Consider the following 55283-nt stretch of genomic DNA (forward strand, 5'->3'; position numbering starts at 1 on the left):
TGGTTGCCGACCGCGGGCTGGGTGTTCCAGTCCTGCAACCCGAGCGTGAGCGGGAACAGCTCGCGCGAGTTCAGCATCACCAGGGGCAGGAAGAAGTTGTTCCAGATCGCCACGAACTGGAACAGGAACACCGTCACCAGGATCGGCGACATGATCCGCAGGACCACCGTGCGGAAGACCCGCCACTCCGAAGCTCCGTCCATCCGCGCGGCCTCCAGCACCTCGTCGGGCACCGAGGAGATCGCGTACAACCGGCAGAGATAGACCCCCATCGGCGACACCAGGCTCGGCAGCAACACCGCCCAGGGCGTGTTCTGCAGGCCCACCGCCGACATGAGGAAGTACAACGGCAACGCCAGCGCCGTCACGGGCACCAGCACCGCGCCGACGATCACCCACGACACGGTTCCGTTGCCGCGGAAGGAGAACTTGCCGAGCGCGTACCCGGCCATCGCGGCCAGCGCCGTCGCCCCCAGCGCCCCGCCGCCCGCGTAGAGCAGCGTGTTGGCCGTCCAGCGCAGATAGATGCCGTTCTCGTAGGACAGCGTCTGGCTGATGTTGTCGAACAGCGCGAACCGCTCCGGCAACGCGAACCCGAACGTGCTGAACAGCTCGTCACGGCCCTTGGTCGCGGAGATCACCAGCCACAGCAGCGGCAACACGAAGTACGCCGATGCCAGCACCAGCACCACGTGCGCGGGCAGGAGTCGCAGTCTCATCAGATCACCCCGTGCCGGCGGCCGAGCCGCAGGAAGTACAGGCTGCACAGGAACGTCACCACGGCGAGCGCCACCGCGATCGCGCCCGCGTAGCCGGACTGCCCCTCCGCGAACGCCTTCTGGTACGCGTACACGTTGGGCGTGTAGTAGCTGGTGATCGTCGCCGACAACGGCTTGAGCACCGCGGGTTCGTTGAAGAACTGGAACGCGCCGATCAACGAGAACAGCAGGCTCAACCCGATGGCGGGCAGCACCATCGGCAGCTTCACCCGCACCGCGAGCCTGAGTTCCCCGCAGCCGTCGAGCTTCGCGGCCTCGTGCACGCTCACCGGGATCGCCTGCAACGCGGCCAGCACGATGATCATGTTGTAGCCGATCCACTCCCACGCGGCGATGTTCGTCATCGACAGCAGCACCGCCGTGCCGTTGAGGAAGTCGGGGCTGTCCCAGTCGAACGCGGAGAACGTGCGCACGATCGGGCTGAACTGCGGCTGGTAGAAGAAGCCCCACAGCAGGGTCGCGATCACCGCGGGCACCGCGTACGGCAGGAACACCAGCAGCCGGAACACCTTCCGCGCCCGCACCAGCGCCGAGTCCAGCAGCAGCGCCAGCACGGTCGCGGCGACCATGATCAGCGGGATGGTCAGCAGCGCGTACGCCAGCACCCGCAGCAGTCCCTCGTGGAACTTCGGGTCCGCGAGCACGTCGAGGTAGTTCGCGAGGCCCGCGAACGCCTCGGTCGTCGTGCCGAGCAGGCCGTCGCGGCGGGGCTGGAAGAGGCTCTGCCACACCGCGACCCCGATGGGGACGAGGAAGAACGCCGCGAACGCGAGCGCGAACGGGGCGAGGAACAGCAGCGGGGCCGTGTTTCGGCGAGGGCGACGGCGGGCGGTGGGTGGCCTGGTCCGGCGGTCTGGTCTCGGCGGGGCGAGGGTGGCGGTCACGGATGCCCCTTTCCGGGGAGCGAGTGGGAAGCGGGCCGTTGCGGTGTGGGGAGAGGGGTGATCCAGCGTCGAGCCCCCGGCGCGCTCCCCAGTGGGGCCCACCCGATGCCGCGCCCAGGACGCAGCGGCACCGGGTGGGGGTCTGGAGCGGCCTCAGCCGGCGACGGCGAAGCCCTGCTTGCCCATGTCCTCGACGGTGCGTTTCTGCAACGCGTCCAGCGCCTGCGACACGGTCTGCCCGCCGGTCGCGACCTTGCCGAACTCGTCGGTGAACGCCGGGAACGCGCTCGTCATCGTCGGTCCCCAGGTGAAGTTCGGGTTGACCTGCTTCGAGGCCGCGCTGAAGACCTCGTAGATCCGCTGGCCGCCGTAGAACTCCTGCGGCTTCGCGAACGACGGGTCGAGCAGCCCCGAGCGGTCGGCCGGGAAGATCGACGACTTCGTGATCAGCGAGTTCAGCGACTGCTGGTCGGTGTTGAGCCACTCGATGAACTTCGCGGCCCGGTCGGCGTGCTTGCTGCTGCTCGTCACCGAGATCGAGGAGCCGCCCCAGTTGCCGACCTGCGGGTTGGCGGTGTCCCACTGCGGCAGCGGCGCGACGGCCCACTTGCCCGCGCTCGCGGCCATGGCGCCCTTGAGGTACGAGCCCGCCCACACCGGCGCCGCCCACGAGGCGACCGTGCCGGTGGTCAGGTCCGACACCCAGCCGGTGCTGAAGTCGGGCTCCGCCTTCACGAGCTTGCGGCTGATCAGGTCCTGCCAGAGGTCCGCGACGGGCTTCGACTCCGGCGGGTTCATGGACACCGTCCACTTGTCGCCCTCGGTGCCGAACCAGCGCGCGCCCGCCTGCCAGTTGAGGCCCGCCCACTGCCCGGCCTCGTTGGTGGCGAAGGTCGCCAGGTACTTCGTCGGGTCGGCGGCGTGCAGCTTCTCGGCCTGCGCCCGGTACTCGTCCCAGGTCTTCGGCACGGTCAGGCCGTACTGCGAGAAGACGTCGGTGCGGTAGAACAACCCCATCGGCGCGATGTCCTGCGGGACGCCGTAGAGCTTGCCCTGCTGGAAGACCTGGTTCCACACCCACTCGGGGAACCGGTCGCGCAGCCCTTCGCCGACCTTGCCGGTGAGGTCCGCGAGGCATCCGCAGGCGATCATCGACGGCACGAACTGGTACTCGACCAGGGCGATGTCCGGGGCGTTGCCGGCCTTCACCGCGGCCTGGAGCTTCGCGTAGTAGTCCTGGGCGGGGACCTTCTCCGCCTTGATCGTCGTGTCCGGGTTGCGCTCGTTCCAGATCGCGACCTCGGCACTGTTGTCGAGGAACGTCCAGAACGTGAGCTCCACCGGACCCGTGGTCCCGGTGGAGCCGGTACCGCAGGCGGTGACGGCGAGCAGGGCCGCGACGACGACGGCGGCGAGGCGGCGTCCGCGTTGACTCATGGCAGGTTCCTCCGGCGAAGGCGGGGTGTGTGCCGCGAGACGCTAGGAACCGCCGTTCGCAACCGACAAGGTTTCGGCTCCGAAAAGCGCCCGAGTTTCGGAGGATCACCGAAAACCCGCAGTTCAACGTTGCGAAACTAGCCCGAAAGCCGTGTCTGGCCTTATCGTCGCGGCGTGACTGGGAAGCCGACGCTGGCGCACATCGCGGGCCTGGCCGGGGTGTCCGTCCCGACCGTGTCGAAGGTCCTCAACGGACACCGGGACGTCGCCGCGAGCACCCGCGAACAGGTGGAGCGGATCGTCGCCGAGGAGGGCTACGAACGTCCACAGAGGACCGCGCCCAGACCTCGCCGCAGCCGGGCCGCTCTGCTGGACCTGGTGATCAACGAGCTGGACAGCTCGTGGGCCACCGAGATCCTCGCGGGCACCGAGGAGGTCGCCCGCGAGCACGGCATGCACCTCGTGCTGACGGCCGTGCACAAGTCGCCGACGCCGGACAAGGGCTGGCTGGAGTCGCTGACCGCGCGCGGCACCCGCGGCGTGCTGCTCGTGCTGGCGGACCTCAGCGCCCGGCAGCGCACCGAGCTGCAGCGGCTGTCCATCCCGTTCGTCGTGGTCGACGCGCTGGGCAGGCAGGACCCGGCGTCGCCGTCGGTCGGCGCGACCAACTGGCACGGCGGCTACTCCGCGGTGCAGCACCTGGTCGCGTTGGGACACCGGCGGATCGCGGTGATCGGCGGCCCCGAGCAGATGATGTGCACGAAGGCGCGGCTCGCCGGGTACCACGCGGCGCTGGAGGTCGCGGGCATCGCGCCCGACCCGCGGCTGGTCCGCTACGGCGACTTCCGCCACGAGCAGGGTTACCTGCACACCAAGGCGTTGCTGGCGCTGCCGTCGCCCCCGACCGGCATCTTCGCGGGCAGCGACCTGCAGGCCCTCGGCGCGTACCAGGCGTTGCACGAACACCACCTGCGCGTGCCCGACGACGTGAGCGTGGTGGGGTTCGACGACCTGCCGTTCGCGCCGTGGACCGCGCCCCCGCTGACCACGGTCCGGCAGCCGCTGCGCGAGATGGGCGCGCTCGCGACCCGCATGCTGATCTCGCTGATCCGGGGCGAGCAGCTCACCGCGCCGAGGGCCGAGCTCGCGACCAACCTCGTCGTGCGCGGCAGCACGGCCACAGTGAAACGCGGCCAGTAGTTACAGAGCGCTTCCAAGCAGTACGTTCGGTGACATCATGGACGCACCCTCACCGAAACGTCCGGTCATCAACGACCCGATGCTCACCACGCCGGCCGCACGCCTGATGGCGCTGGCGATGGGCACCAACATCCGCGTGTTCGACCTGCCGGCCAGGCACAGCATCGGGCTCGCCGGCCTCGTCGGCGTCGACCTGGACGCGCCGGGCGGGCCGGTCTGCAAGATCGGCCTCACCGACGACCTCGACGACGACCTGCGCGCCGACGTGCTGGCGTTCGGCATCGCGGTGCTCGTCGGCACGCCGGACCTGCTCAACGAGAGCGAGGACGGCGTGCTGGGCATCAGCCGCGAACGCCTGCCGCAGGCGCGCAACGGCCCCGGCAACCTCGCGTGGCACATGCTGGAGACGTGCGGGCGCACGGCGCCGTCGGCGACGTTCCGGCTGATGGTCATCCAGTCCGACGAGTGACGGGGTGCGGGACCGGCCCGCACCCCCGGTGCTCAGTCCACGACCGCCTTCAGCCGCGCGATGGCGTCGGTCTCGGCCTCGTGCAGCTCGGACAGCTGCTTGCCCATGTCGGCGAACTCGGTCATCCCGCCCAGCGCGTGCCACATCTCGGCGATCTCCCGCCACCGCGGCGCCAGCCCGGAATGCCCTGCCTCGTCGAGGAAGTCGGCGAACAACGGCCGCAGGTTGCCGCCGGTGACGCCGTACCGGCCGTCCACGCCCTCCCGCACCCCGCGCAACGCCCCGTCGAGCCCCTGCCCGTCGGCGAAGACCTTCGGCCACGCCTTGGCGGCCTTGGTGTCGGTCATCATCTTCGCCCACTTGCGCCACGCGGGCAGCGAGAACGAGTCGGACTTCTGCGACAGGTGCTCGACGACGTCCCGCAGGCCCTCGCGCACGGCGGCCTCGACGTCGATCGCGCGGTCGGAGTCAGTGATCACGAGCGCCTGGTTCTTCCAGGTGCCGACACGGGCGTTGGCGCGGTCGAGGTCCTCGCGCGCCACCGTGAACGGCACCAGGTTCCGGTCGTCGAGGTACACCTGGTCCCCGGCCGCGGCGTAGGCGACGACGGGGTGACCGCCGTGGCCGTCGAACTCCTCGGGCAGGTCCCAGTAGCCGATCTGGTAGCGGTCCGGCCACACCATGACGGCGTTGCCGGCGTCGAGGTGCCCGGTCAGCCACGTCTGCGCGGCCTTGTTCCCCGACCGGTGCCACTCGTGCTCGACGCCCAGCCGGTCCAGTGCCTTCTCGGTGCGGCGGGTGACGTACTGCCAGGAGTTGCAGAAGCCGAGCGTGACGTGCCGGCTGTTGTGCTGCTTGAACTCCCACAGGATGTAGCCCGCGCCGATGCCGCCGCCGATGCCGAACACCAGCGCCTCGGTCAGGCCGGTGATCCCCCGCGCGGCCAGCATGGTGGTGACCCCGGCCGCGTCCGGGTCGGTGCCCCCGCGCAACGTCCAGCCGCCGACGGGCGTCGCGCCCGTCAAGTGGGCCAGTGCGGTGGTGTAGCGCTCGCCGGTCTTCGCCATCCTGGCGCGGACCTGGGCCTTGAGCTGCTTGCGTGACGTCATCGCCGAACTCCCCGGCCGTCGCGGCGGACACCCGAACCCCACGCGCCCCGATGTCCCGACAGCCTTGGTGAGGAAGGCATGACGAGGTGGGCGTCCCGAGGCACCCAGGTCCCCTTTGCCCCCGCGTGAGCCGGGAGGCGTGGGCACCCGGTCAGGAGGTTCGGCGTGGAACTCGCCGGGACGCATCCTAACCGGAAACCCCGGCCCCGGTCAGTCCGCCGCGCCGGTCAGGCGGTCGACGCACCGGTCGACCTCGCCCCTGCCGAAGGAGTGCACGAGCGACAGGTAGAACAACGGCGGCGCGGCCGGGGCCCACAGGTCGCGCCGGTCGTCGCGCAGCAGGTAGGTCACGACGGACTCGGGCGTGAACGGCACGAAGTCGAACCCGCGGTTCTCCCACGCGTCCTGCGCGCCGCGGCCGAGGTTCGCCTGGAACCGGTCGAGGGTCATGCCGGTCAGCTCGGCCTTGAAGAAGCAGCACCAGTGCGAGTTCGACGTGACGGCGGCGAACGCGAGCAGGCTCAGCCGGTAGTCGGCGGGGTCGAGCCGCAGCTCCTCGGCGAGTCCGCGCTGCGCCGCCGCGTGCAGGTCCGGCGGCGCCCCTGCCCGGCCGTCCAGTTCCCGTTGCAGGCCTTCGTTCGCCGAGGAGTTCCACACGTTCTTGCCGACGCCGACCCTGCTGCTGCGCCGGGACACGACCAGGTGGCCGTCGGCGGTCACGACCGCGATGTTGACCCCGAAGCTGGAGCGCAGGAAGTCCGGGGTGTCCCAGACGTCGCGGCCGTCGAGGTAGCGGGTGCGCAGCGTGCCACCGGGTTCCAGCGGCCGGTCGAGCTGTTGTGCGGCGATGAAGTTGAAGTAGTCGGAGTTCTTGAGGTGCAGCGTCACGTCCGGCGCCTCGTCGGCACCCCGGCGGCTGACCACCAGGTCGGCGACGGCGTACCTCGGCGCGTTCCAGAAGTGCTCCTCGCCCGCGCGCCGCCGTTCCTCCTGCTCGCGGGCCACCTCGTCGCGGAACGCCGCCAGGTACGGCGGCAGCACGACGTCCTCCTGCGCCACCACCACCCGGACCGAGCCCCGGTCGATCGCGCGTTCGCCGTTGCCCTCCAGGATCTGGCAGCTCGTGGTGAGCGGGCCGAGCCGGAACCTCGGGTAGTCGTCGGTGCGCGGTTTCCGCTGCCGCGCGGCGTGATAGGCCTCGCGCCAGGTCCTGGTCAGCTCCTCCAGCCTGGCCTGGCTGAGGTTCCCCGCGCGGAGCAGGGCGCGGACCGTGTCGAACAGCAGGTCCTCGTCGTAGCGCTTCCGGTTCTCCCGGAACAGGTCGAACATCGTCGTGTAGGACCGGACGGCCTCGCGGGTGAGGCCGCGTCGGCGCCGTTCCTCCCCCACCACCGCGGGCATCTCGCGCGACCCGATCTGCGACCAGTCGCGCAACGCCCGCAGCCTGGCGCCGAACTCGGCGAGCGTGGCGGGCCGCCCAGGATCGGGAGGGTCTCCCAGCACGGCCGCTCGTCCGGGTACCCAGGGCTGGTCCACGTGGTTTCCCCTCCGCTGATCGGACTTGATCGGATACTTTGCCGCGCCCGTCCGCGCATCCCTAATCTCGTTTTATCAGGGAATGACGAGAACACGAAAGGGCACGACAATGGAAACCCACGGCAGCGCTTTCCACGTTTTTCACATCTGCCAGCGCGCCCCGTACCCCAGGTAGAACGCGGGCCGTTCGAAGCGGACCTCCAGCTCTCCCGCTTCGTCCAGTTCGATCGGCGTGCCAACGGGTTCGTCGCTGTCGAACCTCCGCACCGGCTCCCCGTCGATGCGCCGGATGCGACGTGGTGCGCGGGCCGGATCGAACCGCACGCGCAGGACGAACCTGTTGCAATGACACTCCGGCGTCATCACGTAATGCGGCCGCATCGGCTGGTCCTCCGGAATTCTCAGCAGCAATCCGTACTCGTGGCTCTGGCCCGCGCGCAGCGGTTCCGGAAAGCGGATCGCGAACTGGAACTGGCTGTGCGTCGGCTGCTCCCGGCGCACGATGCGGCCGCCGTAGAGCACCTCGCCGGACAGGGCGGGGCGGCGGCCGTCATCGGGCGGCACGTCCATCCACGCCCTCACCTCCTGCAGGCCGTCGCGGGTGGCCACGATCCGGCGGTGCTCGTGCACCTCCGGGCTCGCGACGTCCATGCGCAGCAACGTCCTCAGCTCGTCGAGGTGCCATCCGATCGACCCGGCCTGGTCCATGCCGTCGCGGCGGTCCAGCTCCAGCGCGACCTCCCGGGCGAGCACCCGTTCGGCGTCGTCGATGCGCCGCAGGGCGGTGCGCTCGTCGCGTTGCAGCCGGGCCGCGAGCCACGACACCCGGTCCTTGAAGTGCGGCATGTCCTTCGTCTCGCCGGCCAGCCCGAGGCTCGCGCGCACGGCCGTGCGCAGGTCCTCCGGCAGTTCGGCGGCGCGCGCGTCGAGCTCCGTGATCAGCGCGGGCACCACCGCGCCCGCCTGCGCGACCAGCGCCCGCAACGAGTCCCCCAGCAGCTCCTCCGCGTTGCCCGCGCGGACACCGCGTCCCTTGCGCAGCGCGCGGATCTCCACCCTGATCAGCTCGGCTGACCCCGCCATCGTGCTCTCCCCCGCGGCTGTCACCTATCTGGCAGTCGTGCCCCTCGATGTCATCTTCGGGGAGAGCTGTCGCCTTTTACGACTCCCCTTCACCCGGTTGGCCCCAGAGGATTGCACCAGCACAACCGAAGGGGGAGTTTCATGAAACGCGTTTTCTCAGGGGTTCTCGCCATGGCGTTCGCCGCGGTGGGGCTGGTCGCGGGCTCGGGGGTCGCGTCCGCGGACGTCGTCGTCGGGCCGGGCAAGAGCGGCTCGATCTGCACCGGCTACAACTACGTGACCGGGAACCCGAAGCTGTACTGGCAGACCTGTGCCTGGGCGGACAACAACGAGGTGTACTTCACGGTCAACTTCGGCAACGCCACCGGCAGCAACTGGGTGGTGGACTTCGTCGCGAACGACTACTGGAAGAGCGGGCGGCTGTACGAGTGCCCCACGCACTTCGACAACTTCGTGGTGCCCGCTCATTCCGTGAAGGGCACTCCGACGGCCGCGTGCGCGATTCCTCGCACCCGCGCGGCCTACCAGGCCGTCGGGTACGTCGTTGACGGTTCGTACGCGTGGTCGGACACGACGGACTCGCTCCAGGTCCAGTAACGAACGGGGGCTCGGGGGTGGCGCGTACGCCCACAGCGCCACCCCCGAGTGGTCACTTCTTGAGCCGGCGGCTGCCCGCGTGCCAGTCCTCGACCTGGCCCGTCTCCTGGGTGGTCACGCCGAACGACGGCAGCTGCGGCCGTTCCCGCAGACTCCGCTTCAGCTCGGCGAAGCCGGGGAACCTCGCCAGCCCGACGACGTGGTCCCAGAGTTCGGCGGCCTGGTCCTCGTCCGGCAGGCGGCTGATCACCGGCCCGAAGAACGCGACGCCGTGCGGCGGCTCGAAGTGGATGATCGGCGTGCCGACGTCCTTGCCCGTCAACGACAACGCCTCGTCCGACTCGGCCTGGATCTCGGCGTCGCGGTGCTCCTCGTCGAGGGCGCCCGCGAACAGGACCGGCAGCCCCGCCTCGGCGAGGGCGGCGCTGACGAGGTCGCGGTCGGCCTGCCAGCCCGGTGCCTTGCTCTCGTCGGGCAGGACCTCGAGGATGCGCCGCCCGAACGCCTCGTAGAGCGGGCCGACCGCCTCGCGGCCGTGCTGCTCCCGCACCGCCGACGCCACCCGCAGCAGCCGCAGCCCGGCCGTGTGCTGGGCCTCGTACTCGGGCGGGAAGTGCGTGGCGTAGTCGAGGTGGGCGTTGATCTGGCGCAGCGAGATGAACCGCCAGTCGACGGTGTAGCCGCGCTGCGCCTGGACGAGCCTGATCCACTTGCTGGTCATCCAGGCGAACGGGCAGATGGGGTCGAAGTAGAAGTTGATGTCCGCGTTGGTCATCGCGATTGTCCTCTCTGGACTCAACGGGTCGGGAAGGCGTGCTTGCGGGCGAGAACGACGACGGCGACGGCGGGCACCAGCAGGACCACGGCGGCGACCATCAGCGAGCCGGGACCGAAGCCCGCGAGCAGCACGCCGCCGACGAGCCCACCGAGCCCGATGCCGAGGTTCCAGGTCGTCACCATCGACGACTGGGCCACGTCGGCGTACTCGCCCGCCGTGCGCATCAGCGCCGACTGCAGCAGGGTCGCCGCGCCACCGAACGCCAGGCCCCACGCCGCCACCGCGAGGTAGTCGGCCAGCGGGCTGGCGGCGGCCACGGACAGCACCGCCGCCGAGACCGCGAAGAGCCCGGTGCTCAGCACGACGAGCCTGCGGTGGTGGCGGTCGATCAGCACGCCGGTCAGCCAGATGCTGATGATCGAGGCGATGCCGAAGTCGAGCAGCACCCACTGCAGGTGGTCCTGCAGGCCTGCCTCGGCGAGGATCGGCGCGATGTAGGTGTAGAGGATGGTGTGCGCGAGCACGAACGCGCCGGTTACCGCCAGCACGGTGCGCAGGCCGTCGAGCTTCAGGATGCGGCGCAACGGGATCCGGTCGCCGACGGCGCGGCCGGCGAAGTTCGGCAGGCTCCACGCGGTCCAGGCGATCAGCAGCCCGGTCAGCGCCGAGACGAGTCCGAACGTGAGCTGCCACCCCACCACCTTGCCGAGATAGGCGCCCACGGGCACGCCGAGCGACAACGCGACGGGCGTGCCGGCCATCGCGAACGCCATCGCCCTGCCCTGCAGGCCGGGAGCGACGAGCCGGGACGCGTACCCGCCGAGCAGGCTCCAGACGACGCCGGAAGACGCGCCCGCGAGGAACCGGGCGACCATCGTGACGGTGAAGTCGAGCGAGACGGCGGTGACGAGGTTGGCGACCACGAAGCCCACGAGTGCGGTCAGCAGCAGGTGGCGGCGCGGCCAGGAGGCGGTGGCGAGCGAGACGGGGATCGCGGTCAGCAGGGTGCCGATCGCGTAGATCGTGACGGTCTGGCCCGCCACGGACTCCGGCACGCCCAGCGCGGTGCTCATCTGCGGCAGCACGCCGGCGGGGAGCGCCTCGGTCAGCGTGGTGATGAGCCCGGCGGTGAAGAGCGCGATCAGGGGCAGGAGCGGCAACCGTTCCGAGTGGACGGCCCGCGAGACGTCGATCTGGGTGGTGGACACGATTTTCCTTCTGGGTCGAGGTCGCCGCGAACGCGGTGACTCGACTAGGCTCCAACGTTGACACCGATGTGAAGGCAAGCGACGGGAGCTGTGATGCGCATCAAGGAGCTGTCCGAGCGGACCGGCGTGTCCCCGCGACTGCTGCGCTACTACGAAGAACAGGGGCTCGTCACACCGCAGCGCCTGGAGAACGGCTACCGCGACTACGACGAGCCCCTGGTCGTTCGGGTGGAACAGATCCGCAGCCTGCTGGACGCCGGCCTGACGACCGAGATCATCAGGGCCGTGCTGCCGTGCATCGCGGAGGCGGCCGACTCCCGTTACCCCGCACCGGACTTCGTGAGCAGGGTGTGCGAGGAACGGGAGCGCATGGCCGAGCGGCTCGCCCACCTCTCCCGCAACCTCCAGGCCATCGACGACTACCTGGCGGCGGTCAAACGGCGCTAGTGGTGCGGCTCGAAGCCGCACCACCGCTAGTTGAACCGCGAGTACGCCGGATCGGTCCACGAGGAGGGGAACGCGTTCTCCGTCCAGACCGCCTCGTGGACGCGGAAGACGGTCTCGTGCCCGTTGCCGGGACCGCTCTGCGCGCGGGCGGCCCAGCGGACCTCCGCCGTCCCGGTCAGCTGGAGGGTCGCGCCGGACTCCCAGTCGGGGAACAGCAAGCCCGCCAACGGGTTTACGCCGATGTTGCCCGCCGTCATCATCATCGCGTTGCCCACGTAGTCCGGCCACACCAGCTCGGTGGGCGAGACGACCTGGACAAAGCCGGGGTTGCCGCCGCGGTGCGAAACGTCCACACCGGACTCGACTCCGGTCGCGATGAAGAAGGTGTCAGCGTTCGACACCACGAGCGACTGCCGCGTGTCCAGCGCGTCACCTCGGTGCACGACGGGGTGGAACTCCGGCGGCTCCTCGGTCATGACGCGGGCCTGGATGTACTTGGGGCAGTTGCCGAACGCCTGGTGCACGTCCACTTCCCCACCGCCTTCGACGGGTCGCCACCGGCCGTTGATCCGCAACCTCTTGCGCATCACCAGGTCGATGGCGAGCGTGCCCACGTCGGTCTCGTGCCGCAGGACGTCCGCCAGCGGGTCTGTCGGCACCACGGTCGCGTCGGCGCGCAAGGTGTGCGCGTCGAGTGCCGTCAGGAATCCCTCCGGCCCGACCAGGCTGGTCGCCCACGGGCGGTCCTGCTCGTCCCTGGCCCCCAGCACCAGCATCTGCTGGCGCGTCAGGAAGTCGAACGCCCCGCGCGGGATGGCGTCCGCGATGATCGGGTGGACCCTCGCCGCCAGCTCGGCGGTTCCGGCCACCCGTTGCGCTGCGAGCTCGCCCGAATGGAAGGCGAGCCGGTCGACGAGGTCCGTCACGGCGGCTAGAAGGTCAGGACCTGGTAGCCGGACGCCACCAGCTCGCGGATGCTCGCGCCGGCCGGGATGCCGGGCGCCTGGTTCTGGCTGAGCTGCTTGACGTCCTCCCCCTCGACGCTCTCGGTGGCGCCGAAGACGGTCGCGCAGCCGGCCGACGCGACCGTGGCGACCTGCTTGCGCACCGCGGTGTACAGCTCGTGGGCGGGGTGCTCGGTGTCGGCGAGCACGGCGGGCCAGCGGGTGCCGGTGCCCTGGAACACCACGAGCGCCTCGCCGCCCTGCCCGAACTCCCACGCGGTGGCGAGGGCGTTGACGACGCGGCCGAGCGCCTCCTCCGTGCCGGTCGACGGGTCGGACAGCACCACGACGGCGGTCTTGCTGGTCATGATCGTTCTCCTTGCGGGTCGGAAGCTGACGCCACCCAGCATTACCGAACGATCGGTAAAGTTCAAGGTGACCAAACCCACCTCGCTCACCAGCGGGTATTTCTTTACCGTTCGTTCGGTAATTATCGACCCACCTGTGCAGAGGACCGAGCATGAACGTCACGATCACCGCCAGGACCACCGTCGCGACGGGTGTCGTCGCCCTGACGCTCAAGTCCGGCGACGAGCTGCCGCCGTGGCGTCCGGGCGCGCATGTCGACGTGACGCTGCCCAACGGCCTGACCCGCCAGTACTCGCTGTGCGGCGACCCGGACGACCAGGAGTGGCGCATCGCGGTGCTGCTCGGGGAGCCGTCCCGGGGCGGTTCGTCCTGGCTCCACTCGCAGGCGTTCGAGGGCGTTTCGCTGACCGTCAGCGCACCCAGGAACCTCTTCGAGCTGGAGCCCGCCGAGCGGTACGTGTTCATCGCGGGCGGTGTGGGCATCACGCCGATCGCCTCGATGATCACCGCGGCCGAACGCGCCGGCATCCCGTGGACCCTCTGGTACGGCGGCAGGAGCCGTTCCTCGATGGCGTTCGCCGACGAGCTCGCAGCGCTGGGCGACCGCGTCCACGTCTTCGCGCGCGACGCGGACGGCCGCGTCCCGATCGCCGAGGTCCTCGCCACGCCGGAGGCCGGCACCGCCGTCTACTGCTGCGGCCCCGACGCGATGGTCGAGGCCGTCGAGAACGCCTGCCGCGCCTGGGAACCCGGCACGCTGCACGTCGAGCGGTTCACCGCGGGCACGCCCCAGGACGGGGGCGCGTTCGACGTCCACTGCGCGCGGTCCGGAGTGGACGTCCGGGTCGAGGAGGGCGTCTCCGTGCTGGACGCGGTGCTGGACGCCGGGGTCGAGGCGGACTACTCGTGCACCCAGGGGTTCTGCGGGACGTGCGAGACGCGGGTGGTCGAGGGCGTGCCGGAGCACCGCGACGACTACCTCGACCACTCCGCGCCGGTGGACACGATGATGATCTGCGTGTCTCGCTCCCGGTGCGCGCGGCTGGTGCTGGACCTCTGATCAGGGCATCAGCAGCTTCGGCAGCTGCTCGATGCTCTCGGCGAACGCCGTGTGGTCCCCCATCACGCGGCCCAGCACGAGCGCGCCCTCGATCCGCAGGAAGACCTCCCTGGCCGCCCGCTGCGCGTCCACCGGCTGCCGTCCCGCCCGCTGCGCGGCCTCGGTCATCGCGTCGATCCACGCCTGCGCGAGCGCGCGGGCCTGGTCGCGGATCTTCTGCGGGGTCCCGCCGAGCGTCATCGTGTCGAGCACGCACGACAGCGCCCCGGCGCCGTAGAAGTCCCCGATCCGGCGGGCGGTCTCGGCCATGCCCCGCGCGACGTCCTCGTCCTCCTTCATCGGCGCGAGGATCCAGCCGAACGTCTCGCCGATCTTGGCCAGGACGGTCTCCGCCATCTCCTCCTTGCCGCCGGGATACCGGTGGTAGAGGCTCGCCCGCTGCAGCCCGGACGCGGTCGAGAGGTCACCGATCGCGGTGCCGTCGAAGCCCTTCTCGCGGAACACCGCGGTCAGCGCGATGAGCAGGTCGGCTTCGTCGATGGAGGGAGGTCGTGCCATCCCTCCATGTTACCGAACAATCAGTCAAATAGGCCGGGGCGGGCGCACTCACGGTGTCCTTTCGCGACGGCCGCTGACCGCAACAGGTGGTTTACCGATTCACCGGCACTGGCGTGTTCTGGAACGGGGTAGTCCAGCAGCACCTCTCCAGAGCCAGGAGGAACGATGCTTGAACACACAGGCAAGATTCTCTCGGTGGCCATGCTGTTCGCCGGTCTCGTGGCCGGGCCGGTCGAGGCCACCACCCCCAGAACCACCGCACCGGCCGCCCGCACGCAGTCGTTCTGGCTGCACCTCAACAGCACGCCGGTGTCCGACGCCACGATCGCCACCGAGGCCAAGCGACGCGCCCACGTCGTGCTGAACGCGTGGGAGGGCGACATCCTGAAGAAGCTCAAGGCCGCCAACCCTTCCGTGAAGGTGTACGTCTACAAAGACCTGTCGTCGACCCGGTCGTACGCGTGCAAGAACGGCAAGGACGACGCGCACCTGCCGACCGGGCTGGGGTACTGCGCGGCGGACCCCGCCTGGTTCCTCAAAGGACCGGACGGCAAGAAGCTCGAGTACGCGGGCTACCGGGACCACTGGCAGATGGACGTCGGCGACCCCGCCTACCGCAAGGCGTGGACGGCGGCCGTCGTGAGCTCGTCGAAGGCCACCGGGTTCGACGGCGTGTTCCTCGACAACGCGCTGTACACGTGCGACACCTACCACCCCGGCGTGTGCCCGCCGAAGTACCCGGACAACGCGAAGTTCCAGGACGCCTACAAGGGCATGCTCGCCGAGGTGAAGGCCGGCTTCACCGCCGCGGGCCTGCTGTCGGTCGGCAACCTCACCAACGCCCGCCTGCACGACGGCGGCTGGGACGCGTACGGCGCCTACCTCGACGGCGGGTTCGACGAGTGGTGGCTGACGTTCTCCAGCGACCGCCTGCTGGAGGACTACCCGCAGGGCTGGCGCAGGCAGGTCGCGGAGATCGCCGTGAACGAGTCCAGCGGCAAGATGACCTGGGTGCAGCCCCACTTCGACGCGGGCGACACCAGGGCGTTCCGCTACGCGCTGGCCAGTCTGTACATGACCACCAGCGGCAACGCGGCGATGGCCGAGATCGCCAAGACCGACGGCTACGCCGACCCCACGGCGTGGCACCCGGAGTACGACTGGAACCTCGGCCACCCGGCGGGCGCCTACCGGGCCGTCGGCGACCGCCTGTTCCGCCGCGACTTCACCTGCGGCATCGCGCTGGTCAACGCGAAGCCGACCGACACGCCACCCACGACCGTCGAACTCCAGCGCACCTACCAGAACCACGACGGCAAGCCCGTCACGTCCGTCAGCATGCCCGGTACCACCGGCGTCGTGCTGCGCGCGAACTGCTGACCCGCGACGCCGGGTGACTCAGGTCCCGAGCGCGGCCCTCGCCAGCGCGGTGCCCTCCACGCGGGCGGCGATCTTCGCGAACGCCGTGTCACGCGAGGTCGACACGTCGTCGGCGAACGGCGAGAAGCCGCAGTCGTCACACGTGCCCAGCCGCTCGACCGGGATGTACTCGGCCGCCTCCAGCACGCGGTCGCGCACCTCTTCCGCGGTCTCGACGCGCGGGTCGATCGGGTCGATCACGCCCACGAACACCTGGGCGTCGTCCGGGGCGTGGTCGCGGACGATCTGCAGGACGCGGCGACGGTCCGGCTCGCTCGCGAGCTGGAGGTAGAAGCGGCCCGCGTGCAGGGCGAAGAGGTCCGGCAGGAGCTCGGCGTAGTCGACGTCCGCGCTGTGGGTCGAGTCCTGGTCGCCGCCGGGGCAGGTGTGGATGCCGATGCGGGCGCGTTCCTCGGCGGTGAAGCGGTCGAGGACCTGGTTGTTGAGGTCCACGAAGCTGCCCAGCAGACCGCGGCTCGGGTCGAGCTTCAGCGACAGCCTGCCCTCGGTGAAGTCGAGCTGCACCGAGTCGGCGCCCGCGTCGAGGCAGCGGCGGATGTCGGCCTCGCTCTGGTCGACGAGGTCGGCGATGAACTGCTCGCGCGGATATCCGGCGATGCCGTCGGCCGGGTACAGCAGGCTCAACGCAGAGGGTGCGATCACCGCTTGTTTGACCGGGCGACTCGCGTGTTTCCTGGCCGCGTGGAAATACGTCTCGGCGAACGAGGCGTAGCGGAACGGGCCTTCGGTCAGCAACGGCAGCTGACGGGAATGACCGTCGGCGAACGGGATCACCGCGCCGCCGGAACCGAGTGCCGTGGCACCGTCGAGCGGATAGGTGGCGAAACTCGACTTGGTCTGCTCACCGTCGGTGACGATCGGCGAACCGGTGGCCTCGAATCGGTTGACGGTGTCCGCCAGCGCCCGTTCGGCCACCGCGTCCAGCTCGTCGCGGCCGATCTGGCCGGACGCGAACGCGGCCTGCGCCCCGACCAGCTCGGCAGGCCTGGGAATGCTGCCGATCGGCTCGGTTGGAATAAGCACGATTTCCCCTTAAGAACGTCGAACTCGACGTGCGCGACAATTCGGAAATTCCGCCCGAAGCTAGCAGTGTGATCGTGGAGAAACATCGCCGCTCGATGCTGATCCACTCGTGTGGTGGAGCAAACTGCCGGTCGGCGGCTACTGCCAGCCACCGGCCGTGGCGACCTTTCCGACGATCGCGGCGAGGGTGAGCGCGAGCGTTCCCGCGGTCATCCGCACCAGCACCCGGCCGCGCCGCGAACGGGGAACGCAGAAGGTCAGCCACGAGACGGCGGCCAGTCCGGCGGTGAGAGCACCGGGCGGATCGACGGGGAAACGCGCGAGTGCGGTGACGGTCGCGGCGGCCACGAGCCAGGGCGCGACCGTGATCACCCGTTCGAGGAGGCGGATCGCCTTCCACCACAACACGAAAGGCACTATCACGCCCGCGAGCAGCAGCACGGTCACCTGCTGCGGCAACCCGAACGCCGGGACGAGCATCATCGCCATCACGAACGCCGTGACGGACGCGCCCGTCACGAGCAGCGCGTCCACCCGGCGCGGTGGTGGCGAGGTGACCCGCATCAGCGCGTAGCCCGCCACCACCGGGATCGAGAAGTACAGCAGCAGGAAGAGCACCATCGGCCCGGCGAGCACGGGCACCGACGTGCCGTGGTCGTGCACGTCAGGCGCCGGCGCAGGTGCAGCGCATGGCGGCCCGGTCCTCCCGCGACGGCCTCAGGTGGAAGTACACGGCGACCACCATTGGCACGAACACGATCGCGTTGTAGAACAGGTGCAGCTCCACCCGCGGCAGCACGAGCTGCAGAATGCTCATCGGCTGCGGATAACCGAGCAGGTTGCGGCCGGTCACCGCCTGAACGAGCAGCAACAGGTGCTCGAAGTGGTGCCAGAACTGGATCCAGAGCGCGATCTTCCACCATTTCTTCGCCCGTCCGGTGAATCCGCGCGCCAACGCGAAGAAACCGACGAGCATCACGATGGCATAGCCGTAGTGCATCCATTCGGAGGAGACCAGCCACGGGAACCAGAGGCCGAGCACACCTCCCGCCTGCGGACGGGGCCAGCCGAGCACGAAGATCTGAAATGCCTGCGCGAGGTGCTCGGCCCAGTGCGCGATCACCACGAATGTGAACAGGTTGAGAGCGAGACGGTGCCAGCGCTCGTTGAGCGAACCAGCGGCCGGCCACGCCCCGGCGTGAGTGGTCATGGGTTTGTCAGCTCCATCCGGGAAGCGACGAGTCAGCCGGACGTTACCGACCCAAGAACACACACCCCTTCTCCCAGATTGCGCGAACAACCGCGCGCCCTTTTCCGCAATGGGTAGAATTCAGGAAAGGCCCAGCATCTGCACGCACCGGCGCACGGACTCCGCTTTCCCCTTTATCCGCACGTCCCCGGTCGCGATCGCCTCGAACGGCGACAGCATCCGCGCGCCGATCCGCACGAACGTGTCCGCGTCGCACTCCACCGTCAGGTCGGGTTCCTCGGCGTGGCCGCGGCCGAACGCCACCGCGCCGCCGCGCACCTCGATCACGAACGGCTCGGCGCCCACCTGGAACTCGTAGGTCTCGTCGACGTCCGGGATCGCGCCCTCGTCGACCATCGCCTGCACGGCGAGGAAGCCCCACTCCGCCCGGACGGCGCCGGTCCGGTCCTCCTCGCGCAGGAACCCGAGCCCCCAGTGCGCGAGCGCCAGCACGGGCCCGCGCAGCTGCTCCCCCAGCTCGGTCAGGTGGTACTGCCGCGCCCGGCCGTCGTCCTCCAGCAGCGTCTGCCCGACGATGCCGTGCTCCGCGAGCGTGCGCAGCCGTTCGGCCAGCAGGTTCGGCCCGGCGCCCGGCAGGTTCGCGGCCAGCTCGGTGAAGCGGGCGGGCCCGATCAGCAGCTCGCGCAGCACGAGCAACGTCCATCGCTCGCCGATGACGTTCAGCGCCGCGGCCAGCCCGCAGAACTGCCCGTAGTCCCGTTTCGCCGCAGCCATCCCACCGTCCCCGAACTCGCTACAGATTTTAACACCGAGTCGGGACGGTCCACCTGGAACTCAGCGCGCCACCACGGCCACCGACATCGGCCGGCTCACCGGCAGCACACCGGTCACGACCCCGGACGCGGCGTCGATCACCGACACGGTGCCCTCGTTGAAGCTCGGCACGTACAGCCGCGCGCCGTCCGGGCTGATCGCCGCCCCCAGCGGTCCCCTCCCGACCGGGATCACGGTGATCACCTGCTCGGCCGGCAGCTCCAGCACGGCCACGGCGTTGGCGGCGAACTGCGACACGTACGCCCGCGTGCCGTCGGGGCTGACCACGACCCCGGACGGCCCGTTGCCCAGCCGGAGCCGCCCGCACTGCTCGTTCGTGACGAGGTCGAGCACCGCGACCGTGCCGGCGTCGAACCCGGCCACGTACCCGCGGGTGCCGTCCGGCGTGGTGGCGAGCGTGTACGGCGTGTCCAGCACGGAGATCGTCGCGACGACGGTGTCCGCGGCCACGCCGATCACCGACACCGAGTCGGACCCGTCGTTCGCGACGTACACCCGCGACCCGCAGGCGGCGACGGTCAGGCCGTTCGGCTCGTCCTGCACCGGAACGGTCGCCACGACGGTGTGCGTGGCCGTGTCGACCACGGACACCGTGCCGGAACCCTGGTTGGCGACGTACACGCGCGAGCCGTCGGGCAGCGCGGCCACCCCCAGCGGGCGTTCGCCGACCTGCACGGTGGCGACCACCTCGTCCGTCGCCGTGTCGATCACGGTCAGCCGGCCGGCGCCCATGCTCGTCACGTACGCGCGGGTGCCGTCCTGACTCGCCACGACGCGGAACGGAGAGGCGCCGACCTCGATCGTCGTCAGCGTCTCCTGGGTCTCGGTGTCCACAACGGACACCAGGTTCGCCGTGGTGTGCGCCACGTACAACCGTTCGTGCCGGCTCATCGCCCGCCCCTTCCCGCAGTTCCGGAGATCCACTCTGACCATGCCGGTGGTCCGGAACTTCTCGCCGGTTGCGGGAAGCGGGCGTGCGGTCAGATCATCATGCCGCGCAACACGAACGGCAGTGCCTCGGTCTGGAAGTCGACGTCCGGGCACACCTCGCGCAACGTGCCTTCGAGCACCACGAGCGCCAGGATCGGGAACACGAAACGGGGATCGGCGGACAGCCCGTGTTCCCGTTGCAGGGCGAAGAGCTTCACCGTGAACGGCACCAGGTCGAAGTCCGCGACCGAGTCCCGCATCGCCGACTCCACCAGGTCGATCATCGCGGCGCGGAACGCCACTGGATCCGACCTGTCGGTGGCGGTGGCCGTCGCGAGCACGACGTCGGCGCACGCGGCGCCGTCACCCCGCGTCATCCGGTAGAAGAACTCGACGAAGGCACGTCTCCCGGCGTCGCTCATCCGGCGGCAGAAGCCCGCGTCGACGATCACCGCGGACCCGTCCGGCAGCGGGTACAGGTTGCCGGGGTGCAGGTCGCAGTGCACCAGGCCGTCCAGGAAGATCATCTGGTAGACGGCCCGCAGCGCGGTGATCGTCGCGTCGCGCTTCGCCTGTGCCGCAACGGTGTCGTCGCGCAGCCCGGGCAAGTGCTCCATGACCAGCACCCCGAGGCCGCCGTACGCGCCGAGCACCTCGGGAACCCGGACGCCGGGCACGACGGCGAGGTTCGCCCGCAGTTCCCGCAACGCCAGCGCTTCCGCGTCGAAGTCGAGCTGCTGCCGCACCGCGCCCGCGACCTCCGCGACGACGTCGACCACCGGCATGCCGCCCAGCAGGCGCCACGACTCGGCGAGGCGGGCGAGTCCGCGCAGCAGCGCGAGGTCGCGGGAGACGACCCGGCCGATGCCGGGCCGCCTCACCTTGATCGCGACGTGGCGGCCGTCCCGCAGCTCGCCCCGGTACACGCACGCGATGCTGCCCGCGGCGATCGGTTCCACCGCCACGAGATCCGCGCGCAGCCGCTCCGGGAACCTCGGCACCGCAACGCTCACCGGCACGACAGGAAGATCGTCGTACACGTGGGACAGTGCGCGGCACACCTCCACGGGCACCACGTCCACCCTGGTGGAGAGCAGTTGCGCCACCTTGAGGAACGTCGGGCCGAGCCGCACGACCACGTCCGCCAGCAGGTCCGCGCGCCGGCGCGAGAAGAGCGCGCGGACGCCCGTCGCCGTGACCAGTGCCAGGACCTCGCAGGCCCGCAGGACGACCGCGACGCGCATGGTCAGCCGGAGGGGATCTCGTGGGTCACGTGGCTGCCGCACACGCTCGTCGACGCCAGCGCGAGCCGCGGCTTCGCGTCCCCCGCCGAGGTCGCGTGCAGGCCGCCGTCGAGCTCGGTCACGTCGTAGAACGTCGTCGGCGTGCGCGACAGGAAGGTCGTGCCGACGGGCGGGAACGTCGTGATCCCCTTGGCCTCCATGACGAGCGGGTCGAGGTTGAGGTAGAGCGAGCCGCGCAGGCTGATGATCAGGTACTGCTCGAAGACGACGTCCGCGGGAAGCAGCGCCTCCACTCCGCCGGGCTCCAGCCCGGTCAGGATCCCCAGGTTGGGGCGGGCGGGGTTCTGCTGGATCAGCAGGCCCGTCTCGTTGGAGTGGAAGTGGGTCATCAGGCGGGTCACGGCGATGCGCGGCCGTCCGTCGGGCAGCGTCGTGACGTCCTGCGAGCTGCGCACCGCGCTCAGGCCCTTCACGTCGGCGCAGTCGAGCGTCTCACCGTCGGAGAACAGCACGGTCAGCTGGCCGCGGATGCTCAGGCCCACGTGGTGCTGGCTGTCCGGCACCACCAACGGGTCGGAGCGGTCGGGTAAGGCCTCGGTGGTCATGGCTTGCTCCTCGGGGTCTCGAAAGCGAGTGGGAGGGACAGCACGCCGCGGAACATCGTGCTGCGCTGGTACTTCAGCGCGCCGGGATCGGGCACCCGCCAGCCGGGCAGCCGCACGAGCGCGCGGAACGCCGCGACCAGCTCGAACCGCGCGAGCACCGCGCCGACGCAGTGCCGCATCCCGCTGCCGAACGACAGCGGGTGCACGCCGGTCCTCGTGACGTCGAACCGGCCGGGCTCGGCGAACCGCGCGGGATCGCGGTTGGCGGCGCCCATCAGCGCGACCACGAGCTCGCCCTGCCGCACCGTCTTCCCGCCCAGCTCCAGGTCCTCGGCGAGCTGCCGGCTGTTGGACTGCACGGACGAGTCGAAGCGGAGGATCTCCTCGACGGCGCCGGGCACGAGGTCGGGCCGGGCGCGCAGGAGGTCGAGCTGCTCGGGGTGGGCGGCGAGCGCCAGCACGCCGTTGCCGATCTGGTTGGTGACGGTCTCGTGGCCCGCGAAGATCAGCGTGACGACCATCGCGATGATCTCCTCGCGCGTGGTCTCCCCGTCCGCGCAGAGGATTCCGAGCAGGCCGGTGGGCGTGCCGTGCTCGATCAGGTCGGTGAGGTACGCGGTCAGCTCGGCCATCGCCTGCTGGCCGTCGGCGATCTCGGCGGGGCCGGTCGCGAGGTCGAGCGTCGGGCCGATGCGCAACGACCACGCGCGCAGGCGATCCCGGTCCTGGGCTGGCAGGCCGAGCACGCGGGAGATCACGCCCAGTGCCAACGGGTACGCGAGGTCGTTGATGACGTCGAGCTCGCCGCGCGACGGATCGACGAGACCGGCGACGAGTCCGTCGATCTCGGTCTCCAGCACGCGCAGGGCGCGCGGCGCGAACGCGGGCATGATCAGCGTGCGCAGCCGGGTGTGGTCGGGCTCGTCCTGGAACAGCACGGTCCTGCTGAGGATGCCGCTGAGCGGACCGGGCCCGACCAGCTGCGACCAGAAGTCCCGGATGCCTTGGCGCACCAGGCGATCCTCGCCGAGGACGGCGCGCACGTCGTCGTAGCGCGACACGAACCAGATGCCGTTCACGCCGCGATGGACCGGGTCGTTGCGCACGAGCCAGTCGTAGTAGGGGTAGGGGTCGCGCTGGACCTCGGCGGCCGAGGGGTCGAAGCACGCGACGGGGAGGGGTGGTCCGGCGAGCTGGGTCACCGCGAACTCCTCTGTCCAGAGGACCCAAGATTACTTATTTTTCATATACTGAGTCAACGAAAGAACGTTCGCTCGATAGCTAACTTCCGACATAGATCTTCTTTGCTACAGCGATCTTGAACGGAGATCCCCCATGTCACTTCCGCGTGGAGCACTGGCGTGGTTCGAGATCCACGTCCGCGACGTCCCCAAGGCGGCGGAGTTCTACGGCACCGTGTTCGGGTGGACGTTCGCCCCGCTCGGCGACGCCGACGACAGCCTCGACGGCTACCTCGTCATCACGACGGCGAACGGCGAGAGCGGCAACGGCGGCATCGCCCGCACGGCCACGCCGGACGAGCCCGCCGGCCGCGAGTCCAGCGTGCTGTACCTGCACGTGGACGACATCCCGGCGACGATCGACCTGGCGCTCTCGGCGGGCGCGACGCTGCACCGGCCGTTGATGAACATCGGCGGTGCGCACGGCCTGTGCGCCGTCATCCGCGACCCGGACGGCAACCACGTCGGTCTCTGGTCGTCGTAGCAACGCGAAACAGGGGTTCCCAGCCGAGGGTGACGACACCTCGCCTGGGAACCCCTTCTGGTGCGGCGGCCGCGGCCAGGCCCCGGGCTGGGGGACGAGAGAGCCCTGGGGCCGGCGTCAGCCGCCGGTGGTGTTGAGGAGGACCGACACCGTGTCCGCGAGGGAGTCCGCGGTGGCGAAGTCGGCCTTGCCGTCACCGTTGAAGTCGGTGACCACGATCGCGGGCGCGCCGGCGCCCACCTTGATGCTGACCGGGGCGGAGAAGCCGCCCTTGCCGTCGCCGTGCAGCAGGCTGACGTCGTCGGAGTCGAAGTTGGGCGCGACGATGTCCATGAACCCGTCGCCGTTGAAGTCGCCGACGCCCGTGTCGGACGGGTGCTCGCCGGAGCCGAGCACGACGGGCCCGCCGAAGCCGCCCTTGCCGTCGCCGAACAGCACGGCGATCTGGTCGACCTCGTACAACGCGCTGACGACGTCGAGTGCGCCGTCCTGGTTGAAGTCCGCGATCGCCGCACCGGCCGAGGTGTCGCCTGCCCGGAACGCCGTGGGCGGGCCGAACCGGCCACCGCCGTCGCCCTTGAGCACGGTGATGTCGCCGGAGTTGTAGTTCGACACCGCGAGGTCGAGCTTCCCGTCGCCGTCGAGGTCCACAACGGACAGTCGCAGCGCGCCGTCGCCCGCCGGGTGGTGCGCGGGACCGGCGAACCCGCCCTTGCCGTCGCCGAGCAGCACCGTCACGTCGTCGCCGTTGAGGTTCGGCGTGACGAGGTCGAGGAAGCCGTCGCCGTTGAGGTCCCGCGCGACGACGCGGGCCGGGCCGTCGCCGGCGGGGAACGTCGTGGGCGCGCCGAACTTCCCGGTGCCGTCGCCCAGGTAGAGCGAGATGTCGTCGGAGCCGAGGTTCGCCGCCACCAGGTCCTGCTTGCCGTCGGAGTTGAAGTCACCGGCGGCCAGGCCGTTGGGGGTGCGGCCCGCGGGGAGGATCAGCGGCGCCACGTACCCGCCGTTGCCGTCGGCGAGGATCACGGCCACGTCGTTCGAGTTGTAGTTGGGCGTCGCCAGGTCCAGAGCGCCGTCGCCGTTGAGGTCCGCGGCGAGGATGTCCGCCGCCGCGTCACCGGCCTTGAACGGCGCGGCCGCGGCGAACGTCGCCTGCGTGGCGGGCGGCGGCACCGGCGCCGGGGTGCCCGCCGGCGGCACGACCGCCGTCGGCTGTGGCAACGGCACGGTGCTGCCCGGCGGTGAGTTCGGCTGCTCGGACTTCGTGGTGCAGCCGGCGACCAGCACGACCGCCACCAGTGACACCGACACTTTTCGGGAAACACGCGCTGCGACGCCCATGTACTTCTCCTCGCACTCGATCCGCTGCGAGTTCCAGTGTCAGCTTCGGAGCGTGGACCAGGCTTTTTCTGGCTTGCCATAACACAAAGAGCGCTCCCAGCACATTGCGCACGCCGTAAGAAGAAAGAGCGCGGCACGGGCCGTAGAACGGGTCGTGAGCCTGCCTGGAAACGGGGAGATATGACCGACATCGAATCATTCGGCCGAAAGCTCGGCGATTTTGCACACGGCCTGCTCGCGGGTCGGGACGGAGACACCGGCGTGACGAACGAACTCCGCAACGAAGAGACGCTGCGCGCGTTGTACGACAGGTTCAACGAGAACGAGCTCGACGCGGCGAGCGAGCTGCTCACCGAGGACTACGAGGGCCTCGACGTGCCGTCCGGCGAGGTCGTGCGCGGCCGGGCCGGCTGGAAGCAGCGCCAGGTGGCGAACCGGATCCCCTTGCCGGACGCCAGGACCACGATCCAGTCCCTCGTGATCAAGGGCGACTTCGCGGTCGCCGAGGTCGTGAACGAGGGCACGCACACCGCGCCGTTCCCGTTGCCCGGCGGCGGAGAGCACCCGCCGACCGGCAACCGGATCCGCGGCCTGAGCTGCGAGCTCTACGAGTTCCGCGACGGGAGGATCAGCAAGGGCACGCTGTACTACGACTTCCTGACCGTGGCGACCCAGCTCGGCCTGAAGTTCTAGTGGTGCGGCTCGGAACGTCGGCGAGGTAATCCACGCTCAGCAGGGCGCCTCGCGGCACCGCCCCCACGCCCCCGTACAACCAGTACGAGGACGTGGGGGCGGCACCACGACGCACCCGTCTGACCGCGCATTCCCCCGGCAACGTTCCGAGCCACACCACCAGCCGGAGGAAAGCCCTCCGCGCGCAGTCGTTCTGGTGCGCGCGGAGGGCCGGATTCCCTACCTGGCAACGGCCTTGCGGTAGCGGCTGGTCGCGAACGGCACGAACACCACCAGCATCACGACGATCCAGAGGACCGACGCGAGGATCGAGTTCTGCAACGGCCACGCGGCTCCCGGCGGGAAGTCGGGGTTGGTGTTGCCGAACAGCTCCCGCACCGCCTGCGTCACCGCCGACACCGGGTTCCACTCGGCGATCACCCGCAGCACCGACGGGAAGCCCTCGGGGCTCACGTAGGTGTTGGCGATGAAGCACAACGGCATGATGATCATGAAGCTGGCGTTCGTCACGACCTCCGGCGCCCGCACCGAGAGCCCGACCACGGCGAGCACCCACGACAGCGCGTACGCGAACGCCAGCAGGAGCAGGAATCCGGCCGCCGCCTCCCCCACCGAGCTGTCGACCCGCCAGCCGACGAGCAGTCCGGTCGCGACCATCACGACGATCGACAGCACGTTGTTGGCGAGGTCGCTGATCGTCCGTCCGATGAGGACGGAGTAGGGCGAGATCGGCAACGACCGGAACCGGTCGACGATGCCCTTCTGGATGTCCTCGGCCAACCCCGAGCCGGTGATCACCGAGTTGAACACCACCGTCTGCACGAACACGCCGACGAGCAGGAACTCCGTGTACGACACCCCGGGCACCTGGATGGCGCTGCCGAAGATGTAGGCGAACAACAGCGTCGACATGATCGGCATGATCAGCGACGACATCATCAGGTCGGGCACGCGCAGCGTCCTGGTGAGGTTCCGCTTCGCCAGCACCACGCCGTCACCGACGGCGAGTCCCACCGCACTCATCGAACGGGCTCCTCGTTCTTCGCTTCCTCGGCCTTGACGCCCTGACCGTTCTGCTCGGGCTGGTCCACCTTGTGCCCGGTGAGGGCGAGGAACACGTCGTCCAGGGTGGGCCTGCGCACCGACGCGTCGACGACCTCGATGCCCGCCATGTCGAGCCTGCGCACGCCCTCCACGAGCACACCGCCGGCGGCCGCGATCGGCACGACGAGACGGCGTTCCTCCACGTCGGCCACGGGTTCGCCGTGCCCGATCGGCGCCAGCACGGTGCGGGCGTGGTCGAGGTCGGCGGCGTCGCTCAGCGCGACTTCCAGCCGGTGACCGCCCACCTGGTCCTTGAGCTCGTCCGAGGTGCCGTTCGCGATCAGCTTGCCGTGGTCGAGCACGGCGATGCGGTCCGCGAGCCGGTCCGCCTCCTCCAGGTACTGGGTCGTGAGCAGCAACGTGCTGCCCGACGCGACCAGCTCCCCGATCGCGTCCCAGGTGGCCTCCCTGGCGCGGATGTCGAGCCCCGTCGTCGGTTCGTCGAGGATGAGGACCTTCGGCCGGCGCACCAGGGCGCCCGCGAGGTCGATCCGCCGGCGCATGCCGCCGGAGTACTCCTTCAGCCGCCTGCCCGCGTCCTCGGTCAGGCCGAACTGCTCGAGCAGCTCCTCCGCCCGCGCCTTCGCGCCCTTCTTGCCGAGGTGGTGCAGCCTGCCGATCAGCTCCAGGTTCTCGTAGCCGGTCAGCAGTTCGTCGACCGCGGCGTACTGGCCGGACAGGCCGATCACCTCGCGCACCGCGCGCGGCTTGGCCCGCACGTCGATCCCCGCGACCTCGACGTGGCCGCTGTCCGGCTCGATGAGGGTGGCGAAGATCCTGACCGCTGTCGTCTTGCCCGCTCCGTTCGGGCCGAGCAGGCCCATCACCGTTCCCTCGGCGACCTCGAGGTCGAAGCCGTCGAGTGCCGTCACCGACGAGTACCTCTTCACGACTTCCCGAGCCACGATCGCTGCGGTCATCATCGCCTCTCTGCCGGGCTCGACGAGCCCGCTCACCCCTCCGGACACCGCGCGCCCCACTGGGCCGCATATGACTAAACATCATACAATCGGTATGACTGTTTGTCACACATTCAGCACTCTTCGGACATGCCGGACATGATCTTCAGGAGGCGACGTGGACCTGGTCCAGGGCATCGGTGGCGTGTTCTTCCGGGCGAAGGACCCGCGGGCGCAGGCCCGCTGGTACCGCGACCACCTCGGAATTCCGATCAGCCCCGGTGACGGCGAGGACACCGGGGAACAGACCCGGATGTGGGACCAGCAGGCCGGGCCGACGGTGTGGGGCCCGTTCCCGTCCGACACGGAGTACTTCCACAACCCCGCCCAGCAGGTGATGATCAACTTCCGGGTGACCGACCTGGACGCCCTGCTGGCGCGGCTGCGTTCCGCCGGAGCTCCGGTGCGCGACGAGATCGAGGAGTACGACTACGGGCGGTTCGCCTGGGCGTGCGACCCGGAGGGCAACTGGTTCGAGCTCTGGGAACCCACCAGGCCGGACGCGTGACCACGTGGGGCTAGCCCGCCGTCGTGTTGCGCAGGACCACGACGTTGTCGGCGTGGGAGTTCGCCGTCGCCAGGTCGATCTTCCCGTCGCCGTCGAGGTCGGCCGCGACGATCTTGATCGTGCCGTCGGCGGCGGGCACGGTCGTGGCGGGACCGAACCCGCCCTTGCCGTCGCCCTGGAACACGGAGACGTCGTCGGACTCGAAGTTCGAGGACGCGAGATCGACGTCGCCGTCACCGTCGAGGTCGGCGGCCGCGATGCCGGTCGGCCCGTCGCCCGCCGGCAGCACGAGCGGCGCGGCGAACCCGCCCCGGCCGTCGCCGATCAGCACCGAGACGGTGTCGCCCTCGTAGTCGGGGGTGGCGAGGTCCGCGTTGCCGTCGCCGTTGAAGTCCGCGCTGAAGATCCCGTGTGGACCGTTGCCGGACTTCGCGGAGACGACGGGCGCGAACGTGCCGTCTCCGTTGCCCAGCAGGATTCCCGCGTCGTCGGAGTGGTGGTTGCCGGACGCCAGGTCGATCTTGCCGTCGTTGTTGAAGTCCGCGGCGGCGATGTCCGCGGGACCGTTGCCCGCGGGCAGGTGCACCGGCTCGGCGAACCCGCCGTTGCCGTCCGCGAGCAGGATGCTGACGTTGTCGCCGTCGTAGTTGGCGGTGGCGAGGTCGAGGCTGCCGTTGCCGTCGAGATCGGCGGCGACCACACCGGACGGACCGTCGCCCGCGGTGTGGACGGTCGGCGCGGTGAACCCGCCCCTGCCGTCACCCCGTTGCACGGTCACGGTCTCGTCGCTCACGTTGATGGTGACGACGTCGATGTTGCCGTCGGCGTCGACGTCCGCCGTGACGTTGCGCAGCGCGGCCGGTCCGGAGGGAATCGTCACGACCTCGCGGAAGCCCGCCTTGCCGTCACCGAAGAGCACGGAGCCGTCGCCGGGCCCGAGGTTCGCGGTGACGAGGTCGAGCACCCCGTCGCGGTCGAAGTCGGCGACCGAGATCGCCCGCGGGTTGTCCCCCACCGCACTCGTTCCCGCGGCGGCGAAGGACAACCGCTGTCCCGCCGGCTCGGTCGGGATGGTCACGGTGGTGGCCGGAGCGTCCGGTTTGTCCTTTCCCACCGTGCAGGCACAGGTGAGCGCCGCCGTGAACACGATCACAGCCGCCGAGGTCTTCCTGCGCCGCGCCAACAGGTGTTGCGTCATCGGGGTTCTCCTCGCGGGGTAGTCCTGGTTCGCTCACCTCGATTGATAACCCGGTGCCCGCGCGGGGCGCTTGTTCCGCCTTGCCAAACCCGCCCGCCCCGCGCGTCCGCTTAGGACACAGCGCGGGATGGCAGACTGTCCGGAAGCCGTTCACCGCACGTCAGGACGCAGGAGACACCGTGGCGCAGGAAGAAGTGCCCAGCCAGGACCCGGCGCTGCCCGCCACGGCGTACGCGGTGCTGGGCCTGCTGTCGTTCGGCCAGGAGCTCACCGGCTACGACCTCCGCAAGTGGGCCATGAACATGCGCTACTTCTACTGGAGCCCCGCGCAGAGCCAGATCTACCTGGAGCTGCGCAGACTCCTGCAGCACGACCTGGTCGAGGTGCACGTCGAGGAGCAGAAGAGCCGCCCCGACAAACGCCTGTACCGCATCACCGAGGCGGGCCTGAAGGTGTTCCGCGAGTGGCTCGACCACGCCCCGGTCGGCCCGCCCCTGCTGAAGCACTCGGTGGCGCTGCGCCTGTTCTTCGGCCACCAGACCGACCACGCCCGCCTGCGCGAGGTGCTCACCGAGTACCGCGACTGGGCCGTCGAGCAGTCGTCCGGCCTCACCGAGCTCCGCACCGAACTGGACCAGCGCCTGCCCTACCCGGCGCTGGTGGCGACGTGGGGGTCGTCGTACTTCGCGGCGGAGATCACGGCGATCGACGCGGTGCTCGCGGATCTGGACCGGCTGGAGGGCGAGGCGGGGCAACAGGCCTGACGGGCCTGGGCCGCCCGGCCCGCGCCGCAGCAGCGGAGCCGTTCACCCCTGGTCCCTGCCGCCCGCCCGCCGCTTCCCTCCCTGGTCGAGCCGCCGCGGCTCGCGGCCGGACTCGACGCGGCGGGGCTGGTCCCGTTCGTCGATCCGCTCCGCGAACTGGGCCCGCAGCTGCGTCACGATCATCGCCGACTCCCGCCGCACCCGGTCGATCTCCCACCGCGCCTGCTGCCGCACCCGTTCGATCTCGACGCGGTGGTCCTCGACGAGGCGGCGCCGTTCCTCGTTCGCCTCGTCGAGGGTCTGCTGCCAGCGGCCGAGGAGCTGGTCCCGTTCCGAGGCGACGGCGGCGCGGGCCTGGTCGACCAGGTTGTCGGCGGCGCGCTGGCGGTTCTGGGATTCCTCGCGTTGTTGTTCGGCGTGCCGCACGTCTTCCTTGGCTCTTTCGTGCCTGATCATCCGGCGCGCTGCCAGAAAGCTCAACAACGCCGTGATCACCGCCGCTACGGGCCCGCCCAGCTGCAGAAAGTCCATCGCACGCCATTCCCCGGCCAGATGAATCAAGATCTTGTTTCTCAGTATCGTGATTCGGCGGAGAAGCGTCTCTTCCCGGTTGCGAGATCAGCGGGTGTGCCCCAGCGGCCGGAGAAGACGAGGTCGGACAACGACATTCTCGTCGCCGGGCCGCGGTCGGGGCGGGCCCAGCGCAGGCCGATCACGGTGACGAGTGCGTGGGAGTCCGGCACCTGCAGGGCCGACCGGACGGCCGCACGGTCGAAGCCTCCGTACTGCCGGACGTGCAGGCCCTCGGCCCTGGCCCTGGCGGTGAGCGCCCCCACCGCCAGGCCCAGCTCGTACTCGGTGCCGCGGATCCGTTCGCCGGCCTCGTCGGTGGTGCGGACCGTCGCCAGCACCAGGGCCACCGCCGTCGCGGCCTTGGCGCGGTTGGCCTCGGCGAGCGCCGCGGCCAGCGTCTCGTAGGTCGGGTCGGCGCACCTGCCGAGGACGAACCGCCACGGTTGCCGGTTCCAGGCCGACTCCGCGAACCGGGCCGCCTCGAACAGCCGCGCGCACGCCTCCTGCGGGATTCCGGGACCGGACATCACGGAACCGAGAGCAGCAGGCAGGCCACCACGGCCAGGCCGAGGTAGGTCCACTCGAACGACAGCAGCCACGGGAACACCACGCCGAGCAGGCCGCGCGCCTCACCGGCGGGGATGTGGAACAGGTGGATCTGCCCCGCCCGCAACGCCATCTCGGCCCACGACACGAGCATTACGCCCGCGCAGGCCCGGAGCACGGACGTCACCACCCGACCGCCGGGTACCAGATGAGCCCGGCCCTGCCGAGGGATCGCAGATCCCAGTACAGCAAGGTGAACACGCCGAACACCAGGAACGCCGACGCCGTGATCCGGGCGGTGCGACCGGGCTTGCGGGCGAGCCAGCGCTGGAACCGGCCACCCGTGCCGTGCGCCAGCACCAGGAACACCACACCGGCGATCACCAGGTTCCCCAACGACTGCAACACGAACGCCGAGACGCCGTAGAACACGTTCCCGCTCTCCGCCGCGTGCCGGAACATCATCCGGAACAGCGGGAACGGCCGCCCGATCAGCAACGCCCCGATCAGCACGCCCATCACCACCAGCGGTACGGCCGGATGCCGCTGCCGGATCCGCGCGAACGGGTCCGGCACCAGCCGCAGCGCCGCCAGCCCGAGGTAGATGAACGCGACGCCGATCAGGCCGAACACGATCATCGACTGGACCTGGCGCGGGCTCAGCACCCCGGCGACCGACGCGGCCGTCGAGAACTGCGGCATCGACGTGCCCACGATCGCGACCACCGCGCCGTAAACCGCGGAGATCCCCACGGCGCCAACGCAGATCCACCACAACGCGCGCAGCGAGTCGCTCCAGCGCGGCCGTTCCCGCCCCTGGTCCACCAGCGGCGTCACCACGCCGAACACCGCGATGTTGCACGCGGTGAACGACCCGGCCAGCCCGGTGACGAACGCGAACAGCACGCCCGCGACCACCCCGTCGAGCGGCGTGGCCTTCGCGTCGTGGCCCAGCATCGCGTTCGCCACGCTGTCGCCGATGACCCGGTCGACGAACGGCGCGGACCAGATCACCGTCAGCACGAACCCCGCCAGCGTGCTCCAGGCGACCAGCCGGCCTCTGTTGCGCAACGCCGGATCGGGGAGGTAGGTCGGTTGCATGCTCTGCTCCTGTCGAGGAGGGGAAGGGCCGTCAGCCCCGCACCCGCGAACCGTTGTTGAGCAGGCCGGACATGACGGCTTTCGTCAGCACGGGGATCGACTCGGCCTGGAAGTCGACCTCCTCGTCGAGCTCGTTGATCCGGCCCTCCAGCACGAGCAGGGCCAGCAACGGGAAGATGAACTCGGGCGCCGCGAACAACCCGTTGACGCGCTGCAGGTCGAACAGCCGCGTGGCGAACCGGACCAGGCTGAAGTCACGGGCGTTGCGCCCGCTCGACTCCTCGATCAACGCGATCGTGCCCCGCCGGAACGCGGCCACGTCAGCCCACTCGGCGATCCCCTCGGCGCTCTCCTGGAGGATCTCCGCGCAGTGCGGCCCGTCGCCGCGCGCCATGTGCATGAAGAACTCGGCGAAGAGCCGCCGCACCCGCGGTTCCAGCCGCACCACGAACCCCGCGTCCAGCAACACGATCCGGCCGTCGCGGCCCAGGTAGAGGTTGCCGGGGTGCATGTCGCAGTGCACCAGCCCGTCCAGGAAGAGCATGCGGTAGACGCAGAACAGCACGCGGCGCGCGAGCTCCGACCGTCGCTCCGCCGGCGTCTCCGCGGCCACCAGCGGGACCAGCCCGTCGACGAACTCCATCACCAGCACGCCGTCCGCGCCCAGTTCGGGCACCGGCTCGGGGATGTGCAGGTAGCCGACGTCGGCGAGCAGCGACCGCAGTTCCGCGAGCGCCTCCGCCTCCGCCTCGAAGTCGGCCTGCGCCGCCACGGCGTCCCCGATCTGGCGCAGCACCGCGACCGCGGGCAGCCCGCGGAACCACGGCAGCCTCGACATCACGGACGCACCGGCGCGCATGATCGCGAAGTCCCGCTGGATCAGTTGGCGCACACGAGGTCTGCGCACCTTGACCGCCACCGCACGGCCGTCGAGCGTGGCCCGGTACACGCACGCGATGCTGCCGCTGCGCACCGAGTCCCAGTCAACGGTGAACGGTGGTTCACCTCCGTAGGCTTGGCGCAACGTTCTTCGTGCCAAGCGAAGTGGCATAGGCGGCACGCGATCGTGCAAGTCCGCCAAGGATTCGCACCACTCGGCGGGCAGCACGTCCCGCCGAGTGCTCAGCAACTGCGCGCCCTTCACGAACGCGGGACCGAGCGCGACCACCAGCCGGCGGGCCCGGCCGGAGTAGTCGCGCCGCAGGATCGACGGAAGCGCGAAAGCCAAGTGCCACAGGAAAATCGACATCACGGCGATCGCGCGCAGGACCACCTGAACGCTCTGGAACATGACTACGGTTATAGGACCCCACGACAGGACAACACTTGTTCCAGGTTGCGCGGATCGTGTTTGCGTTAGCCTGCAAGGTGATCCATCGACCGGAGGTAAGCGCCGTGGACGTGACCGCCCTCGCCCTGACCGTCGAACTGGAAGTCGACGCTCCGGCGAACGAGGTGTTCGACGCTGTGACAGATCCGACGAGAGTCCCCCGGTGGAGTCCCGAATGCGTGCACGTCGAGTGGCTCGACGGGGCGACCGCCGCCGCGCCGGGCACGAAGTTCTTCGCCCGCAACCAGGCCGGCTCGTGGGAGTGGGACGTGACGTGCGAGGTGATCGAGGTGCGGCAGCCGAGAACGTTCTCCTGGATCGTCGTCGGCCTGCACGACCCGTCGCTGCCGTCCTCCACCTGGCGGTACGAGCTGACCGACCGGCCCGGTGGCGGAACGCTGATCACGCAGTCGTTCCACCACGGGGCCGGCGGCAGCCACCTCGTCACCGCCATGGAGACGGAGCCGGACCACGCCGAGTCGCTCTACGAGTTCCGGCGCGGGGTGTTGCTGCACAACATCGACACGACCCTGCGGGCGATGGCGGCCGAGTTCGGCTGGCTGCGGGAGTGATCAGCGGTGGCGCCACTGCGGCGCCTGCCACCGCTCCCCGATCTCCAGCATGCGCTGCAGGCTGATCAGCAGGTTCTGCCAGCCGAGCCGGTAGCCGTCGGACGGCCTGCCGTCCACGAAACCGCTGTGCCGCAGGTCGATCCGCGTGCCCTCGTCCGGTTCCTCGGTCAGCTCCCAGCTCACCAGGGTGTCCGGCCAGCCCTCGTTGTGCCAGGTGTAGGCGAGCCGGTGCGGCGCTTCGAGGTCGACCACGGTCATCGGGCCGTGGTCCCAGCCGAACTCGTACCGGCCGCCCTCCCACGGCTCGACCACCGACTCCGAGGGCAGCCACCGGTCGATCGCGAGCGGGTCGAGCAGCGCGGCGAACACCACGTCCGCGCTGGTGTCGATCACGATCGACGCGAACGCCGTCTCCCCGCACTCGACCGTGTAGTCGGGGCGGGGAGCGAGCGTGCGCCCCTCGGTGAAGTTGGCGAGGTTGCCGACCGCGATACCCCAGAAGTCGTTCATGCTCGCCTTGTCGAAACCCCAGAACGGCACCGGCTCGTGCACCACCGACACCGTGGTGTCGCCGCTGCCCGTCCGCCGCACCGCCATCTCGACGGCCGTGGGCAGTCCCTCGATCTCCCAGTCGAACCTCAGCCGCCCCGGCGCCGCCGCCACGTTCGTCTGCCGCGGCGCGTCACCGAACGGCGTGTGCCTCCCCCAGAACTCGAACCGGCCGTCGTCCAGCCGGACGTCGACGTGCTCGGCGAACCACGTGCTCAGGGACGGCCCGTTGGTCATCGCCCGGTACACCGCCGGCGCGGGGGCGAACACCATCGCCTTCACGAACACCTTGTCTGCCATCGCAGGCACCTCCCGTCGTCAACTCCATGCTGCGTCGGTTCTCCAGCGGTTCTCGACCGCGCCGCGAGATGCGGCAACTTGCGAGAAGGACGCCTCGCCGCGCGGGAGGTAGACCGGAAGGGGAACGCAGTGCGGCAGACGGGAATCCCGCCATGACAACAGCCCAGGCCAACGCGCACACCGCGCGCTTGATGTACCGGCTCTTCACCGAGAACGACGTGGAGGGCGTGGTCACGCTCCTCGCGGAGGACTACGAGCTCACCGACATGGCCACCGGCGAGACCATCCGCGGGCACGACGGTTTCCGCGACTGGATGCGCCGCAGCAGGGAGGGACTGCCGGACGCGGTGGCCGAGGTGATGGCGCTGCACCAGGACGAGAACGTCGTGGTGGCGGAGGTCCGCAACCACGGCACGCACACCGGCACGCTCACGATGCCGGACGGCACGACCTACCCCGCGACCGGGCGCCGCCTCGACGTGCGGGGCTGCGAGGTGCTGCGGTTCCACGACCGCCGGATCGTCAGCTGCACGGTCTACTACGACGCGCTGAGCATGGCCGAGCAACTGGATCTTCACGCTTGATCCGTTGCGGCCCAACGGGTCTCATGGGACAAAAAGTTTTGTATTGACAGCTTCATTCGTGGCTGTCACCTTGGGTGCAGAGCCGATTCCGCCCCAGGGGGAGCACCCATGAGCATCGCCGTCACCACGCGACCGTTGCGCGCCACCGGTCGCACCACCGTCCGCGCCGTCGACCTCGCCGGCCACTGGCTCTCGCGCCACAGCGTCTCGTTGCTGCGCCTGAGCCTCGGCCTGGTGTTCCTCGCGTTCGGCGCGCTGAAGTTCTTCCCCGGCCTGAGCCCCGCCGAGCACATCGCGGGCACGACGGTGGAGATGCTGACGTTCGGCCTGGTACCGGGCCGCGCGGCGGTGGTGCTGGTGGCGGCGATGGAGACGTTCATCGGCCTGTCGCTCATCACGGGCAGGCTGCGCAGGACGGGCCTCGCGGTCCTCGGGATCGCGTTGACCGGCATCCTCTCGCCGCTCGTCCTGATGCCCGGCGAACTCTTCTACTCGGACACGTTCACGCCCAACCTGACCGGCCAGTACGTCCTGAAGGACATCGTGCTGGTCGCCGCGGGACTCGTCGTGGCAGGCAAGGCGCTCACCCCTCGCAGCGCCCGCTGAGCCGCGACCCGCGCGGAGCCGCCGTCTCCCCCCGACGGCGGCTCCCTCACTCTCGGACCCGGGTCGTATATAAAGGCGAAGTTGTCCGATCAGGTGGGGAGCGCCTCGTGAAAGAGATCGAAGTCATCCGGGACGCGGGCACCGCGCGGATCGCCCTCGACCCGATCCGCCTGCGGCTGCTCGCGGAACTGGCCACGCCCGAGTCCGCCACCACCCTCGAACCGCTGCTCGGCATCCCGCGCCAGAAGATCAACTACCACCTGCGGACGCTGGAGGAGCACGGCCTGATCGAGCTCGTCGCCGAGCGCAGGGTCCGCAACACCACCGAGCGGTTCCTCCAGGCGTCGAGCTCGTACGTCATCTCGCCGGACGTGTTCGAGCAGGTGCAGCCCGACCCGAGGCACAGCCCGGACCGGCGCTCCCTCGGCTGGCTGCTCGCGGTGACCGCCCAGCTGATGCGCGACCTGGGCGAACTGCTCGTGGGGTCACGGCGCGCGGGCAAGAAGGTGGCGACGTTCGCACTGGACGGCGAGATCCGCTTCGCCTCGGCGGCCGCGCGGACCCAGTTCGCCACGGAGCTGTCGGCCGCGGTGACGGCGCTGGCGGCCAAGTACCACGACGAGGACGCCGCAGGTGGGCGGCTGCACCGGATGGTGGTCGCGGTGCACCCGAGCGTGCGACCGGCCCGCCGCCGCACGCTGCCGGCGGACGCGGACTGACCCCGGCACCGGCGGTCAGGCGAACCTCGCGTCCAACCACCGTTGCCAGCACGCGGCGGCGTCCGGCGGCAACGGCGTCCCGTACCGGTACTGGTAGACGCTCACCCCGCACAGCTCCACCCCCTCGGCACTGAACCGGTGCAACCCGCACGCCGTCCGCACCCCCAGATGCCTGCCGGGGTTCAGAAAATCGACGACGCCCTCCACCAGGTCGACGCCGGGCACGTTGATCACCACCCGGTCGCCGACCGCGCACCGCTCCGGCACCCGCAACGCCGCCAGCAGCCGTCCCCACTCCTCGCCGCCCGCCGACCGGGTCATGGCCATCGCGAGCGACGCCGGCAGCCCGGCGAAGTGGCGTTGGTAGAGGATCAGGTTGTGCAGGAACAGGTCCCAGCCCGCGTCCAGCGCGTCGTACTCCTGGTCCCACTTCTCGCCGTCGAGGAAACCGTTCTGCACCAACCGGAACGACGTGTGCCCACCCTGGGCGGCGAGCAGGAACTCGTAGCAGTAGACCGGGTCCTCCGGCTCACCGAACCCGCCGTACACCAGGCGCTGCGGCGGGGTGGCGTCCAGCACGACGCCCTCCCGCACGCCCGCAGGACCGAAGTCGGTGCGGACGAGCCCGCCCGGCGTCGGTTCGATCGCGTGCGGCACGTACCAGGTCGCGAAGCCCGGACCGCTGGAGATCGCCTGCCACACCTGTTCCAGCGGGGCCTCGACCTCGACCTCCTTGACGATCCGCCGAGCCATGCAGCCTCCCCGAAGTATGACTATTAGTCATACTAGCGTGCGTACGCCGTCAGAGCCGACGCCAGCTCGGCGGGCACCTCGACGGGTGCCACCCCGTCGTCCGTGCGCCGCATGCAGGCGACGGTCTGCGCACCCCGGGCGACGACCGCGCCGTCGCGCCGGAACTCGTAGTCCATGACGATCCGGTTGCCACCGGCGCTCGACAGCGACATCAGGACCTCGATCTCCTCCAGCGCGAAGCACTCCGCGAAGTAGTCCATCCGGCAGGACACCGTCACCATCGCCAGCTCGCCCGAGGTGAGGCGGCGCAGCACGCCGGGCGCGTGGTCGGCCAGGAAGTGCTCGCGGCAATGCCCCTGCCACCGCAGGTAGTGCGCGAAGTAGACGTTGCCCACCAGGTTCGTCTCGTCCAGCGTCACCACGTGCCGGTGGACGTAATGCTCAGGCATGCCGCTCCCCCATCGCAAGCGCCGCGGTCACCGGCCCGGCGTCGGTCATCCGCCTGGCGACGACGACCCGGATGCCGCGCACGGTCCCGGACATCAGCCCGTCGTCGGTCACCTCGTCGAACTCCACCGGCCCGGCCGCCCCCAGCGCCAGCTCCGCGGCAAGTGCGGGATCCTCGTCCGCCAGTGCGAAGTGCAGGCCGACCGGCACGTCCGCGTCGAACTCCAGCCCGCCCCACAGCTCGACCCGGTACGCCCAGCCGCACTCGACCAGCCGGCGGCTCAGCCACGGGCCGAAGTGGTCGAACGGCATCGGGTCGGGGAGGTCGTTGTCCCCCACCACCTTCAGCCGCAGTCCCGTCCAGCGCGCGACCGGCAGCCCGTCCGGCTGCACGAGGTCGACGTCGAACAGGAACTCCTCGGCCGAGTGCCACCGTTCGACGGCCCGCGCCTGGAGCACGCCCTCCGGCCTGCGCCACACGTTGAGCTCCTGCACCGACACCGGCAACGCTCGCTTGTGCGGCACGCACGGCAGCAGCGCGTGGATGGTGGCGTCGTGCGCGGCGGGATCGCCGAGCAACAGCCGTGAGCCGTGGTACGACGCGAACCACGTGTCCTCGCGGGCGTGCACCCAGGCCGTGACGGTGAACGCCGACAGCCGGTCGTAGCGCACCACCCGCCGGAACCGTCCACTGTGGAACAACACGGAACCGTAGGCGTGGTGAACGGGTCCGACAGCAGGTGCCTCGACAGGTTCTCGGCGAGCCGGTGGCGGCACGGACGGGACCACCGAGGCGCTCAGGTGGTCGGTGCCGAAGCCGTCGCCGTCCTGGCGCACGGTCAGGTCGACCTGCCGGTCACGACGAGCCAGCGCGGCCACCCGGATGACGCGGTCGGTGCGTTCGCCGACGGTCACCGGCCGGCGCAGCTCCAGGTCGCGGAACGTCCACGAGCCCCGTGGCCCGGTCGTCAACGCCGCGACCTGGGCCATCGCCTCGGCCCCCAGCACCGCGGGCAGCACCAGCACGCCGGACACCCGGTGCTCGCTCAGGTACGGGTCGGTGCCGGTGTTGAGGGTCGCCTCGGCGATCGTCTCCACGCCGGGCACCCAGCTCGGCAGCTGCTCGGCGAACCGCAGACCGGCGGGCGACGGGTGGTGCTCGGGGTCGACCCGCAGCGTCGCGGACGCCGGGAAGCGGCCCGTGACGAGCACCGTGACCGGCGCCGACGGATCGGTCAGCGCGTCGAGCATCGCGGTCACGCCCTGCTCCGGTTCGATCAGCGCGAGCCCCAGCCGACGCAGCTGGGTGGTGACCTTCATCCGGTCCGCCATGCCGATGCCGGTCCACGCCGACCACTCCAGCAGGTGCGTGCGGCACCGGGGGTTCCGGCGCGCCCACCGCTCCAGCTCGACGCGCATCCAGTCGTTCGCGACGCAGTACTCGGACTGCCCGGCGAGCCCCTGCCTGCCGATGATCGACCCGAAGCCGACGACGAGCCGCAGGTCCTCACCGACGGCGTCGAGCAGCTCCAGCAACCCGTCGACCTTCGGCGCGACGGTCGCGGCCAGCCCTTCGTCCGTCACCTCGGCGAGACGGCGCGGCCGGTTGACGCCCGCGCCGTGCAGAAGTCCGCGCACCGGCCCGAACTTCGCGGCCTCGCGCACCGCCGCGCGCACGGCGGCGGGGTCGGTGAGGTCGCAGCTGAGGTAGTCGGCGCCGAGCGACGCCACCTCTGCGGCCACGTCCGGGTCGTCGGCGGGGCGCCTGCCCAGCACGACCAGCTGCGCGCCCGACTCCCCGGCGAGCGCGGCGGCACAACGCGCGGTGATGCCGGTGGCGCCACCGGTCACCAGGCACACGTCTCCCGGTCCGAGCGGCAACGCGGCCGCCGCGGGCGACCCGAGGTGGGGCCGCGTGACCACCCGTTCGACCACGCCTTCGCGCACGCGGAGCTCCGCGTACCCGTTGGGGGGCCGGAACGACGCCGCCGCGCTCACGGCCGAGGCGTTCTCCCCCGGCGGCGCGTCGACGACCGTCACGGAGCACGCGGGCAGCTCGGCCGACACCGCGCGACCCACCGCCGCGGCGGCCGGGTGCCCGGTGTGCGTGAGCACCAGCCGTCGTGGCGCATGAGCCGCGACGGACCGGAGCAGCTCGGCGATCTCATGCGTCCCCGCGGTGTCCGGCAGGTCCACCGCCAGCTCGGCTGGGTCGTGCGAGGCCTGGCGGTCGTCCTGGGGACCGAGCGGCTGCCAGTGGTGGCCGAACAGGCCCACCCACGGCCGCACGCCGCTCAGCTCCGCCGGTTCGCCGGCGCCACCGTCGGGCAGCTCCTGCAACCGGCGGGCCAGTCCGCCGACGGTGACGCCGTCGAGCGACTCGTCCAGCACCAGCTGCCGCCCGTGCCGTGCGGCGATCTCCGTGACGATCCTGACCACCTGCAACGAGTTCACGTGCAGGTCGGACAGCAGCATCGTGTCGTCGGTGATCGCCGACACCGGCAGTTCGAGCTCCTCCGCCAGGTACTCGCGCACGGCCGTGAGCAGGTCGGTGCCCTCCTCGGCCGGCGTCACCACGGTCTGCGGCTGCTCCACCGGAGGCAGAACCGCCTGCGGCACACCGTTCTTGGGCAACAGCTCGCAGGGGTTCGTCAGGAACTCCAGCGGCGTGCCGAGATCGACCACGCGATGGGCGCGGTCGCCGAACCAGGCCTGCGGTTTGGCGGTCGCGGACGCGAAGAGCGCGGCCGAGGCGAACGCGGTGCGCCGCGCGGACCCGCCGCAGTCCAGGCTCACGGCGGGAATCCCGACAGGGGCGGCCAGGGTGGCGAGCATCGTGCCCGGCCCCGCCTCCACCAGCAGGTCGCACCGCGCAGCCAGGTCGCGGACGGCCTCCAGGAACCGCACCGGTTCGGTCAGCTGATCCACCAGCAACGCGCCGATGTCGTCGAACGGCCCGAGCCGCGCGCCGGTCACCGTGGAGAAGACGGGCTTGTCCGGCACCGCGATCTCCACGTCCCGCAGGTGATCGCGCCACGGTCCCGCCACGGCGGACATCGCCGCGCTGTGGAACCCGTGCGACACCGGCAGCCGCGCCACGCGCACGCCGGCCGCCTCGGCCCTCAAGGCCACGACGTCGAGCGCGTTCAGCGGACCGGCGAGCACCGTCGCCTCCGGCCCGTTCTCGGCCGCCAGCACGGCCTCCGTGCTCTCGGCGAGGTCGAGCGCGATGCCGGTGGGCCCGGCGACCGAGACCATCCCGGTGCCGCTGGTGCCGAGGTCCGCCATCAGCCTGCCGCGCCGGGCGGCCAGGTCGAGGACCTGCTCGTCGGTGAGGGCGCCGGCCCACGCCAGAGCGGTCAGTTCGCCGAGGCTGTGCCCCAGCGCCGCGACGGGATGGCACCCGAGGTGCCGCAGCCACGCGAGTCCGGTGAGGGACTGCCAGACCACGGCCGGCTGCGCGATCGCGGTGTCCGCGGCGCCGTCGACCAGTCCGTCCGGAGTGGACGGTGGGGTCGGCAGCAGCGCGCCGGGCAGGCCGAGCGTGGCGCGCACGGGGGCGGCCTGACCGGGCAGCAGCAGGCCGACGCGGACGCCGGACCCCCTGCCCAGCACGACCCCCGCCGGTTCGTCGACCAGCAGCGCGGTGTCCCAGCCCGGCAACCTCTTGCGCGCGGCCGTGGCGGCGGCCGCGAGTCCGGCGGGGTCCGCCGCGACGAGCACGCACCGCACGGCGGCGCGTGGATCGTGCCGCGCGGTCAGCGTGGCGGCGAGGTCGTGCAGCTCGGCCTCGCTCATCGCCGGGCAGCGCTCGCTCAGCACGCCGAGCCGTTCGTCGAGATCGGCGAGGTCGTCCGCGGTGATCAGGAAGGGTTCCCACTCCGGCAGCGGCGCCGCCCACCGTCGGGCCGCGTCCGGCAGCGTCACGACGGGTTCGGGCGGCACCGGCACGAGCCGGCGCGGCACACTCCGGGTGATCGCCGTGCGCACCCCCGCGTCGAGCACGACGTGCGTGTTGATGCCGCCGAACCCCGCCGACGACACGCCCGCGACCGGGTTGCGGTGCGTCCACGGCTCGGGTTCGCCCGGCAGCCGCAGCCCGGCGCCCGCCGCAGCGAGCAACGGGTGCGGCTCGCGCACACCGGTCATCGGCGGGATCACCCGGTGCGACACGGCGAGCGCGGCCTTGATCAGTCCCGCGACCCCGGCCGCCGCCTTGGTGTGCCCGATGTTCGCCTTGACGCTGCCCAGCGCCGCGACCGGTGAGCTGAAGCCGCGCACCGCGAGCAACGCCTCCAACTCGACCTGGTCACCGACCGCGGTGCCGGTGCCGTGGCCCTCGATCAGTCCGGCGGCGGCCGGGAGCAGACCCGCGCGGGCGTAGGCCCTGCGCAGTGCCCTCGTCTGACCCCCGACCGCCGGCCTCGTGACGCCACCGGCGCCGTCGGAGGACATCCCCCAGCCCACGAGGTGCGCGTAGACGCGCAGTCCCCGGGCTTCCGCCTCCTCGGCGCGCATCAGCGCCACGATCCCGCATCCCTCACCGGGCAGGAACCCGGTCGGGTTGGCGTCGTAGACCCGCATGTCGCCGGCCGCCAGCGCACCGACCCGCGCGAACCCGATCAGCTCGAACGGGTCCAGCGACAGGTCGACCCCGCCCGCGAGGGCGAAGCTCAGTTCACCGCGGGCCAGCGCCTCGCACGCCGTGATCACCGCGAGCAGGCTCGACGAGCACGCGCCGTCGACGGTGTAGCCCGCCCCGTGGAAGTCGAAGTGGTTGCACACCCGGCCGGCGATGGTGTTGCTCAGCCCGCCGGCGAGCATCTCGTCGTCGGGCGTGGGAAACGGTTCCTTCAGCACGCGTTCGGCCGTGGCGAGGACCCTCGCCGCGGTGTCCCCCGCGATCCCCTGCTCCTCCAGCGCCGCGCCCACGACGTGCCGCAGTGACGGCCAGCGCAACCGCAGCAGGGCCGCCCGGCTGAACTCGCCCGCGAGCGAGTTGCCGATGAACACGCCGGTGCGGTCGCGGTCGACGCCCTCGCCGTGCGGGACTCCCGCGTCCGCCAGGGCGGCCTCGGCGGTGTCCAGCGCGAGCCAGTGCGTCGGGTCCACGGCGCGGTAGAGCGCACCGGGGACCCGGAAGCCCGCCCGGTCGAACGACCAGTTCCGCAGCACCGCGGCCCTGCGCACGACCGTCTTGTCCACATCGGACGGTCCGCCGCCGTAGTCGGCGAGATCCAGCCGCTCGGGCGGGATGGCGCGGAACGCCCTGCGCCGGCCGAGCACGGTCTGCCACAGCTCCTCGGGCGACGACGCGTCCGGGTACCGGCAGGCCATGCCGACGACGGCGATCCTCGGTGTGCTCACCGCCCATCAACGCCCGCGAGCGCGACCCTTTCCTCGTTCCGGTTCCGCAGTTCGGACACGACCAGGACGCCGCCGCGCAGGATGCAGACGATCACGAGGGCGAAGAAGAACCCGAAGACGACCCCGTTGAGCACCAGGATGCCGTAGGTGAACGCGGTCGCCACGCCGAACAACGCCTGGTTCCGCTTGCTCACCGGCGTGCTGCCGGGGTCGGTGATCATGTAGTTGGTGAAGATGACGAACGCCAGCCCCGTCATCGGCAGCAGCGCCGCGAGGAACGCGTGGTCGAAGATGGCCCAGCGCAGGAACGCCTGCAGGGCGAACCCGCCGACCCAGCCCATGATGAGCGGCAGCTTGCCGGTCAGCTTGGCGTTGATCATCGTGCCGGCGCCGAGGATCGCGAGCGGCAGGATCCAGTCGATCGCGCCGGTCGGTTCGTTGGTGAAGTGGTACGGCGGCGCGATCCCCACCCACGGGAACAGCACCAGCGTGAGCGCGATGCCCGCGTTGGACGGGTTCAGGAAGTGCCGCTTCTTCCCCTTCACCCGCAACCGCAGCAGGTACTTGGTGCTCACGCCGGCGGTCACCGCGAAGATGTAGGGCCACAGCGAGGTGTTGCCGTAGAGGAGCATCGCGACCGCGAGACCGCCGATGTGGCTGGGCAGCAGGAAGTTCATCAGCTTCATCGGGCCGCCCCGGTAGCCGGGCGTGCGGCCGTGGGCGCGCGCGTCCAGCGTCTCGAGCAGCAGGTCGACCGAGTAGGCCACGAGCACCGTGACGATCGGCGTGATCGGCGACTGCTCGAAGCCGAGCACCAGGTGGCCGATGACGTTGAAGGCGGTGATCGACATGGCGAAGCGGCGCAACGCCATCAGCCGCTTGTCCGGCGGCCGTGCCGCGAGCCGATGGCTGGGCGACGGTCGGGTCGTGTCGGCGGGCGTCGTTGTCATCGCGGGTCACCGTCCTGCAGGGGGTTGGGTGGGAAGAACAGCGGGCGGCGGCAGACGCGGCGCGGGTCGGGCCGCGCCACGCCTGCCGCCGGGGTCAGATCCGCTGCGGGATCAGATGGTCACCGTGGTGCCGTCGAAACGGGTGACCGAGAAGCGGTGCTGCTCGTTGAACCACGACTTCTGCTCGCGGAGCAGCTCGATCGCCAGGCTCTCGCCCAGCTTGAACGACTCCGTGAAGTCGCTGCGCCAGTGCACGCCCGCCATGTTGCGGCCGACCGCGATGTTGGCGGCCAGCTTGTTCAGCTCGCCCCCGACGGTCAGCCGGTCCGCATCGGCGCCGGTGTAGCGCACCAGCTCGGTGCCGCTGTCGTTGGCCTGCACGGGATTCGGCATCGGGGCCGTCTCCTCGAACCACGCCTTGAGGATCGTGGCGCAGGCGCCCGACGCCGTGGCGTGCCCCGCCGCGTAGGACGGGTGCGTCGGCGACCCCTCCGGGAACGCCTGCGGCAGCAGGTAGGATCCGAACTTGCTGAAGATCCGGTCCACCGCGTCCGACTCCAGCACCTCGCGGTCCAGGAACTCGTACGCCCGCCTGCCCGTGAGCCGGTTGTGCACCCTGGAGCAGAACGCCTCCGGGCGCAGCCGGCGGTGCACGTACCACTTCTGGAACCACGCGGCCCGCAGCGCCCTGTTCGCGACCTCGGTCACGAGCGAGAGCAGGTGCGGGATGCCGAACGTGCTGAATCCCAGCTGCGTCTTCGAGTCCAGGTACGGGTTCCCGGAGTCCGTCGGCACCTTCTGGTAGTACATGATCAGCCCGGCGTTGAAGAACGCCTGGGCCGGCGTCGGACCCGCGTCGAAGTGCACCCAGTGCGTCAGGTCCCTCGGCGTGGCGAGGTACCGGCGGTTGACGTGGTCCCGTTCACTGGCCGCCAGCGACCTGTTCCAGCCGTTCTGGATCCGGACGTACGTCTCGAACGTCGTGACGTAGTCCTTGTTCGGCTGCACCGTGTCCTGGCGCTGCTCGGTCACGTAGGTGCCGAACTGGACGGGCTGGTAGAAGAACTGGGAGATGAACGGACCCACGTGGTCGCCCGGCGTCTCGCCGCGGAACACGAGGTCGGGCTCGATCCGGCCGTTCCGCTTGGACGCCCGGTAGTCCGACAGCCTGCTCAGGTCGTCCGCGGCGGCCGCGACGAGGCGGTCGTCCGCGAACCTGGTGAAGGGCACGTCCCTGCACAGCGCCATCCAGTAGAGCTCGGTCGCCTCCGCGGACAGCTCGGGAGAGTCCATCCTGGGCGCGGGCCTGATCGTCATGCTGTTGCTCGGCGGCCCGACCGCGTCGACCGCGAGCCCCGCCTGCGGGTTCGTCAGCGGACGACCCTCGGCGAGCGTGATGCGATCGATCTGTTCGGGGTCCTCGCTGGTGAGCGCGCGCAGGTAGGCGCGGTACGCCGCGGGGTCGACCTCGCCGAACTCGTTGTGCGACAACGCCTTGCTGTAGCTGCCGAGGTAGTTCGGGTAGAGGTTCTCCTCGCCGTTGCTGACGTGCATCACCGGCAAGGCGTCCACATCGGACTTGGACGTCCGATCGACGGGTGGGCTCATGTTCTCGTCCTATCTGGCCGTTCGCCGCGAACGGTCCTAGTCGCGCGGAGCGCCGCCACCACCCTGCTGACCGTCGATCACGACGCGGCCGAGGCCGTTCTCCACGACGACGCGGGCACCGGGGATGACGCGGCCGTTGTCGTCGATCGGCTGACCGCCCAGGTTCACCCGGAAGCGCGGGCCGGCCTCGGACATGTGCCAGTGGCGCCACTTCCAGCCGTCGGCCGTCTTCACCGCGAGCGCGCTGGAGTACAGCGGCTGGTGCTCCTTGTGGTCGGCGCGCGTGATGATGACGTCGCCCTCCTCGTTCACGAGGCCGAGGGTCTTCGTCGCGACCGCCTGCGTCGCGAAGATCGTCTTGATCTGGCTGTCGGTGCTCGTGGGGAACAGCGTGGTGAGGTACTCACGCATGTTCTCGCGACCGGTGATCTTCAGCGGAACGCCGTTCACCGCGATCAGCTCGTAGGTGGTGAAGTCGTCGGCGATCGTGTTGAGAATGTAGTCGATGTCGCCGCGCGAATAGGCCACCTGCAAATCGGCCAAGAATCCGCGCACCTCGAGCTCGGCGGCCTCGTCCGCCTCGAAAACGTCGCCCTCGCTCGAACCGGAACTGCCGAGGAGGCCGCGCGCGAATTCGCTCAGCTGCCTGCCGAAATCCTGGATCTCAGTCACAATCAACTCTCCGATCAATAGCGTCGCCAGCCGACCGACCGTAGCGACGGACTGCTCTTCCTCGGTGTCTGTTCTAGTCATCCGCAGAGGGTGACGACTTCTCCTCTGTTGCTGTGAACCCATTCCAGCAGCCCCGGACCTCGTGGCCGTCTTCTGGCTTGCTCGATTTCTGCCGGTTTCCCCGCAAGGGAGGAGAAGGAGCAGGAGCTGATCAAACTTAGTGTCCCTGTTGTCGGTCGTGCGCATTCGACAATCGGGGAGAGAAGCCGATGGAAGAACACGTGAGCGGATACCTGCCACCCATGCGTTCTCGTGGACCCGAGTTCCGGCTGCGACGGCTCACCCAGGATCCGGCGGGGGCGGGCGACGGGGCGATCTCCCCCGACGGCGCGCGGTTCGTGGCGTCGTCGCGCCGGGCCGGGTCGCTGAACCTGTGGTTCTACGAGATCGCGACCGACCAGTGGCACCAGGGCACGCGCGGCGCGGGCGACGACATCGAGGCGCAGTGGTCACCGGACTCCAGCTGCCTCGCCTTCACCTCGTCCCGCGGCGGGCACAAGGCGGTCTGGCTCTACCGGTCGCGCGACGGCCGGATCAGCCAGCTGACCTTCGCCGACCACGAGGAGGAGTACCCGCAGTGGTCGCCCGACGGAACGCAGATCGCGTACGCCGGCGGGCCGTGGGGGCACCGGCACTTCTACGTCGTGCCGGCCAAGGGCGGCAGGCCGCGCCCGGTGACGGCGACCCCGGGCCGGGCGGGCGCCTGCTCGTACCTGCCCGACGGCCGCGCGCTGGTCGCCCACTCCTACGACACCGGCGCCGGCGCCATCTCCGTGTTGCCGCTCAACGGTTCCACGCCGACGCAGATCACCGACGGCAGCGCGTGGGACTACAAGCCGTCGGTGTCGAGCGCGCATCCGATCGTCGCCTTCTCGCGGAGTTTCGAGGGCCGGTCGGTGATCTGGGTGCAGCGCCTGGACGGCAGCGGCACGGGCCGCGCGCTCGTCACCGAGGCGGCGGACGACCGCTGGCCGAACTGGACGGCGGACGGCCAGAACCTGTTCTTCCACCGGCTCGTCGACCGCGGCATCGGGATCTGGGTGCTCGACCGCCGCACGGGCGGCGTCCGCCAGGTCGTCGGCGCGGACGAGCAACCGAGGTACGGCGCGCTGAGTCCCGACGGCACCAGGCTGGTGTACGCGGCGGAGGACTCCGGCCGGTCGGTCGTGAAGATCCGCGACCTCGCCGGAGGACCGCCCCGGCTGCTGCCGCTCGGCGAGGCGGCGTTCCCCACGTGGTCCCCGGACGGGCGCTCGATCGCTTATCTGGCACGGCATCCTGCCCGGCCGCGCTGGGAGATCGCGACCTACGACCTGGCGGGCGGCGAGAGTCGCGTGTGGACCCGCGGCATGGACCAGCTCAAGGGGATGCACGGCCCGCTCGACTGGTCGCCGGACAGCACCCGGCTGGTCTTCAAGTCCGACACCGAGCCGTTCGAGGCCGACCTGTGCGTGCTGGACGTCCGCACGGGCGAGGTGCACCGGCTGACCGAGGACGCGTGGTGGGACGAGGCGCCGTCGTTCACGCCGGACGGCCGCGGGGTCGTGTTCATGTCGACCAGGGGCGGCGACTGGACGTGGGGCTTCTACCGCCTGGACCTCACCACCCGCGAGATCACCACGCTCGCGGGCCCCGACTACGTGGAACGCAACAACCCTCGCCTGCTGCCCGACGGCACGCTGCTGTGCTCGCTCGTGGCGTCCGGCGCGGAGGAGCTGCACGAGCAACGACCCGACGGCCTGGCCCGCGTGCTGTCCGCGGCGGGCCCGTCCGTGCGCTACCCGGTCCCTTCGCGGGACGGCTCGCTGGTCGTGTTCACCCGCACGTACCGCACGGTCGAGTACTGGCTGGCGGAGAACGTGTGGGCGCCGGACTCACCGATCGCCGACCTGGCCGGTAACCGTCCACTTCAGACGGATGTCCCGTCGCAATCGCCGTGGAGCATGGGACCGGTGCGCAGCCCGGTCGACACCCGGCGCAGATGACGCATGTGAAGCCCACCCGGTCGGGTGGCCAGCCCCTTTTCCCCCTAAGCACCAGGAGATCTCGCATGACCAGCAACTCGACCGAACCCGGCCGGCTGTCCGACTCCCTGCCGGCCCAGAACAAGATCTACGACACGGCCGCGGGCGCGTTGTGGCACCTCGCGGTGTACGAGCCGGTGCACGAAGGCCGCGAGTTCACCAACATGGCGGGTGCCGCGCTGCTCGACAGCATCGGCACCGAGTTCAACCTCGGTGCCGCCCACCGGGTGCTGGAACTGTGCTCCGGGACCGGCGAGGTGTGCCGGTACCTGGCGGGGCGGTTCGACTGCCAGATCACGGGCATCGAGCTCAACGCGTCGCAGCTCGAACACGCCAGGATCAAACACCGGCAACTACCGACGAGCGTGCAGAAGCGCGTGCGCTACCTGCGCGGGGACGTCAACACGTGGATGCCGGACCGGGCCTACGACCTGGTGGTGGCGGTCGACTCGCTGGCGTTGATGAACGATCCCGGTGACGCCCTCGCGGTCGCGCACGCGGCGTTGCGGCCCGGCGGGCACCTGGTGTTCGCCGACATCCTCACCGGGCGCGAGCTGAGCGACCGGGTGCGCGGCACGGCGTGGGAGTACGACGGCATCCGGCCGTTGCCGCAGCCCGCCGACACCGCGGAGCTGTTGAGCCACCTGGGTTTCGTCGACATCGTGCACACCGACATCTCGGCGGCGGCGGTCGACTGCTTCCGGATCATCTCCGGGGCGCTGACCGTGCGGCAGCGGGCGATCCAGGACGTCTGCACGGCCGAGGAGTACGCGCACTGGTGCGAGTCGACCGAGTTCTACCTCGACAGCTTCGTGCGCCGGGAACTGTCGTACGGCCGCTTCACCGCGCGCCGTCCCGCCCAGGACGACTCGTGATGGCGTTCCTGCGCCGCGAACCCGTGCTCCTGCAGGCCGCGTTCCTGGCGCTGGTCAACCTCCTGGTCGCGTTCGGGCTGGTGGAGCTCACCGCCGAGCAGACCGGCGCGCTGGTGGGCGTACTCGCCGCCGTGCTCGGGCTGTGGGCCCGCCGGCTGGTGACACCGGTGTCCACGTTGAAGGAGAAACAGTGAGCGCACGGATCCTGCCCCCGTTGCCGATCAGTCTGGTGAACTTCGAGAACCGCGGTTTCCGCACGGAGAACGCCGCCGCACGGGCGTTGCTGGAACGACGGGCGTCGGCGTTCCTGCTGGGGTACAACACGTTGCGCCGCCACGGGGTCGAGCAGCTGGGCACCCGGCTCGACCCGTGCCCGCTCGACGACCAGGGGTTCGCCTACGAGGGCGCCGCGTTCGCCGCGGCGGCGTACGACCTGCTGCGGCCGCGCCGGGAGAAGACGCTCGACGCGATGTTCGAGCTGGCCGGTGACCGCTACCCGCACCTGATGCACGTGGGCGCGGGCTGGGTCGGGCTGGTCGCGCCGCCGTCACTGGTGCTGCGCAAGGCGAAGCTCGACCCGTTGCTGCGCTGGCTCACCCTCGACGGCGCCGGGTTCTCCCGGGCGTTCCTGCGCGGCAAGGGCTGGAACCGCCGGTTCACCCGTGCCTCGTGGTCGGCCGAGCCCTCGCACACGGTGCTGCACCAGGGCGTCGGCCGCGCCATGTGGTTCATGGAGTGCGCCGACCCCGCCGCGATCCGGCGCCGCATCGCGACGTTCCCGGCCGAGGCGCACGCGGAGCTCTGGTCCGGTGTCGGCCTCGCCGTCTGCTACGCGGGCGGCGCCGACGACGCGGCACTGGACGACCTCACGTCGCTGACCGGGCCGAACCGGGTCGCCCTCGCCCAGGGGGCGGCGTTCGCGGCGGGCGCGCGCGGCGCCGCCGGTCACGTTCCCGAGCACACCACCGTCGGGGTGCGCGAGCTCGCCGGGGTGTCGGTCGCCGAGGCCGTCGAGTGGACGGTCGTGGCGGCGCACGAGGTGCACACCGCCGGTGACCTCGACATCGCCGCGTACCGCCGCTGGCAGCACCTCATCCGCGAACGCGCGGCCCGGTACGTCTGACCACCGCGTCCCATCGAGGACACCGGAGACATCGGAGACACTGTCATGACAACACCTTCGGTCCCTGCCCGGCGCGCCGGCAGACTGCTGCCGGTGGCGGTGGCGGCGGTCCTGCTCGTCGGCGCCGGCTTCGCCACCGCCCGGCCGGAGCTCTCGGACGCCGAGGCCGCGAGCCTCGCCGCCCGCTACGAGTTCGCGATCAAGCCGTTGAACGAGGCCCCGCCCGGTGCGCGGTCGCTGCGCGAGGTCGGGCCGGACGTCGAGCACATCCGGTCGTGGATCTCGGCCGTCGGCGCCGCGGTCGGGCTCACCGACCACGACGGCAACGGCCGGTCCGACGACGCCTGCCTGGTCGACCCGCGCGACGACTCGGTGCGGCTCTTCCCCGTGCCGGGCACGGGCGACAGGTTCGAACCCGTGGAGCTGCGGCCCGACCGGGACTACGACGACACGATGGCGCCGATGGGCTGCGTGCCGGTGGACCTCGACACCGACGGGGACAGCGACTACGTCGTGCACTACTGGGGCCGCTCCCCCGTGCAGTTCCTCAACACCGGCAGCGGTTTCCGCGCCGTGGAGCTCGTCGAACCGCGGCAGGTGTGGAACTCGACCACGCTCAACGTCGGCGACGTCGACGGGGACGGCAACCTCGACCTGCTGGTGGCGAACTACTTCCCGGACAACGCCAAGGTGCTCGATCCCGGCGCGGGACCGGACGCGCGCATGCAGATGCAGGACAGCATGTCGCGGGCGTGGAACGCCGGCACCAACCGGCTGCTGCTCGGCAAGCCCCGGGGCGCGGACCAGGCTCCGGCGTGGTCCGACGCGAGCGAGTCGCTGCCGCCGGAGGCCGCGCAGGCGTGGACGCTCGCGATCGGCCTGCAGGACCTGACCGGCGACCACCTGCCCGAGATCTACCAGGCGGAGGACTTCGGGCCCGACCACTTCATGGTCAACCTGTCGACGCCGGGGAACGTCCGGTTGCGGACGGTGAAGGGCGACCGGGATCTCGTTTCGCCGAAGTCGACGGTTCTCGGCCACGACTCGTTCAAGGGGATGGGCGTGACGTTCACCTATCCCGACGGCGCGGAGATGCCGACGATGGTGGTCAGCAACATCACCGCGGAATGGGGCCTGCAGGAGAGCAACTTCGCTTTCACCCCCACCGGTCCGGGAAAGGACCTGCTGTCCGGCGACGTGCCTTTCATCGACCGCAGCGAAGAACTCGGACTGGCCCGCAGCGGATGGGGATGGGACATCAAAGCGGCGGATTTCGACGGTGACGGAACTGACGAGATCATGCAGGCGACGGGCTTCCTCAAAGGCGAGAACTGGCGCTGGGCGCTGCTCCAGGAATTGGCGCTCGGGAACGACCAGCTGCTGATGTACCCGCAGTCGTGGCCCAATTTCGGGCCGGAGGCGAACCTCTCGGGAGACGACACGAACCCGTTTTGGGCCCGAACGTCGTCCGGCCGCTACGAGGACATGGCGAAACATCTTCGCCTTGACGAGGCGGTGAACACCCGGGGCATCGCGATCGGTGACGTCAACGGCGACGGCAGGCCGGACGCCCTGCTGGCCAATCAGTGGGAGGACTCCCGGCTGCTGCTCAACACGTCCAGCTCACAACCACGTCAGACGGTGTTGAGCCTGCGCCGGCCCGGCGCGGGAAGTTCGACCACCCCGGCGATTGGGGCGCAGGTCGTCGCACAAGCCGACAACCGGCCCGCACAACGTTCTCAGCTATATCCGGCGAATGGTCACACGGGTGTCTCGTCCGCCGAGCTGTTCTTCGCGACGGGTTCCGCGCAAGCAGTTGAATACACGATCAAGTGGCGGACTCCTGGCGGCCAGCGAAGCAGCACGATCGTGCTCCCGCCGGGCAGTCATTCGGTATTGCTCGGTGACGACGGAAAGATCACCACTCAGTAGTCAATTCAAGGGGTAACACCCGAAAGATCCAACGAAACAGCCCACTGCGTCACTCCGACGGCGCAGCTGGGCTTTTTCGTTGTGACGTACTGTGAGTTCGATCATTAAAGCTCGCCCGATAAGAGCAGAACCGGCAGAAGTGACTTATGATTCCACCTGAGCGCGAACACAGATCGCACAATTGATCAAGCACGAAGGTGTACCGACCGAACGGGCGAGCACGCCTTACTTCTCGATCACCACAATCCCGACAAATAGCAAGATCGCGACTACCCTCCGCGCGGTCACAGACGGTTAGCTCAGGTTGACAAACAAAGAAGAGTGCCAACCGTCGTTCGGTATCTGTTCCGTCACGTCCACATAGCCGAGGCTCTCGCTCCGCTGCCGGTGCTCCTGGCCCCAGCAGCCCCACGCGCAGGACAGGTGCCGAACATTCGCCGCGGGTGGGGCCATCCGCGTCGGGGGCTTTGTTCGGGGCTTTGACCAAGGGGTAGGAGACTCACCTTGAAAGGCCATTCCTCAATCCACTGGCGAACAGAGGCGAACTGCCTCAAGTGTGACAAGATCGGGCTTTGTTCGACCGTCGGCCGCTGCCTCGCGGAGAGCACGGGAGCAGCTCGGATCACGTCCGTCGCCAAGGCAGTGGACTACATGATCGAACATCTCGCGGAGCCGATCCAGCTGAGCGACGTGGCCCGGGCGGGAACGCTGAGCCCGTTTCACTTCCACCGGATCTTCAGAGATGTCACGACCACGACACCGGCGCGTTTTCTCACTTCGTTGCGAATGGCGGAGGCGCGTCGACTTCTGCTGGTGACGCAGAAGACCGTGACCGATGTGTGCACTTCGATCGGGTATTCCAGCCTCGGCACGTTCATCAGTCAGTTCGGCAAGCTCACCGGCTTGTCGCCCCGGCGGTTTCGCTGCGTGATCGAGCAGATCGGCCAAATACCGATCGAGGCGCTCGTGGAGGCGGGCCCGGAGCCGGCGGCGGCCTCCGGGCCCATCGGCGCGGTGACGGGCACGCACGGGGAGCCGTGCCACGCGTTGCTCGGGTTGTTCCGGCTGAACCGCCCGCAGGAGCTGCCCACGATGTTCCAGGTGATCACGACCAACCGGCTCGCCGCGCTGCCGCCGGTGCCGGACGGGGACTACGAGCCGATCGCGGTGGCGGTGGGCCCGTCCGCGACGGTGCGGGACGTCCTCGCCACCCCGATCGGCGTGCTCGGCCGCGTCGGTTTCGGGCTGTCCCCCGTGACGGTGGCCGGCGGACGGTGCCGCCACCCGTTCCAGGTCGCGCTGCGCAGGCAGCGCCGGTTCGACCCGCCGATCGAGTTCACGCGGCCGTTGTTGTCCCTCGCACGCCGGCGCGTTCTCCGCATCTCGCACTCCACTCCCGCCATCGGGTGACCCGGCCCCGTCGCGGCTCTCCGCCCTGACCTCTCGGGCGCGCACAGCTTTGCCAGCACAGAAAAGCGGGGTGAGCGGCCAGGCCGCCCACCCCGCTTCGCCGGTGCTGGGATCAGGAGTTCATCCAGTTGGTGCGGGTGCAGAACTGCACACCCGGCTCGTCCGCGATGTTGTCCTGGTTGGTGTCCACCTCGGCCTCGTGGGTCGAGTAGATGTCGAGCGAGTTGACGTCGATCTTGCCGTCGCCGTCCCAGTCCATCAGCTTGCCCTTGAACGTGCCCGTGATGTAGGCGTTCGCCATCGGGCCGGTCGGGGTGTCCAGCGTGCCGAGGATGCTGTTGCCGGGGAACAGGATCTCCTCGAGCGAGCTGCCGCGCATCGTCTCGAAGTTGATGTAGCCCCACGTCTGGACGGCGCCGCGGACGTAGCGGATCGCGGGCTTGCCCTTGATCTCCATCAGCGGGTCGGTGGTCCACTCGCCGGACCGCTTGGCGGAGACCATCTCGTTGCGGTGGCCCAGCGTGTCGTTGTCCGCCTGGCCCGACAGGAAGATCGGGCGCAGCCCGCGCGACTCGAAGAAGAAGCTGCCCCGGCCCGCGCTGGCGTGGTTGGTCACGCCGCGGAACAGGAAGTTCTCCACGTGCGGGGTGCCGTCGTCGTGCAGGCCCGCCAGGTTCTTGCTGATGACCAGCTGGTGGTCACGGGTGGCGGAGTTCGGGCAGGCGTGCGCCTGGCCGTAGCTGCGCGCGAGGCCCTGGGGCGCAAGGGAGATCTTGCCCCAGTGGCGGCCGGTGTCGTCCAGCCGCACGTACACGTCGACGTCGATGTTGAGCAGGATCGTCTCGTCGAACGTGCGGTCCGGGTCCTGCTTCCACGAACGGCTGTCGAACGAGGGCAGCCCGGTCGTGAGCTCCGAGGCGAACAGCCGGGCCCACTCGCCGACGTCGGCGTCGTCGTCGTTGATGAAGCTCTGCAACGCCTTCAGCGCGCGGGGCCCACCGATCTTCTCCAGTGCCCACAGCGCGTTCCAGCGGACCTCGCGGACGCTGTCCGTCCTGATCGCCTCGGTGAGCAGGTCGACCGCGCCCGGCAGACCGCGGTCCACGTACTGGAACAGCGACTGCTCCCGGATCATCGGGTCGCGGT

Annotated in this window: 56 protein-coding genes (2 of these 56 running past the window's edge); 20 read left to right on the top strand and 36 right to left on the bottom strand. The window is 70.3% G+C overall.

The features are described from left to right. The 3 genes from ACFWNN_RS26425 to ACFWNN_RS26435 all read right to left on the bottom strand — a co-directional run. Positions 1–719, bottom strand: partial view of a carbohydrate ABC transporter permease gene (locus ACFWNN_RS26425; protein WP_382442609.1) — the 5' portion only. It extends 121 nt beyond the left edge of the window; 719 of the gene's 840 nt are visible here — the first part of the coding sequence; the start codon lies at positions 717–719; the stop codon falls past the left edge of the window. Next, positions 719–1663, bottom strand: coding sequence for a carbohydrate ABC transporter permease (locus ACFWNN_RS26430; RefSeq protein WP_382442610.1), 945 nt, complete (start codon positions 1661–1663; stop codon positions 719–721). Before ACFWNN_RS26430 ends, ACFWNN_RS26425 begins: the two co-directional genes overlap by 1 nt. A gap of 153 nt (positions 1664–1816) precedes the next feature. Then, a complete protein-coding gene (locus ACFWNN_RS26435; RefSeq protein WP_382442611.1) occupies positions 1817–3100 on the bottom strand; it encodes an ABC transporter substrate-binding protein in 1284 nt (427 codons plus the stop codon). A 174-nt stretch (positions 3101–3274) separates the two neighbouring features. On the opposite strand from ACFWNN_RS26435, the gene ACFWNN_RS26440 reads away from it, so the two are divergent. Both ACFWNN_RS26440 and ACFWNN_RS26445 read left to right on the top strand, forming a co-directional pair. Continuing rightward, positions 3275–4300, top strand: coding sequence for a LacI family DNA-binding transcriptional regulator (locus tag ACFWNN_RS26440; RefSeq protein WP_382442612.1), 1026 nt, complete (start codon positions 3275–3277; stop codon positions 4298–4300). Between the two features lie 37 nt (positions 4301–4337). Continuing rightward, positions 4338–4769 (top strand): hypothetical protein, encoded by a 432-nt coding sequence (locus ACFWNN_RS26445; RefSeq protein ID WP_382442613.1) that lies wholly within the window; start codon positions 4338–4340, stop codon positions 4767–4769. A gap of 32 nt (positions 4770–4801) precedes the next feature. On the opposite strand, the gene ACFWNN_RS26450 is transcribed toward ACFWNN_RS26445, so the two are convergent. The 3 genes from ACFWNN_RS26450 to ACFWNN_RS26460 all read right to left on the bottom strand — a co-directional run bounded on the left by ACFWNN_RS26450 (position 4802) and on the right by ACFWNN_RS26460 (position 8497). Next, positions 4802–5878: a BtrH N-terminal domain-containing protein gene (locus tag ACFWNN_RS26450; protein WP_382442614.1), complete on the bottom strand. Its 1077-nt coding sequence runs from the start codon at positions 5876–5878 to the stop codon at positions 4802–4804. A gap of 210 nt (positions 5879–6088) precedes the next feature. Further along, positions 6089–7414, bottom strand: coding sequence for a hypothetical protein (locus ACFWNN_RS26455; protein ID WP_382442615.1), 1326 nt, complete (start codon positions 7412–7414; stop codon positions 6089–6091). A 141-nt stretch (positions 7415–7555) separates the two neighbouring features. Continuing rightward, entirely contained in the window at positions 7556–8497 is a 942-nt protein-coding gene (locus tag ACFWNN_RS26460; RefSeq protein WP_382442616.1) for a hypothetical protein, read from the bottom strand. Between the two features lie 141 nt (positions 8498–8638). Between ACFWNN_RS26460 and ACFWNN_RS26465 the strand changes: the two genes are divergently transcribed. Beyond that, positions 8639–9094 carry a hypothetical protein gene (locus ACFWNN_RS26465; RefSeq protein WP_382442617.1) on the top strand — a complete coding sequence of 152 codons (456 nt, stop codon included), beginning with the start codon at positions 8639–8641 and terminating at the stop codon, positions 9092–9094. A 52-nt stretch (positions 9095–9146) separates the two neighbouring features. Here the strand turns inward: ACFWNN_RS26465 and ACFWNN_RS26470 are convergent, their stop codons facing one another. Both ACFWNN_RS26470 and ACFWNN_RS26475 read right to left on the bottom strand, forming a co-directional pair. Next, positions 9147–9869, bottom strand: a complete 723-nt coding sequence (locus ACFWNN_RS26470) for a hypothetical protein (RefSeq protein ID WP_382442618.1) — start codon at positions 9867–9869, stop codon at positions 9147–9149. Positions 9870–9889: 20 nt separating this feature from the next. Beyond that, a complete protein-coding gene (locus ACFWNN_RS26475; RefSeq protein ID WP_382442619.1) occupies positions 9890–11080 on the bottom strand; it encodes an MFS transporter in 1191 nt (396 codons plus the stop codon). 93 nt (positions 11081–11173) lie between these two features. On the opposite strand from ACFWNN_RS26475, the gene ACFWNN_RS26480 reads away from it, so the two are divergent. Further along, on the top strand, positions 11174–11527 hold the full coding sequence (locus ACFWNN_RS26480; RefSeq protein ID WP_382442620.1) for a MerR family transcriptional regulator: 354 nt from the start codon (positions 11174–11176) through the stop codon (positions 11525–11527). 26 nt (positions 11528–11553) lie between these two features. On the opposite strand, the gene ACFWNN_RS26485 is transcribed toward ACFWNN_RS26480, so the two are convergent. Beyond that, positions 11554–12453, bottom strand: coding sequence for a pyridoxamine 5'-phosphate oxidase family protein (locus tag ACFWNN_RS26485; RefSeq protein ID WP_382442621.1), 900 nt, complete (start codon positions 12451–12453; stop codon positions 11554–11556). A gap of 5 nt (positions 12454–12458) precedes the next feature. Further along, positions 12459–12839 (bottom strand): hypothetical protein, encoded by a 381-nt coding sequence (locus tag ACFWNN_RS26490; RefSeq protein WP_382442622.1) that lies wholly within the window; start codon positions 12837–12839, stop codon positions 12459–12461. A 152-nt stretch (positions 12840–12991) separates the two neighbouring features. Here ACFWNN_RS26490 and ACFWNN_RS26495 point away from each other — a divergent pair, with 152 nt between their 5' ends. Continuing rightward, positions 12992–13900: a PDR/VanB family oxidoreductase gene (locus ACFWNN_RS26495; protein ID WP_382442623.1), complete on the top strand. Its 909-nt coding sequence runs from the start codon at positions 12992–12994 to the stop codon at positions 13898–13900. Here ACFWNN_RS26495 and ACFWNN_RS26500 read toward each other — a convergent pair whose 3' ends face one another. Beyond that, entirely contained in the window at positions 13901–14458 is a 558-nt protein-coding gene (locus ACFWNN_RS26500) for a TetR/AcrR family transcriptional regulator (RefSeq protein WP_382442624.1), read from the bottom strand. A gap of 165 nt (positions 14459–14623) precedes the next feature. On the opposite strand from ACFWNN_RS26500, the gene ACFWNN_RS26505 reads away from it, so the two are divergent. Next, the gene (locus ACFWNN_RS26505) at positions 14624–15838 is read left to right on the top strand and encodes a putative glycoside hydrolase (RefSeq protein ID WP_382442625.1); all 1215 of its coding nucleotides are present in this window, start codon (positions 14624–14626) and stop codon (positions 15836–15838) included. A gap of 18 nt (positions 15839–15856) precedes the next feature. Here ACFWNN_RS26505 and ACFWNN_RS26510 read toward each other — a convergent pair whose 3' ends face one another. From ACFWNN_RS26510 to ACFWNN_RS26545, 8 genes are all read right to left on the bottom strand, one after another. After that, positions 15857–16921 (bottom strand): cobalamin-independent methionine synthase II family protein, encoded by a 1065-nt coding sequence (locus ACFWNN_RS26510; RefSeq protein ID WP_382442626.1) that lies wholly within the window; start codon positions 16919–16921, stop codon positions 15857–15859. Positions 16922–17059: 138 nt separating this feature from the next. Continuing rightward, positions 17060–17584 (bottom strand): DUF6239 family natural product biosynthesis protein, encoded by a 525-nt coding sequence (locus tag ACFWNN_RS26515; RefSeq protein WP_382442627.1) that lies wholly within the window; start codon positions 17582–17584, stop codon positions 17060–17062. A 1-nt stretch (position 17585) separates the two neighbouring features. Then, positions 17586–18131, bottom strand: coding sequence for a hypothetical protein (locus ACFWNN_RS26520; protein ID WP_382442628.1), 546 nt, complete (start codon positions 18129–18131; stop codon positions 17586–17588). A gap of 120 nt (positions 18132–18251) precedes the next feature. Further along, positions 18252–18905 (bottom strand): winged helix-turn-helix transcriptional regulator, encoded by a 654-nt coding sequence (locus tag ACFWNN_RS26525; RefSeq protein ID WP_382442629.1) that lies wholly within the window; start codon positions 18903–18905, stop codon positions 18252–18254. Positions 18906–18965: 60 nt separating this feature from the next. Further along, positions 18966–19856 (bottom strand): cytochrome D1 domain-containing protein, encoded by an 891-nt coding sequence (locus ACFWNN_RS26530; RefSeq protein WP_382442630.1) that lies wholly within the window; start codon positions 19854–19856, stop codon positions 18966–18968. Positions 19857–19945: 89 nt separating this feature from the next. After that, on the bottom strand, positions 19946–21139 hold the full coding sequence (locus ACFWNN_RS26535; RefSeq protein ID WP_382442631.1) for an ABC1 kinase family protein: 1194 nt from the start codon (positions 21137–21139) through the stop codon (positions 19946–19948). 2 nt (positions 21140–21141) lie between these two features. Continuing rightward, entirely contained in the window at positions 21142–21744 is a 603-nt protein-coding gene (locus tag ACFWNN_RS26540; protein WP_382442632.1) for a hypothetical protein, read from the bottom strand. Continuing rightward, complete coding sequence (locus ACFWNN_RS26545) at positions 21741–22946, bottom strand: cytochrome P450 (protein WP_382442633.1); 1206 nt, start codon at positions 22944–22946, stop codon at positions 21741–21743. The genes ACFWNN_RS26540 and ACFWNN_RS26545 overlap by 4 nt, the downstream gene beginning before the upstream one ends. 133 nt (positions 22947–23079) lie before the next feature. Here ACFWNN_RS26545 and ACFWNN_RS26550 point away from each other — a divergent pair, with 133 nt between their 5' ends. Further along, complete coding sequence (locus ACFWNN_RS26550; RefSeq protein ID WP_382442634.1) at positions 23080–23469, top strand: VOC family protein; 390 nt, start codon at positions 23080–23082, stop codon at positions 23467–23469. A gap of 117 nt (positions 23470–23586) precedes the next feature. Here ACFWNN_RS26550 and ACFWNN_RS26555 read toward each other — a convergent pair whose 3' ends face one another. Continuing rightward, entirely contained in the window at positions 23587–24810 is a 1224-nt protein-coding gene (locus ACFWNN_RS26555; RefSeq protein WP_382442635.1) for an FG-GAP repeat domain-containing protein, read from the bottom strand. Between the two features lie 261 nt (positions 24811–25071). On the opposite strand from ACFWNN_RS26555, the gene ACFWNN_RS26560 reads away from it, so the two are divergent. Then, positions 25072–25503, top strand: coding sequence for an ester cyclase (locus tag ACFWNN_RS26560; protein WP_382442636.1), 432 nt, complete (start codon positions 25072–25074; stop codon positions 25501–25503). 219 nt (positions 25504–25722) lie between these two features. Here ACFWNN_RS26560 and ACFWNN_RS26565 read toward each other — a convergent pair whose 3' ends face one another. After that, positions 25723–26526: an ABC transporter permease gene (locus ACFWNN_RS26565; RefSeq protein ID WP_382442637.1), complete on the bottom strand. Its 804-nt coding sequence runs from the start codon at positions 26524–26526 to the stop codon at positions 25723–25725. Beyond that, positions 26523–27527 (bottom strand): ATP-binding cassette domain-containing protein, encoded by a 1005-nt coding sequence (locus tag ACFWNN_RS26570; RefSeq protein ID WP_382442638.1) that lies wholly within the window; start codon positions 27525–27527, stop codon positions 26523–26525. The genes ACFWNN_RS26565 and ACFWNN_RS26570 overlap by 4 nt, the downstream gene beginning before the upstream one ends. A gap of 157 nt (positions 27528–27684) precedes the next feature. On the opposite strand from ACFWNN_RS26570, the gene ACFWNN_RS26575 reads away from it, so the two are divergent. After that, positions 27685–28074 carry a VOC family protein gene (locus ACFWNN_RS26575; RefSeq protein ID WP_382442639.1) on the top strand — a complete coding sequence of 130 codons (390 nt, stop codon included), beginning with the start codon at positions 27685–27687 and terminating at the stop codon, positions 28072–28074. A gap of 10 nt (positions 28075–28084) precedes the next feature. Here the strand turns inward: ACFWNN_RS26575 and ACFWNN_RS26580 are convergent, their stop codons facing one another. Continuing rightward, positions 28085–29272 carry an FG-GAP repeat domain-containing protein gene (locus tag ACFWNN_RS26580; protein WP_382442640.1) on the bottom strand — a complete coding sequence of 396 codons (1188 nt, stop codon included), beginning with the start codon at positions 29270–29272 and terminating at the stop codon, positions 28085–28087. Positions 29273–29451: 179 nt separating this feature from the next. On the opposite strand from ACFWNN_RS26580, the gene ACFWNN_RS26585 reads away from it, so the two are divergent. Then, positions 29452–30036 (top strand): PadR family transcriptional regulator, encoded by a 585-nt coding sequence (locus ACFWNN_RS26585; protein ID WP_382442641.1) that lies wholly within the window; start codon positions 29452–29454, stop codon positions 30034–30036. A 42-nt stretch (positions 30037–30078) separates the two neighbouring features. On the opposite strand, the gene ACFWNN_RS26590 is transcribed toward ACFWNN_RS26585, so the two are convergent. Genes ACFWNN_RS26590 through ACFWNN_RS26610 form a run of 5 tightly spaced genes read right to left on the bottom strand, consistent with a single transcriptional unit; the run spans position 30079 to position 33547 of the window. Continuing rightward, positions 30079–30567, bottom strand: coding sequence for a hypothetical protein (locus ACFWNN_RS26590; RefSeq protein ID WP_382442642.1), 489 nt, complete (start codon positions 30565–30567; stop codon positions 30079–30081). A gap of 41 nt (positions 30568–30608) precedes the next feature. Continuing rightward, complete coding sequence (locus ACFWNN_RS26595; RefSeq protein WP_382442643.1) at positions 30609–31136, bottom strand: nitroreductase family protein; 528 nt, start codon at positions 31134–31136, stop codon at positions 30609–30611. Next, positions 31136–31342 carry a hypothetical protein gene (locus tag ACFWNN_RS26600; protein WP_382442644.1) on the bottom strand — a complete coding sequence of 69 codons (207 nt, stop codon included), beginning with the start codon at positions 31340–31342 and terminating at the stop codon, positions 31136–31138. Before ACFWNN_RS26600 ends, ACFWNN_RS26595 begins: the two co-directional genes overlap by 1 nt. Continuing rightward, positions 31339–32256 carry a hypothetical protein gene (locus ACFWNN_RS26605; protein WP_382442645.1) on the bottom strand — a complete coding sequence of 306 codons (918 nt, stop codon included), beginning with the start codon at positions 32254–32256 and terminating at the stop codon, positions 31339–31341. Before ACFWNN_RS26605 ends, ACFWNN_RS26600 begins: the two co-directional genes overlap by 4 nt. Positions 32257–32287: 31 nt before the next feature. Continuing rightward, complete coding sequence (locus tag ACFWNN_RS26610; protein WP_382442646.1) at positions 32288–33547, bottom strand: ABC1 kinase family protein; 1260 nt, start codon at positions 33545–33547, stop codon at positions 32288–32290. A 104-nt stretch (positions 33548–33651) separates the two neighbouring features. Here ACFWNN_RS26610 and ACFWNN_RS26615 point away from each other — a divergent pair, with 104 nt between their 5' ends. Further along, positions 33652–34158 (top strand): SRPBCC family protein, encoded by a 507-nt coding sequence (locus ACFWNN_RS26615; RefSeq protein WP_382442647.1) that lies wholly within the window; start codon positions 33652–33654, stop codon positions 34156–34158. Here the strand turns inward: ACFWNN_RS26615 and ACFWNN_RS26620 are convergent, their stop codons facing one another. Next, positions 34159–35007: an SRPBCC domain-containing protein gene (locus ACFWNN_RS26620; RefSeq protein ID WP_382442648.1), complete on the bottom strand. Its 849-nt coding sequence runs from the start codon at positions 35005–35007 to the stop codon at positions 34159–34161. A 152-nt stretch (positions 35008–35159) separates the two neighbouring features. Here ACFWNN_RS26620 and ACFWNN_RS26625 point away from each other — a divergent pair, with 152 nt between their 5' ends. The 3 genes from ACFWNN_RS26625 to ACFWNN_RS26635 all read left to right on the top strand — a co-directional run bounded on the left by ACFWNN_RS26625 (position 35160) and on the right by ACFWNN_RS26635 (position 36916). Continuing rightward, positions 35160–35591, top strand: coding sequence for an ester cyclase (locus ACFWNN_RS26625; RefSeq protein ID WP_382442649.1), 432 nt, complete (start codon positions 35160–35162; stop codon positions 35589–35591). A gap of 108 nt (positions 35592–35699) precedes the next feature. Further along, the gene (locus ACFWNN_RS26630) at positions 35700–36197 is read left to right on the top strand and encodes a DoxX family membrane protein (RefSeq protein ID WP_382442650.1); all 498 of its coding nucleotides are present in this window, start codon (positions 35700–35702) and stop codon (positions 36195–36197) included. A gap of 116 nt (positions 36198–36313) precedes the next feature. Then, entirely contained in the window at positions 36314–36916 is a 603-nt protein-coding gene (locus ACFWNN_RS26635; RefSeq protein WP_382442726.1) for a winged helix-turn-helix domain-containing protein, read from the top strand. A 15-nt stretch (positions 36917–36931) separates the two neighbouring features. On the opposite strand, the gene ACFWNN_RS26640 is transcribed toward ACFWNN_RS26635, so the two are convergent. The 6 genes from ACFWNN_RS26640 to ACFWNN_RS26665 form a co-directional block, all read right to left on the bottom strand. Then, a complete protein-coding gene (locus ACFWNN_RS26640) occupies positions 36932–37669 on the bottom strand; it encodes an SRPBCC domain-containing protein (RefSeq protein ID WP_382442651.1) in 738 nt (245 codons plus the stop codon). Positions 37670–37701: 32 nt separating this feature from the next. Further along, positions 37702–38118 carry an acyl-CoA thioesterase gene (locus ACFWNN_RS26645; protein WP_382442652.1) on the bottom strand — a complete coding sequence of 139 codons (417 nt, stop codon included), beginning with the start codon at positions 38116–38118 and terminating at the stop codon, positions 37702–37704. Beyond that, a complete protein-coding gene (locus ACFWNN_RS26650) occupies positions 38111–43483 on the bottom strand; it encodes an SDR family NAD(P)-dependent oxidoreductase (protein ID WP_382442653.1) in 5373 nt (1790 codons plus the stop codon). The genes ACFWNN_RS26645 and ACFWNN_RS26650 overlap by 8 nt, the downstream gene beginning before the upstream one ends. Then, positions 43480–44433 carry an enediyne biosynthesis protein UnbU gene (locus tag ACFWNN_RS26655; protein ID WP_382442654.1) on the bottom strand — a complete coding sequence of 318 codons (954 nt, stop codon included), beginning with the start codon at positions 44431–44433 and terminating at the stop codon, positions 43480–43482. The genes ACFWNN_RS26650 and ACFWNN_RS26655 overlap by 4 nt, the downstream gene beginning before the upstream one ends. 111 nt (positions 44434–44544) lie before the next feature. Beyond that, complete coding sequence (locus tag ACFWNN_RS26660; protein WP_382442655.1) at positions 44545–46041, bottom strand: vanadium-dependent haloperoxidase; 1497 nt, start codon at positions 46039–46041, stop codon at positions 44545–44547. A 36-nt stretch (positions 46042–46077) separates the two neighbouring features. After that, positions 46078–46794: a nuclear transport factor 2 family protein gene (locus ACFWNN_RS26665; RefSeq protein ID WP_382442656.1), complete on the bottom strand. Its 717-nt coding sequence runs from the start codon at positions 46792–46794 to the stop codon at positions 46078–46080. Between the two features lie 188 nt (positions 46795–46982). On the opposite strand from ACFWNN_RS26665, the gene ACFWNN_RS26670 reads away from it, so the two are divergent. The 6 genes from ACFWNN_RS26670 to ACFWNN_RS26695 all read left to right on the top strand — a co-directional run bounded on the left by ACFWNN_RS26670 (position 46983) and on the right by ACFWNN_RS26695 (position 54137). After that, on the top strand, positions 46983–48758 hold the full coding sequence (locus ACFWNN_RS26670) for a hypothetical protein (RefSeq protein WP_382442657.1): 1776 nt from the start codon (positions 46983–46985) through the stop codon (positions 48756–48758). 65 nt (positions 48759–48823) lie between these two features. Further along, positions 48824–49672, top strand: coding sequence for a class I SAM-dependent methyltransferase (locus ACFWNN_RS26675; protein ID WP_382442658.1), 849 nt, complete (start codon positions 48824–48826; stop codon positions 49670–49672). Next, a complete protein-coding gene (locus tag ACFWNN_RS26680) occupies positions 49672–49866 on the top strand; it encodes a hypothetical protein (protein ID WP_382442659.1) in 195 nt (64 codons plus the stop codon). Before ACFWNN_RS26675 ends, ACFWNN_RS26680 begins: the two co-directional genes overlap by 1 nt. Then, complete coding sequence (locus tag ACFWNN_RS26685) at positions 49863–50795, top strand: DUF1702 family protein (protein ID WP_382442660.1); 933 nt, start codon at positions 49863–49865, stop codon at positions 50793–50795. The genes ACFWNN_RS26680 and ACFWNN_RS26685 overlap by 4 nt, the downstream gene beginning before the upstream one ends. A 45-nt stretch (positions 50796–50840) precedes the next feature. Further along, on the top strand, positions 50841–52727 hold the full coding sequence (locus ACFWNN_RS26690) for an FG-GAP repeat domain-containing protein (RefSeq protein WP_382442661.1): 1887 nt from the start codon (positions 50841–50843) through the stop codon (positions 52725–52727). A gap of 651 nt (positions 52728–53378) precedes the next feature. Next, a complete protein-coding gene (locus tag ACFWNN_RS26695) occupies positions 53379–54137 on the top strand; it encodes a helix-turn-helix transcriptional regulator (protein ID WP_382442662.1) in 759 nt (252 codons plus the stop codon). 112 nt (positions 54138–54249) lie between these two features. On the opposite strand, the gene ACFWNN_RS26700 is transcribed toward ACFWNN_RS26695, so the two are convergent. After that, positions 54250–55283, bottom strand: partial view of a HEAT repeat domain-containing protein gene (locus ACFWNN_RS26700; protein ID WP_382442663.1) — the 3' portion only. The gene runs 184 nt beyond the window's last position; only the last 1034 of its 1218 coding nucleotides appear in the window; its start codon lies off the right edge, out of view; it ends in the stop codon at positions 54250–54252.

The organism is Lentzea sp. NPDC058450 (assembly GCF_042721395.1).
In the GTDB taxonomy this organism is placed as follows: Bacteria; Actinomycetota; Actinomycetes; order Mycobacteriales; family Pseudonocardiaceae; genus Lentzea.

What these genes read in the sequence shown, in the direction of transcription:
- ACFWNN_RS26435 (WP_382442611.1), bottom strand. Translation starts at nt 3,100, where the DNA reads ATGAGTCAACGCGGACGCCGCCTCGCCGCCGTCGTCGTCGCGGCCCTG.
- ACFWNN_RS26445 (WP_382442613.1), top strand. Translation starts at nt 4,338, where the DNA reads ATGGACGCACCCTCACCGAAACGTCCGGTCATCAACGACCCGATGCTC.
- ACFWNN_RS26450 (WP_382442614.1), bottom strand. Translation starts at nt 5,878, where the DNA reads ATGACGTCACGCAAGCAGCTCAAGGCCCAGGTCCGCGCCAGGATGGCG.
- ACFWNN_RS26460 (WP_382442616.1), bottom strand. Translation starts at nt 8,497, where the DNA reads ATGGCGGGGTCAGCCGAGCTGATCAGGGTGGAGATCCGCGCGCTGCGC.
- ACFWNN_RS26465 (WP_382442617.1), top strand. Translation starts at nt 8,639, where the DNA reads ATGAAACGCGTTTTCTCAGGGGTTCTCGCCATGGCGTTCGCCGCGGTG.
- ACFWNN_RS26470 (WP_382442618.1), bottom strand. Translation starts at nt 9,869, where the DNA reads ATGACCAACGCGGACATCAACTTCTACTTCGACCCCATCTGCCCGTTC.
- ACFWNN_RS26480 (WP_382442620.1), top strand. Translation starts at nt 11,174, where the DNA reads ATGCGCATCAAGGAGCTGTCCGAGCGGACCGGCGTGTCCCCGCGACTG.
- ACFWNN_RS26490 (WP_382442622.1), bottom strand. Translation starts at nt 12,839, where the DNA reads ATGACCAGCAAGACCGCCGTCGTGGTGCTGTCCGACCCGTCGACCGGC.
- ACFWNN_RS26495 (WP_382442623.1), top strand. Translation starts at nt 12,992, where the DNA reads ATGAACGTCACGATCACCGCCAGGACCACCGTCGCGACGGGTGTCGTC.
- ACFWNN_RS26500 (WP_382442624.1), bottom strand. Translation starts at nt 14,458, where the DNA reads ATGGCACGACCTCCCTCCATCGACGAAGCCGACCTGCTCATCGCGCTG.
- ACFWNN_RS26505 (WP_382442625.1), top strand. Translation starts at nt 14,624, where the DNA reads ATGCTTGAACACACAGGCAAGATTCTCTCGGTGGCCATGCTGTTCGCC.
- ACFWNN_RS26520 (WP_382442628.1), bottom strand. Translation starts at nt 18,131, where the DNA reads ATGACCACTCACGCCGGGGCGTGGCCGGCCGCTGGTTCGCTCAACGAG.
- ACFWNN_RS26525 (WP_382442629.1), bottom strand. Translation starts at nt 18,905, where the DNA reads ATGGCTGCGGCGAAACGGGACTACGGGCAGTTCTGCGGGCTGGCCGCG.
- ACFWNN_RS26530 (WP_382442630.1), bottom strand. Translation starts at nt 19,856, where the DNA reads ATGAGCCGGCACGAACGGTTGTACGTGGCGCACACCACGGCGAACCTG.
- ACFWNN_RS26535 (WP_382442631.1), bottom strand. Translation starts at nt 21,139, where the DNA reads ATGCGCGTCGCGGTCGTCCTGCGGGCCTGCGAGGTCCTGGCACTGGTC.
- ACFWNN_RS26540 (WP_382442632.1), bottom strand. Translation starts at nt 21,744, where the DNA reads ATGACCACCGAGGCCTTACCCGACCGCTCCGACCCGTTGGTGGTGCCG.
- ACFWNN_RS26550 (WP_382442634.1), top strand. Translation starts at nt 23,080, where the DNA reads ATGTCACTTCCGCGTGGAGCACTGGCGTGGTTCGAGATCCACGTCCGC.
- ACFWNN_RS26555 (WP_382442635.1), bottom strand. Translation starts at nt 24,810, where the DNA reads ATGGGCGTCGCAGCGCGTGTTTCCCGAAAAGTGTCGGTGTCACTGGTG.
- ACFWNN_RS26565 (WP_382442637.1), bottom strand. Translation starts at nt 26,526, where the DNA reads ATGAGTGCGGTGGGACTCGCCGTCGGTGACGGCGTGGTGCTGGCGAAG.
- ACFWNN_RS26570 (WP_382442638.1), bottom strand. Translation starts at nt 27,527, where the DNA reads ATGACCGCAGCGATCGTGGCTCGGGAAGTCGTGAAGAGGTACTCGTCG.
- ACFWNN_RS26580 (WP_382442640.1), bottom strand. Translation starts at nt 29,272, where the DNA reads ATGACGCAACACCTGTTGGCGCGGCGCAGGAAGACCTCGGCGGCTGTG.
- ACFWNN_RS26590 (WP_382442642.1), bottom strand. Translation starts at nt 30,567, where the DNA reads ATGGACTTTCTGCAGCTGGGCGGGCCCGTAGCGGCGGTGATCACGGCG.
- ACFWNN_RS26595 (WP_382442643.1), bottom strand. Translation starts at nt 31,136, where the DNA reads ATGTCCGGTCCCGGAATCCCGCAGGAGGCGTGCGCGCGGCTGTTCGAG.
- ACFWNN_RS26605 (WP_382442645.1), bottom strand. Translation starts at nt 32,256, where the DNA reads ATGCAACCGACCTACCTCCCCGATCCGGCGTTGCGCAACAGAGGCCGG.
- ACFWNN_RS26610 (WP_382442646.1), bottom strand. Translation starts at nt 33,547, where the DNA reads ATGTTCCAGAGCGTTCAGGTGGTCCTGCGCGCGATCGCCGTGATGTCG.
- ACFWNN_RS26620 (WP_382442648.1), bottom strand. Translation starts at nt 35,007, where the DNA reads ATGGCAGACAAGGTGTTCGTGAAGGCGATGGTGTTCGCCCCCGCGCCG.
- ACFWNN_RS26625 (WP_382442649.1), top strand. Translation starts at nt 35,160, where the DNA reads ATGACAACAGCCCAGGCCAACGCGCACACCGCGCGCTTGATGTACCGG.
- ACFWNN_RS26630 (WP_382442650.1), top strand. Translation starts at nt 35,700, where the DNA reads ATGAGCATCGCCGTCACCACGCGACCGTTGCGCGCCACCGGTCGCACC.
- ACFWNN_RS26640 (WP_382442651.1), bottom strand. Translation starts at nt 37,669, where the DNA reads ATGGCTCGGCGGATCGTCAAGGAGGTCGAGGTCGAGGCCCCGCTGGAA.
- ACFWNN_RS26645 (WP_382442652.1), bottom strand. Translation starts at nt 38,118, where the DNA reads ATGCCTGAGCATTACGTCCACCGGCACGTGGTGACGCTGGACGAGACG.
- ACFWNN_RS26655 (WP_382442654.1), bottom strand. Translation starts at nt 44,433, where the DNA reads ATGACAACGACGCCCGCCGACACGACCCGACCGTCGCCCAGCCATCGG.
- ACFWNN_RS26660 (WP_382442655.1), bottom strand. Translation starts at nt 46,041, where the DNA reads ATGAGCCCACCCGTCGATCGGACGTCCAAGTCCGATGTGGACGCCTTG.
- ACFWNN_RS26665 (WP_382442656.1), bottom strand. Translation starts at nt 46,794, where the DNA reads ATGACTAGAACAGACACCGAGGAAGAGCAGTCCGTCGCTACGGTCGGT.
- ACFWNN_RS26670 (WP_382442657.1), top strand. Translation starts at nt 46,983, where the DNA reads ATGGAAGAACACGTGAGCGGATACCTGCCACCCATGCGTTCTCGTGGA.
- ACFWNN_RS26675 (WP_382442658.1), top strand. Translation starts at nt 48,824, where the DNA reads ATGACCAGCAACTCGACCGAACCCGGCCGGCTGTCCGACTCCCTGCCG.
- ACFWNN_RS26680 (WP_382442659.1), top strand. Translation starts at nt 49,672, where the DNA reads ATGGCGTTCCTGCGCCGCGAACCCGTGCTCCTGCAGGCCGCGTTCCTG.
- ACFWNN_RS26690 (WP_382442661.1), top strand. Translation starts at nt 50,841, where the DNA reads ATGACAACACCTTCGGTCCCTGCCCGGCGCGCCGGCAGACTGCTGCCG.
- ACFWNN_RS26695 (WP_382442662.1), top strand. Translation starts at nt 53,379, where the DNA reads ATGATCGAACATCTCGCGGAGCCGATCCAGCTGAGCGACGTGGCCCGG.